The following is a 46,558-nucleotide window of genomic DNA, read 5'->3' as shown; positions in this document are numbered from 1 at the left end:
CCCCGGAATGTTTCGCCCCCGGTGGGGGGTTTGCCCGGGGGGAGAGGGGGAAGGTTCCCCCCCCGCAGGGGGTGATGCGGTGCCGGCGGGGCCGGGGGGGGGGGGGGGGGGGGGGGGCCCCCCCCCCCCCCCCCCCGGCACTTCAGGACTCCGCCGGCTGCTCGGGGCTGCCGTAGGGGCGGGTGATGATCTCCATCGCGTGTCCGGCGGGATCCATGAAGTACAGGCCCCGGCCGCCGAAGTGACGGTTGATCTCGCCCGGCTGCTTTCCGTGCGGATCGGCGTAGTACGTGATCCCGGCCTCGCGTATGCGGGCGAAGGCCGCGTCGAACTCCTCCTCGGAGATGAGGAAGGCGTAGTGCTGCATGACGATCGACTCCGCCGGGATCGTGGCGAAGTCCAGGGTCACCCCGTTGCTGGTGTCGACGGGGACGAACGGGCCCCACTCGGACCCGACCTCCAGGCCCAGGATGTGGGCCAGGAACTCGGCGGACTCCCGATTGTCCCGGGCGTGGACGATGGTGTGGTTCAACTCGACTGACATGAGTGGAATGCCTCCGAGGGCAAACTCACGGGCACCTCCATGCCTCACCCGGCCGGTGACCGACACGCGATGCCGTAGGACGATCTTACCAAACCGGACCTCGGTCCCGGTGTGCCACGTGCCCGCCGATGACCGTCAACACCCGTGGGACGTGGGGGAGTTCGCCACCCGGTGCGCAGGAGTTCGTCGGGTGCCGTCCCGAGGTGCTCGATCCGGTACGCGCCGTGCCCGCCGGGACCCAGAGCGTGGGCGTGCGGGTCCGGCCGGAACGCGTCGGTTTCCTGACCGGTGCCGTGCCCCCGCGGGATGCTCAGTGGGCCGGGGTCAGGTCGCCCGTCAGGGGGACCTGGGGGTGGCCCGCGTTGCGGACCACGGCCAGGCGGGGGCCGTCCGGGCCCGGCTGCCACTGGCCGCCGACCAGGGGCAGGAGGGCGATGTTCGGTGTCGGGCCGCTGGTCCAGTCGAGCGTGCCGGCGACGGTGTCCAGCCGGGTGCGGGCGACGGCGTCGGCGACCGAGGCGCGGTCGGCCGGATCGGCGGCCGTGGCCAGGGCGTGGTGCGCGGTCTCCAGCAGGGCGTGCGCGAGCCCCAGCGGCTGGAGCCAGGACGACCCGGTGGCCTCCTGGTAGGCGCGGGCCAGCCGGGCGCACGTGGTGCCGTCCAGGCTGGAGCGGTAGGGGTGACCGGGGCTCCAGTAGACGAGCGTGGCCACCCGCGCGTCGCCGAGTTCGGCGTGCACGTCGGGGGCGGGGCTGGTGTGGGTGTGCGGGTAGGTCAGCCAGCGCGAGCAGGTGATCAGCCGGGGCCGCAGTCCCGCCTGCCGGGCCTGGCGGTGGAAGAGGGCCAGGTCGGTCGCGGTGGCCGCGCTGGTGACGATGCCGGCGCCGTGCTCCCGCAGCCGGCCGACCTGCTCCCCGAAGTCACCGGCCGGCTCCGGATACGCCCCGAGGTCGACCAGTGTGTGGCCGCGGCCGGACAGCGCCGGCGGGAACCCGTACCGTTCGTGCCGCAGCAGCCGGCCCTGCAGATCGTCGTTCCACAGACAGCCGACGGCCCCCCGCGCCGAGATCCCCTCCCACAGCCCGGCGAAGACCCGGGCGATGTCGTCCAGACCCCAGGCGAAGTGGTACGTCCAGCGGAAGCGGTGCTCCGGACCGACGCCCCGGGCGTGCACGTACGCCTGCCAGGGGAACGCCGTGGACACACAGGGCACCGCCGCCTCCTCGCAGACCTCGGTGACGGCGGGCAGCACCCGGGTGCCGGCCATGGTCAGCACGATGCGGGCGCCGTCCTCGTCCGCCAGCGCGCGCACCGCCCGCCGGGCGGCCTCCGGCTCGGAACGGCTGTCCCGTACGGCGACGGTCACCTCGTACCGCCGGCCGCTGTTGCGGACGTGGGTGAGGTGCGGCGCCAGCGCGCGCAGTACGTAGCCGAGCGGCGCCCCGAGCGGGGCCAGCCGGCCCGTCCGGGGCGCGACAACGCCGATGCACAAGGGAGTCGAGGCCATGCTGCTTCGTCCTTCGCCTGGTCGCCGGCCCTGCGGTGCCGGATCACCCGGGACAACGAGGAACCGGAAGTTCCGGCTTCGCCCCTGGCGGGTGAAAGACCTCCTGGAGGCGCCGGACGGGGCGAAGGCCACCGCGCAGCGGTGAGGAGCGGAGGCGCCGACAGTACGAGTTTCCCAGTACCGGCAGTAACATGATGACCTTGTTCCGGGTGTACCAGTCAGTCAACTCGGCGCCGTCCCCGGACGCGCCCTGCCCGGAGAAGTCCATGTCTTCTGTCAATGACGCGTTGGAAAACGCGCGCTTCACCTACGAGCAGCACATGCGGACCTGCCGCCAGTGCCATGCCGACGCCGCGCACTGTGCCGTGGCGAAGCACCTTCTGCGGATCTACAACCTCGCCCGCAGGGACCAGCTGCGTGCCACCGGCGGCCAGGACATGCGGCCCGCCTGACCTGCGCCTGGCGCTTTTCGCCCGTCACGAGAAGGGAACCCGATCGCCTGACCTGTCCTACCGAGACGCAGGAGGCAACCGTGACGGACCAGCAGGGTGACCGGCCGAACCCGGTCACACAGCACGCCCGCCCCGACTTCCCCTCCCAGGACCAGCCGCACCCGGGCTGGACCGGCCCGATGGACCCGCCGCCCGACCACGGCGAGGAGTCCTACCGCGGCGCCGGCCGTCTCGACGGCCGCAAGACCGTGATCACGGGAGGGGACTCCGGCATCGGACGGGCCGTGGCGCTCGCCTTCGCCCGCGAGGGCGCCGACGTGCTCTTCACCCACCTCGACGAGGAGGAGGACGACGCCCGCGAGACGGCCCGGCTGGTGGAGGACGCCGGACGCAAGGCGGTCGCCGTGTCCTGCGACATCCGCGACGAGGACAACTGCCGGTCGCTGATCGAGCGGGCGGTCGCCGAGTTCGGCCGGATCGACGTCCTCGTGAACAACGCCGCCTACCAGATGTCCCAGCCGGACGGCATCGAGGCGATCAGCACCGAACAGTTCGACCGGGTGATGCGGACGAACCTGTACGGGATGTTCTGGCTGACCAAGTTCGCCCTGCCGCACATCCCGGCCGGGGGCTGCGTCATCAACTCCACGTCGGTGCAGGCGTACCAGCCCAGCCCGCACCTGCTGGACTACGCGATGACCAAGGGCGCGATCGTCACCTTCACCCAGGGGCTGGCCCAGATGGTCGCCGAGCGCGGCATCCGGGTCAACGCGGTGGCGCCGGGGCCGGTGTGGACCCCGCTCATCCCCTCGACCATGCCCGACACGGCGGAGTTCGGTAAGCAGAGCCCGCTCGGCCGCCCGGCCCAGCCCGCCGAGCTGGCCCCCGCCTACGTGTATCTCGCCTCACCCCAGGCGAGCTTCATCACCGCGGAGATCCTCAACGCGACCGGCGGCACCCCGCTGCCCTGACCCGCGCTGCCGCGGGGAGCGGTCACCCGGCCCGGAACGGCGGCTCGCCCAGGAGTTCCAGCAGCCAGGCGGCGCCCTCCGCGGCACCCGGCTCGGCGCCGGAGGCGTCGGGGAACATCCGGCCCCAGGAGGCGGCCCGGCCGAGGGCGCTCAGCCGCCAGGCGAGTTCCGCCGCGCGCCGCAGTTCCGCGGCCGTGCGGCCGTCGCCCGTCCATGGCTCCAGATAGGCGTCGAGCAGCCGGGGCACCACCTGCGGGCCGTAGCGGTCGCAGGCCCGTTCGACAGGGACGCGCAGGCTGCAGAACGGGTGGGAGACGGTGGCGTCGCCCCAGTCGAAGAAGGTGAACCGGCCCGGTGCCGGCCGGAACAGCTGGCCGTCGTGCAGATCGGCGTGGTCGAGCGTGTCCGGGACGCCGGCGGAGGCGAGTTCGGCGCACCAGTCCGCGAGCCGGGGCCGCAGACCCTCCAGCCGGGTGCGCTCGTCCGGGGTCAGCGCGGAGTTCCCGGCGAGCAGCTTGTCGAACACCTCGGGCAGGTCGCGGGTCCGGGCGGCGGGCACGCCCAGCCGCTCGATCTCGTCGGCGTGCGGAACCAGGGCGTACTGCATGCTCGCGTACTGGCGCAGCAGCGCCTCCCAGTCCCGCGGCTCGACCGGCTCCCGGCCGAGCACGGCCCGGAACAGATCGCCCCCGTCGGGCAGCAGCGTCCAGCCGCGCGCGGCCTCGACGGCCAGCGGCCGCAGCACGTGCGCCGGCACCCAGCGGGCCAGCGCGGCGGTCAGCGGCCCCTCGAACGCGCTGGCCGGCGGATTCGCCTTGAACCAGACGACAGCCTGTCCCGCGCCGGCCGCCCGCTCCGTCACCGGTATCCGGACCAGCACCGACCACGGTCGCAGCCGTACCTCCAGGGCGCCGTCCGCGCGGAGGCCGTGCGCGGTGAGACGGCCGGCGACCCAGCCGAGCGCCTCGGCACGCCAGGACTCCCCCTCCCACGGGGTCGCCGCGTCCGGGTACCGGCCCCGGTCCACGACGGTGCTGACATCAACTCGCATCACCCCATCCCAGCAGCACGACCGACGGCCCGGCCAGCGGTTTTCCACCCCTGAAGCAGGGGGGAAGCCGTCGTCGGTCCACGCGTGCGGTGCCACCGGGGCGGTGACGGCCGTCGCCCAACTCGCCTTCTGGGGCGGCTGTATGCTCGCGAACACGTGTGCGGGGGCGTCGTACGGCGACGCCCCCCGCACTGTCACAGCCACATACAGGGGGGAACCGTGCCCGAACGGCACCATCGGCCGGCGCGCCTGGGGAGAGCCGCCGCCGTCACCACCGCGCTCGTCGTCACGGCGGGCCTCGCGCTGCCCTCGCTCGCGCCCGCGTACGCCGTCACCGGCGAGGTCACCATCGCCGCGCCCGACGCCGACGTCGACCGGCAGCTCACGGTCGTCACCAGCACCCGCCTCGGCGCGGTGTACCAGGAGGAGGGCACCGACGGCTACGTCTGGGTCGGCAACGGCAAGCCGGTCCCGGGGCTGAAGGACGTGCCCGCACGGTCCTTCTTCTTCACGAGCGACTACGACAACCGGGTCTTCTACTCCGCCACCGCCGGCGACGGCCGCACCCGCATCGTGCGGCTCAGGCTCGACGACGGCACCTCGTCGGCGCTGACACTGCCCGACGGCTACCAGCACCCGCAGGTCAGCGACGGGTTCGTGCTGGCCTCGCGCCACCTGGCCGACGGTTCCCACGAGTACCGGGTCCTCCGGGGCGCCGACGGCGGCACCGTCTACGACGTCCCGGTGCACCTGCCCGAGGGCGCCACGGCCGAGGCCGAACCCGAGATCCTCGCCGGCGAGGGCACCGACTTCATCGTCCGCTACCAGAAGGACGGCCGTGCCGCCTACGGCATCGTCAACGGGATCTCCGGCACGGTCACACCGCTCCAGGTGACCGGACCGGCGAGCAGCTTCCGGCTCACCCGCTCCTGGGTGTCGTGGTACACCCGGGAGGGCGGGCCCGGCATCCGGCTCAGGGCGCGCGGCAGCGCGGACGGAACCCCCGGCGTCCGGACCGTGCCCACCTCGTCCCCGGACAGCGAGGTCACCTCCTTCGTGGTGGACAACACCCTCCTCTGGTACGAGGGTCCGGGCGGACCGCTGCACAACCAGTCCCTCGCCCCGGACGCGGCCCCGGTGCTGGCCGACGTCGAAGGCGCCTGGCAGTTCGGCAACGAGCTGACCGTGCTCGGCCGGGCCACCGCCGACGGGCCGCGCACCCTGTACTTCGTCTCCGGAGACGGCCAGGGCGGCGTCCAGGCCACAGCCAGGCACACGGTGACGCCCGTCCACCACGACGGCACGGTGGGTGCGCTCGGCCTGGACCGCGGCACCGTCCGCCTCCTCAACTCCCTGCGCGGCAAGGCGACTCTGCACGGCCAGGACATCGGCACCGCCCTCGCGCCGGCCGGCGGGGCACCGCTGACGCCGGCCGCCACCTCCGGCAGCGCCGGCCCCGGCCGCTTCGCCGACGGCGGCGACGAGGGCCTCGCCCAGCTCACCACCGACCCGGCCACCGGCAACGACGTCCTCACCACCGCCGACGACCCGCACGGGAACATCCCGCTGCCCGCCGCGGGCGGCCGGATCCTGGACGTCTCCCCGCAGTACGTGCTCTACCAGGGCGGCGGCAGGCAGTACGTCGTGGACATCGCCGCCGGCAAGGTCGTCCGCGAGCAGAAGGCGCAGGCCGCGGCGCTCGACTACAGCACGCTGTGGACGCCGTCCGCCACGGCCGGCCAGATCACCGGAACCAGCCTGCGCACCGGGAAGACCGTCCGCACCCTCACCCTGGACACCGCCTGCGTACCGGGCGATCTGCGCACCAACGGCACCCTGCTGTACTGGAGTTGCGCCGCCGAGAACCGGGCCGGGATCCTCCGGCCCGCGCAGCCGGGCTACGGCTACCAGGCCCCGGTCGGCGACGCCCTCCTCGGCGACGGTTTCCTCGGCGTCTACGACCCCGCCGCGAAGCTGATCCGGATGACGCGGTTCTACAACGACGTCGCCGACACCCTCGACCCCGTCCGCGGCGTGGCCCCCACGACGGCGCCCGACACCCGCGGTGTCACCTGGACCGTCGACCGCCGCTCCAACAAGGTCGCCTACGTGGACGCGGACAGCACCGTCCACGTCGTCGGCGCCTACGACGACACCTGGCTGCCGGCCCGGCTCAGCGTGCCCGACGCCCTCGCCCCCACCTCCTTCGCGGCGGCCGGCGGCAGCGCGCGGTGGAACGGCCGCTGGTGGCTGTCCAAGCCGGCGTCCTCCTGGAAGCTGACCCTCAGGAGCGCCACCACCGGGGCCGTGCAGCGCACCTGGCAGGGCGGCGCCACCCGCAGCTCGGTCAAGGCCGTCTGGGACGGCAGGAACCAGTCCGGTGCCCTCGTGCCCAACGGCGCCTACACCTGGACCCTGTCCGCCACCCCCGCCGACGGCACCGGTTCCGCCCTGTCCGCCACCGGTACCGTCCACGTCACCGGCGCGGCGGCGGTACCGCGTGACCACGCCGGCTCCGACGGCATCGGCGACCTCTTCACCCTCACCTCCTCCGGCTCGCTGAGCATCCAGAAGGGCGACGGCAAGGGCGGCTTCGCCGGCAAGGTCTCCGCCTCCGGCTGGCCGGCCACGATCAAGGCCGTCCCGGTCGGCGACCTCGACGGGGACCGCTGCAACGACGTCCTGGTCCGCCGCTCCGACGGCACCCTGCGCGGGTACCGGCCCGGCTGCGGCAAGGCCCTCACGACGTCGACGCCGTACACCTCGCTGGGCAGCGGCTTCGACCAGTACGACGTGCTGACCTCGCCGGGCGACGTCACCGGCGACGGACGCGCCGACCTGCTCGCGCGCAGCGCCGGGACCGGCACGGTGTACCTGTACAAGGCGACCAGCACGGGCAAACTGTCCGCGCGGGTGAAGCTGTACGCGGACTGGCGGGGCTACAAGAAGGTCGTCGGCGCCGGTGACCTCAACGGCGACGGCCGCGGTGACCTGCTGGTGCAGGACCGGTCCAACACCCTGTGGCGGTACAACGGCACCGCGTCGGGCACCTTCAGCGCCCGCGCCAAGGTCGCCGCCGACTGGGGGTCCTCCTACAACGCCGTCGTCGGCGCGGGCGACCTCACCGGCGACGGCAAGGCCGACCTCGTCGCCCGCGACACCTCCGGCACGCTGTGGCGCAGCAACGGCGACGGTACGGGCTCGTTCGGCGCCCGTACGAAGACCGGCACCGGCTGGGACGGCTACAAGGCCCTCTTCTAGCGGCCGGCGGGCCCGGTTGCCGCCGACGTCCCGGAAGGCGCCCCCGGCCGGGGGCGCCTTCCGCCTGCCGGGGCCGGGTCAGTACTCCCGCGTGCGGCGGACCTCGCCCGTGCCCAGGGTGATCACGGCCCGGGGCCGCATCGGCTCCTCGTCGCGCCGGGAGAGCACGACCACCTCCTCGACCTCCGCCGTCAGCGTGCCGAGCCGGGCGGCGCACTCGGCTGCCAGGGGCTTCGGGTCCCGGGTCCGGCCGAGGGAGAGATGCGGGGTGAAGCGCCCCCTGCGGCCGTGACAGAGCGGGAACCGCACGCTCAGCTCCCGCTGGAGCCGGTCCCATGGCGCCGGGTCGGCCGCGGCCGGGTCCAGCCACACCGTCGCGTAGTGCCGGTGCCGGAAGCTGCGCACTCCGGCCAGGCGCGCCGTGAACGCCGTACTGCGTGCCGCCCCGGCGGAGAGCAGCGGCAGGGCCCGCTCGAACTCCTCCTCCGGTACGAAGCCGAACAGCAGGTTCACATGCGGCGGCCACCGCCGTACCTGCGGATCGTGCTCCCAGCGGATGTCCTGGATCGGTGCCCACAGCTCCGGCGGCGGCAGCCACGCCACCGCCGTCCGGGGCGTCGGCGCCACATCGAGCGCGTCCACCGGCTCGGCCCCGCCGGAAGCCGGATACCCGTCCACACGGCCATGCTCCCAGACCGGTCCCCGAACCCCCACCTCAGACGGCCCGTTCCGCGCCGGGTACAAGGTCAGTGCAGCCTGAGCCAGTCCTCGTACCGCGTGGACGCCAGGTGCGCGGTGTCGTCGCCGGTGAGCACGTCCGGCATGCCCGCGAACGGCCCGGCGGTCTCGTCCGTGACGACGCTGCGGCCGTCCGGCCTCACGGCCAGGGTGATCTCACCGAGCCGGTCGAGTCCGTGCACCTCGGGGCCCGCGATCTCGCGGATGCCGTTCGCCGGTTCGCCCTGGGCCGCCTCGGCGACGGCGGCGGCGACATCGGCGGAGGCGATCGGACGCAGCCGCGTGGACGGCAGCCGTACCTCCCCGTCCTCGGTGGACATGTCCATCACCGGACCGATGAACTCGAAGAACTGGGTGGCGCGCACGATGGTGTAGGGCACTCCGCCGGCGCGCACGGCCTGCTCCTGGGCGACCTTGGCCCGGTAGTAGCCGTAGTCGGGCACCTGGTCGACGCCGACGATGGACAGCGCGACATGGTGGCGAACGCCGGCCTCCTTCTCGGCGGCGCACAGGTGCTGCGCCGAACGGGTGAAGAACTCCAGCGCCGGCTCCGCGTCGAAGGACGGGGAGTTCGACACGTCCACGACCACGTCCGCGTCCTCGAGCGCCGGGGCCAGCCCCTCGCCGGTGAGGGCGTTCACACCCGTGGAGGGAGAGGCGGGCACGGCCTCGTGCCCGTTCCCGCGCACCAGCGCCACCACCTGTGAGCCGATGAGCCCCGTGCCTCCGACGACCACGATCTTCATCACTGTCTCCGTCCGCTGATCCGCGGCCACACGGATACCGGCTCCCGCCGCCGGACCGGTGCGCCGATGCGCACCTCTCCAGGACACGGCAGCGGCCGGGTTCGGGCCAGCCGGGATCAGTCCTTCACCGCTCCGCCCAGCCCGGAGACCAGCCGCCGCTGGACGAGGACGAAGAACACCAGGACCGGAACCGTCATCACCGAGGACGCCGCCATGACCCCGCCCCAGTCCGGCTCGTCCGGCTTGTAGAAGACCAGCAGGGCCATCGGCAGCGTCGACTGCGAGGTGTCGCTGATGATGAACGACTTGGCGAACAGGAAGTCGTTCCAGGCGGAGATGAAGGAGAACACGCTGGTGGCGACCAGGCCCGGCAGGACGAGCGGGAGGAGGATCCGCCACAGGAAGCGCGCCCGGCTCGCCCCGTCGAGGTACGCGGCCTCCTCCAGGGACTCCGGAACGGCGCTCACGAACCCCCGCAGCATCCAGATCGCGAACGGCAGCGAGAAGGCCAGGTGCGGCAGGATCAGCGAACCAAGCGTGTTCAGCCGGCCGAGGTCGCGCATGAGGAAGAACAGCGGGATGGTGAGCGCCTCCACCGGCACCATCTGGGCCACCAGGAACATGATCAGCAGGGTGGTCCGGAAACGGAACCGGAAGCGGGTCACCGCGGTCGCGGCGAGGAAGGCGATCAAGGCGGAGGCGATCACCACACTCACCGCGACGACGAGGCTGTTGACGAAGTACCGGCCGAAGTCGTGCTGCCCGAACACGCGCCGGAAGGAGTCCAGGGAGGGCGAGGACGTCCAGGGCCTCGGCTCGGTGGACTCGATCTCCCCGGCCGGTTTCAGGGCGCTCAGCAGCATCCAGTACAGGGGGAAGGCGACGACCGCGGCGACCAGCAGCGCGCTCGCCTCGGCCGCCGACCGCCAGGGGCGCCGTACCGGAAGACGGGGGACGGGACGTCGTACGAGGCTCACAGTTCCTCCCCCTGGCGGCGCAGCAGCCGCAGGTACCCGAGCGTGACGGCGAGCAGGATCAGCAGCATCACGACGCCGATCGCCGAGCCGAGGCTGTACTGCGAGGACGCGAAGGCCTTTTGGTAGGCGTAGACGTTCAGGACCAGGTTCTGGCCGGCGATGCCGCCGCCGCCCGTCATGACGTAGATCTGGGTGAAGACCTTGAAGTCCCAGATCACCGACTGGACGGTGACGATGACCAGGACGGGCCGGAGCATCGGCGCCAGCACCGAATGCCAGATCCGCCACTGCGAGGCGCCGTCCAGCGCGGCGGCCTCCAGTACCTCTGCCGGCACGGCACGGATGCCGGCGTAGACGGTGACCATCACGAACGGGAACGAGCACCACACCACCTCCAGCAGGACCAGGAGGAAGGCGCTGTACCGGCCGTAGGTCCACGAGAAGTCGCCGATCCCCAGCAGACGGTTCACCGGACCGAAGTCGGGGTCGAAGAGGAACAGCCAGACCGTCGAGCCGGTGATCGTCGGTGTCGCCCACGCGCCCAGCGCGGCCAGCAGCAGCGCGAGCCGGGGCAGGGCGCGGACGCGGGTGAGCAGGACGGCGAGCGCGCAGCCGACCGCCAGTGTGGAGACCACACAGGCCGCCGCGAAACCCACCGTGGCCAGCAGCACCTGCCAGAACTGGTCGTCGGCGAACAGCTCGGTGTAGTTGGCCAGGCCCCGGAAGCGGGTCGGTTCCCCGCCGCTGACCTGGGCCTGGGTGTACTCCAGAACGGACATCAGCCCCAGCTGGTAGACGGGGTAGACCAGCAGCCCGCCGAGCACGAGCAGAGCGGGAGCCAGACAGAACCAGGGCGTCCACCCGCCCTGGAAGCGCCGGGCCGTGTCCGGTGTGCGGCGGCTCATCCGGCCGAGCCGAACGCGTCGTTCATCTTCCGCGCCGCGTCCTCGGACGCGGCCGCCACGTCCTTCCTGCCGCTGATGATCTCCTGGAACATGGTCGGCAGCACCAGCGAGGAGTCGATCTGCGCCCAGGCGGGCGAGGCCGGCACGAACTCGGTGCCCGCGGCGAGGGTCTGGACGAACGGCTTCACGAACGGCTCCTTCGCCGCGGCCTGCCGCCGTACGTCCGTGAAGGTCGGCAGAAAGCCCATGGCGTCGAAGAGGTCACGCTGCGTCTTCTTCGAGGCGAGCCGTTTCATCAGGTCCACGGCGAGCGTGCGGTGCGCGGTGCTCTTCAGGACGCCGATGTTGTTGCCGCCCGCGAAGGCCGGGGCGATCGAGCCGGGCTTCACCCCCGGCAGCGGCACCACCGCGTACTTCCCCCTGACCTTCCCCGCCTCCACGGCGGCGTGGCTGAAGTCGCCGCCGATCGCCATGGCCGCCTTGCCGGAGGCGAACGCGGTCACCGTGTCGTTGCCGGTCATGCCCGCGCACCTGGCGGCGGGACAGTTGTCGTCGCCGAAGAGCGAGGTGTAGGCCTTGATGCCCTTCCGGGCGGCGGGGCTGTCGAGGGCGGAGGCGTACGACCCCTCCTCGCCGGTGGCCAGGTCACCGCCGTTGGCCCAGATGAAGGGCAGCGCGCCGTAGGTGTAGGCGCCGCCGACGGCGAGGCCGTACAGGCCGGGCTTCTCGGCGCGGATCCGCTCGGCCGTCGAGACCAGCTCGGCCTGCGACCTCGGTACGGCGAGGCCGAGTTCGCGGAAGATGTCGGTCCGGTAGTACAGCGCGCGGACGCCGACGAAGTAGGGCGCCCCGTAGACCCTGCCGCCCACGGTGACCGACTGCCGGGCGGTCGGGTCGGTGTCCCCGGCCTCGCTCCAGGCGTCGAACTCCCGGGTGACGTCCAGGAGCCCGCCGTCGCGCACATAGCCGGCGGTGTCGGTGTTGCCGTACTCGATGACGTCCGGCGCGGACTCCGGGTCGTTGAAGGCGGCCTTGATGCGCTGGGCGCGGGTCTCCACCGGGATGTACTCGACGCTGACCTCGGTGTCCCCGTGCGCCTTCTCGAAGCGGGCGAGGACGGCGTCGACCACGTGCTGCTTGGGCTGGTTGTCGACCTCCTGGAAGAGCCACACCCGCAGGGTGCCGCTCTTCTCGTCCGTGCCGGGGGAGGAGGTGCCGGAGGTCTGGGGCGCGCAGGCGGTGGCCAGGGCGGCGGCGAGCGCCGTGAACCCCGCGAGACGGACGGACAGGTTCATGGAGTGCTCCTCCGATGAGGCGTTGCAGCATGCGCAATGACTATTTCGCTGTGCACAACGCCTCGGAGGCTAGAGGCTGCATGAACACGCCCACAAGAGGGGCGGACCGAACGCGACGCCGGATTCTCAGCGCAAGGGGAAGCCGAAGTCGTACCCCTGCTGCTTCAGCCAGGGCAGCAGAGTGCGCAGTGCCGCCACCGTCTGCGAACGGTCGCCGCCCGCGTCGTGGAAGAGGATCGTGGGCCCGTTGGCCACCTCGCTCTTCACGGTGGAGATGATCGCGTCGCTGCCCGGCCGCTCGAAGTCCTTCGAGTCGACGTTCCAGCCCAGGGGCCGCATCCCGTGCGAGGCCGCCAGCTTCCGGCTGTACGGCGTGAAGGCGCCGCCCGGCGCCCGGTAGTACATCGGACGGACGCCCCCCGACGCCTTGGTGATCTGCCGTTCCGCGTCCACGATCTGCTGCGCCTGATAGGCCTGCGACTTGGTGTCCATGGTGGTGTCGTGCGACACGGTGTGGTCGCACAGCCGGTGCCCGGCGGCCACGACCTGCTTGACCAGGTCCGGGTGCGCCTGGGCCTGGGTGCCGACCATGCAGAACGTCGCCTTCACGCCGTTGTCCCGCAGCACTTGGAGCACCTGCGGGGTCCAGACCGGGTCCGGGCCGTCGTCGATGGTGATGTTGACCGCGTGCTCACCCCGGTCGGAGGCGTGGGCGATGGCCGCGGACACGGCCGCCGTCTTCGGCTTGGCGGGCTTGGCCGGAGCAGCCGAGCCGCCGCTCTGGCCGGCCTGTGCGGTCCATACCGAGGTGGCGGCGGCCACCGCCGTGACCCCGACCGCCGCCGCGACCACCCGGCCGTACCATCCCCGCCCGCCATGCCGCGCCATATCCGTCCCGCCCCCTGCGTCAGTTGTCCGTGCCGATGCGTTCGCACCTGGCAGGACGGTGAGGACCGGACAGGGGATCCCTCTGTTACGGATCACGGACAATTCCGCGGCGCTTCCGCGACAGTCGACCGCGGTCCGGGGCCGCACGGGGCCCCGGACCGCCGACCACGGCCGCAATCCGGCGGACAGCGCGGCGCGGTGCGCGCTACGGTGCCCGGATGCCTCTCTATCCGGAGATCGAACCGTACGCGCACGGCATGCTCGACGTCGGCGACGGCAACCACGTGTACTGGGAGACGTGCGGCAACCCGGACGGCAAGCCCGCCCTCGTCCTGCACGGCGGACCGGGCTCCGGCAGCTCCCCGTACCTCCGCCGCCTGTTCGACCCGGCCGCCTACCGGATCGTCCTGCTCGACCAGCGCGGCAGCGGCCGGTCCACCCCGCACGCGAGCCGCCACGACACCGACATGAGCGTCAACACGACGGACCGTCTCCTGGCCGACCTGGAGCTGCTGCGCCGCCACCTGGATATCGGGCGCTGGCTGGTGTGGGGCGTGTCCTGGGGCTCCGCGCTCGCGCTGCGCTACGCCCAGACCCGTCCCGGCGTCGTCACCGAACTGGTCCTCACCGGGGTCGCCACCGGCTCGGACGCCGAGGTCGAGCTGCTGACCCGGGGGCTGGGCAGGCTGTTCCCGGCGGCCTTCGAGGCGTTCCTGTCCGGGCTGCCCGCCGACGACCGGGACGGCAACCTCGCCGCGGCCTACAACCGGCTGCTCGAATCCCCCGATCCCGAGGTGCGGGAGCGGGCCGCGCGGGCCTGGACCGACTGGGAGACGGCCACCATCCCCGCACCCCCACGCTCCGTCGAGCGCTTCGAGGACCCGGTCTTCCGCCAGGGCTTCGCCCGCACCGTCACCCACTACTGGGGCAACGGCCACTTCCTGGGCGACGGCGACGGCGACGCCCAGAACGGCGGCGAAGGCGAGAACGGCGGCGACGGCGTGGTGCTCCGTGACGCACACCTGTTGAAGGGGATCCCCGGCACCCTCGTCCAGGGCAGCCTCGACCTGGGCAACCTCCTCGGCGTCGTCTGGCGGCTCCATCACGCCTGGCCGGACAGCGAGCTGGTGATCGTGGACGACGCCGGTCACAACGCCGGGGCGCCCGGCATGCCCGAGGCGCTGGTGGCGGCCACGGACAAGTACGCGGGGCGGGCCGGCCGGTGACCGCCACGCCTCCCGGAGGGCAGCCGATGACGACACCGCCCCGCCTGCGTCCGCTGCTGGACCAGTTCGACTTCGCGTGCGAGCGGCTCCTCGGCCGCCTGCGCGGACCCGTCATGGACAGCGGTGACGGCGCGGACACCAGGGTCGATCCCCTGACCGACGAGGAGTACCTCTGGGAGCCGGTGCCCGGCTGCTGGTCGGTCCGACCGCGGACGGCCGGCCCGGGCCCACGGGCGGCCTTCCTGGCCGGCGCCGGCGACTGGGGCCGCGACGCAGCCGCGTATCCGCATCCCTGGCCACCGCCGGTCACCACGATCGCCTGGCGCCTGAGCCACCTCACCGAGATGCTGGTCCTGCGTGCCGACCACACCACCGGCAGCCGCGCGGCGACCCGGGAGGACCACCCCGTCAGCGGGGACGCCGCCGGAGCCGTCGAGGCCTTCGCCTCCGGGGCCGCCGCCTGGCGGGCCGTCCTGCTGGGCGCGGACGACGCCGCGCTGGACGCGGTCGGGTACTGCGCCTACCCCTACGGCAGCGACGCGGAGGAGCCCTTCCGGGACATCGTGTGGTGGGTCAACCAGGAGGTGCTGCACCACGGAGCCGAGATCGCCCTCCTCCGCGATCTCCGCCGGGCGGTCCGGCCGGCCTGACGGCGCCGGCCGCCTCACCCCGTGGCCAGCGCCGACCGTACGATCGCCGCTGCCGCCGTGCCCGCCGCCAGGACCGGCGCGGTGCTGCGCGCCGCCCGGCCGAGCATGAACGCGCCCTCCAGCAGGGCGATGACGGAGGTCGCCGTCTCCCGGTCGGCCGGCGCGGGGATGCCGCCCTCGGCGTAGTAGGCGGCGAGACGGTCGGTCCAGCTGTCGAACACCTCCGCGGTGGCCTGCCGCAGCGTCTCGTCGGTGCTCGCCACCTCCAGGGCGACGGTCGCGATGGGGCAGGGGTCGGCGAAGTCGAGTTCGGCGAGGGTGCCCGCCGCCGCGGTGAAGGCGTCGGCGGTGGCCGCGACCCGGTCCTCGTACGGCGTCATCAGCGTGGTGATGAGTTCCAGGTACCCGGCGCCCGAGCTGCGGATCACCTCCTCGCCCAGCTGCGCCTTCCCGCCGGGGAAGAAGTGGTAGATCGAGCCGAAGGGCGCTCCGGCGCTCTCGGCGATCTGTTTCATGCCGGTGCCGGTGTAGCCCCTGCGCCGGAACAGCTCGGTGCCGGCGGCCAGGATGCGCCGCCGGGTGTCATGGGTGCTCGTGGCCCTGCCCTCACTCACGGCTGAAACCTCCGGGAAGCCGCTGTCGCCGTCGGCCGGTCGGGGCCTATTCTGTCACTAGAACGATCTATCTAGTGACGGTCCGGTGATCGCTGGAACGAACGGGCGGAGGCAGGGCATGCCGGAGATCGAGCTGAGCGCGGGCACCATCGACTACGACGACACCGGAGGCGACGGGCCCGTGGTGGTCCTCGTGCACGGCCTCGGCTTCGACGAGTCGGTGTGGGCCGAGGTCGTCGCCGGGCTGCGGCCGGACTTCCGCGTGGTGGTCCCCGTCCTGCCGATCGGCAGCCACCGGCGCCCGATGCGGCCCGACGCCGACCTCTCCGCGCACGGCGTCGCCCGTCTCCTGGCGGAGTTCATGGACCGCCTGGACCTGCGGGACGTCACCCTCGTCCAGAACGACACCGGTACCGCCCAACTCCTGGTCGGCGTCCGGGACGAGCGCATCGCCCGGCTCGTCCTGACCTCCTGCGAGGCGCTGGACAACTACCCGCCCGGAGTCCAGGGCCGGCTGCTCCAGGTGGCGTCCAGGATCCCCGGCGGGCTCTTCCTCCTCGTCCAGTCCTTCCGTTTCCCCTTCCTCGCCCGCATGGAGACCTCGCTCGGGGGCATGGCGAAACGGCGGCTGCCGAAGGAGCTGATCGCCCGATGGTACGGCCCGCTGCTGACGAACCGCCATATCCGGCGCGACCTGGCCAAGTTCCTGCGCGCCACACGGAAGGACTGCTACCGGGAAGCGGCCCGGAACCTCCCCTCGTTCACCCGGCCCGCCCTGGTCGCCTGGGGTGCCGAGGACCGCATGATGCCGCTCGCGACCGGGCGCCGGCTGGCCGAGCTGCTGCCGGACTCACGGTACGTGGAGATCCCCGACGCCCGGACCCTGGTCCAGCTGGACAACCCGGTCGCGCTGACCGGGGAGATCCGGCGTTTCGTCGGGGAGAAGCCGGTGCCCGGCGAGCGCTGAGGCGCGCCCGCCGGACACGGATCACATGTCGCCGTTCACCAGTAGTGGCGGCGGCCGGCGACCGCGTGGCCCATGGATCCCATGATCCACAGGATGGCTCCGACCACCAGCAGGATCACGCCGATGGTCCACAGGATCGAGATGCCGGTGACGAAACCGACGATGAGAAGGATGACGCCGAGGGCGATCATGACGTGCCTCCAGCTGCTGACAGTGGTCCTGCCCTCCGGGTGCCCCCGAAACGGCCGCTCTATCAGTGCGGTCCCTGTTTCAAGAAGTTCTGTCGACAATGTTGACTCGGCGTCGGGGCGGCCTCACATTACCTAGCGGTAGTACCCCGCGGTAACCCCGCCGTTCCCGGGCCGCCGTCTCGCGGCCCCGCACGCCCTTCTGCTCGATCGAGCCGCCCCGTCCCGGCGATCCCGCACGCCCGCGCACGGCACCGTCATGCCCGTCCGTCTCGAGTCCCGGCCCCACAAGTCCGTGTCCCGGCCCGAGACGTCCGTGTTCCACCCCGAGAAGGGAGAGCACCACATGCCCATGCCCGCCCTGCGCCGAGCCCTCACCGCCGCCTGCGCGGCCGTCGGCGCACTGGCCCTCGGCCTCACCGCGGCCCCCGCCCAGGCCACGGCCCCCCTCGACTACGCGGCCCTCGGCGACAGTTACAGCGCCGCCTCGGGCGTCCTTCCCGTCGACATCACCAGCCCGCTCTGCCTGCGATCCACGGCGAACTACCCCCACGTCATCGCCGCCCGGACCGCCGCCCGGCTGACGGACGTCACCTGCGGGGCCGCCCAGACCAAGGACTTCACCGAGGCCCAGTACCCCGGCGTCGCCCCCCAGACGGACGCCCTCACCGAGGACACCGACCTGGTGACCCTCACCATCGGCGGCAACGACAACGGCACCTTCATCAACGCCGTGACCGCCTGCGGAGCCGCCGGCGTCCTCAGCGGCGGCAAGGGCAGTCCCTGCAAGGACCGGTACGGCACGTCCTTCGACGACGAGATCGACGCCGGCACCTATCCCGCGCTGAAGTCCGCGCTCCGCAGCGTGCGCGCCAAGGCCCCGCACGCCCGGGTGGCGGTGCTCGGGTACCCGTGGATCACGCCCGCCACGGCCGACCCGTCCTGCTTCGTCAGACTCCCGGTCGCCACCGGCGACGTGCCGTACCTGCACGCCCTGCAGGCGCACCTCAACGCGGTGGTCCGGCGGGCCGCCGAGGAGACGGGGGCGACGTACGTGGACTTCGCCGAGGCCTCCGCCGGGCACGACGCCTGCCGGCCCGTCGGCACCCGGTGGATCGAACCGCTCCTGTTCGGGCAGAGCGTCGTCCCCGTCCACCCCAACGCCCTCGGCGAGCAGCGCATGGCCGAACGCACCCTGAGCGTCCTCGGCCTCGGCTGACCGCGCGGCCCGCCGAGGCCCGCGGTCACGCGTCGGAGAGCAGCGGGTCGTAGGGGGACGAGCGTTCCCGGCCCGCCATGAAGGCCAGGAAGTCCCGTACGAACGCGCCCCGCGCGTACGTGTCGTCCGCGCCGGCCCTGTCCCGTCGGAAGCCTCTGCGGAACAGGGCCCGGTACTCGTCCGCGTCGATGCGCTGGTCGCCGTTGGCGTCGGTGACGTCGAAGAGGACCTCGGCCACCCTGATCAGGGCGGGACCGGCGAGCGACGGCACGGCCGCCGCGTACTCCGGGGCGCTGACGCGGCCGTCGCCGTCGGTGTCGAGGGCCGTCTGCAGCTCCCGCCACCAGCCGGCGAACGCGTCGTAGAGCCGCGTCTCCTCCGGCTCGTCCAGGTCGAGCCGTCCCGCGATCTCCCGGGCCATGGCGGCGAGGTCGGGCCAGTCCAGGTAGCCGTCCCCGGTCTGGTCCAGCACCGCCGCGAAGAACTCCTCCGCACCGCGCCGCGCGGCGCCTCCCGCGTCGGGGTCCGGCTCCGGCGGAAGGGGGGTGATCAGCCGTACGAGGGCCCCGGCCCGCTTCATCCGGTCCCGCAGCGCGCCGATCGTCCGGGCCCGGGGGTCGTCGCTGTCGGGGGAGAGGGCGAGCAGGTCGGCGAGGGCCTCGGTCCGGAGCCAGCCGCTCGGCAGGAACCGGGCCAGACCGACACCCAGATAGGCGCCCTGCATCAGCGTCTGGGCGCCGGGCAGCTCGGGCAGCCCCGCCCGGCGGCGGAAGGGCTCCGGAAGGGAGGCCACGGTGATCACACCGACGAGGGGTCCGGCGAGCGCCCGGCCGGCCGCCCACAGCGTGGGCAGACCCTGCAGCAGCGGTGGCGCGGGCAGATGGTCGAAGAGCCGGTAGAGGATGACCCGCATCGCCTCCGTGTTCTCCAGCTCCTCCTCCACCACACGGTCGTAGTACGGCCAGAACTCCTGCACGGTCGACGGCAGATGACGGGCATCCCCGTCCAAGGCGGCGAGATACGCCCGGAATTCGGCGTACAGCCGCTCCATGTCCGGCTGCTCCAGTGGCTGTCCGCTGAGACGGCACATCGTGACGCTGCTCTCGAAGAGCGTCGCCACCACCCACGCCCGCACCGCCGGATCCATCGCGTCGTAGGGCCGCTCGCGCGCGTCCGTGCCTCTGAGCCGGGCGTGCAGCCGGTTCAGCCGCGCCGCCTCCCTGCGCCGTACCTCGTCGTCGGCCCCGAACATGCGCTGCAGGCTCACGACCGTGTTCCGCAGCCGCCGCCACGGGTGGGCCACGAACGTCGAGTTGTCGATCAGGGCCCCGCCGACCTGCGGGTGCGCGGCCTCCAGCACCGTCGCCCGGACGACCGCCAGCGCCCAGCGCGGATCGTTGAAGAACGCCTGGAACCGGCTGCCCGGACCGAAGAGCTGATCGCCCCCGGCACCGGAGGTGCCACCGGTGTCCCTGGGCTCGTTGCGGGCCGTGTCCGTCACGGGCGTCGTTCTCCGTTCGTGTACGGCGAGACGCCACCGAAGCGGCGGTCGCGCTGCTGATAGGTGTGCAGGCACTCCAGGAAGTGCGTCGCGCGGAAGTCCGGCCAGAGGACCGGCGGGAACATCCACTCCGCGTAGGCGACCTGCCAGAGCATGAAGTTGGAGATGCGCTGTTCCCCGGAGGTGCGGATGACGAGGTCCACATCGGGTGTGTCGGGAAACGGCAGATGAGCGGCGAAGCTCCGTTCGTCCACGGCCTCGGCCGGCACTCCGCTGCGGATCAGGGACCGGGCCGCCGCCACGATGTCCCGGCGCCCGCCGTGGTCGAACGCGACGGTCAGCGTCATGCCCCGGTTCTCGCCGGTCAGCGTCATCAGATCGGCGAAGTCCCGGGCCAGAGCCGGGGGGATGCGCGGATCCGCCACGCCGAGGAACCGGCAGCGGATCCCGCGCGCGTGCAGCAGCGCGGCGTGTTTGCGTACCACCCGGCGGACCAGCCGCATCAGGAAGTCGACCTCGGTGCTCGGGCGCTGCCAGTTCTCGGTGGAGAACGCGTACAGGCTCAGCCACTCCACGCCGGCCGTCCGCGCCGCCTCGATCACGTCGATCACCGTCGTCTCCGCCGCGCGGTGACCCGACGTACGCGGCAACGACCGCCGCGCCGCCCAGCGGCCGTTCCCGTCCATCACGCAGGCCACATGCCGCGGCACCCTCCGGACGGAACCGCGGGTGGACTCCTCGACCGTCACGCCTGCCCCCCAGCGGCACCGAGCGGAACACTTCGTCCCGCACAGAGTGGCAGTTCCTTGATCCGGAACCGGCGGGAGCGTCCGAGGTTCACCCTTGGTACTGCTGTCCGACCGTGCGGCCACACGCCGGGCGAGCGCGGCGGACGCGGACCCCGGGGGGCTCGCCTCCGGGCGCGCGCTGGGGCTGTCCCCCGCACCGATCCGCCTGCCTGCCGGAGTGAGCGCGGCCCCGGCGGTGCCTAGCGTGCTGTCGCATGGCAATCCCGTTACCGATCTCCGCATTCCGCCGGCGTACCGGCCTCACCGCCGTCGCCCTGGCCTGCCTGCTGACCGCCGCCCCGGCCGCCGCCGCGCAGCCGCCCCCGGCCGCGCCCCGCGCATGCGGCCCCGGCACGGCGCTGAGCCGGTCCGTGCACCACCTGGTGACGAAGGACCGGATCGCCGGCGCCGCGGTCCTGGTCACCGGCGCCGGCCCGGACGCCCCCTGCGCCCGCCGGACCGTGACCGACGGCGTGGCCGATCTGCGCACCGGCCGGCCCATGAACAGCACCGACCGGCTGCGCGTCGGCAGCGTCACCAAGACGTTCACCGCGACGGTCGTCCTCCAGCTCGCCGCCGAGCGGCGACTGTCCCTGGACGCGCCCGTCGAGCGCTACCTGCCGGGCCTGATCCGCGCGGGCGGTCACGACGGCCGCCGGATCACCGTACGGCAGCTCCTCCAGCACACCAGCGGGCTGCCCGACTACCTCGACGCCCCCGAATGGGAGCACCCCGAACGCGTGCGGTACCGCCACTTCGAGCCGCGCCGGCTCATCGCCCGCGCCCTGCGGCTGCCACGCCCGCAGCACACCTGGCACTACGCGACGACGAACTACCTCGTCGCCGGGCTGATCGTGCGCGCGGTCACCGGCCACAGCCCGCAGACCGAGATCACCCGCCGCGTCATTGCGCCGCTGGGCCTGCACGACACGTACTGGCCGGGCGACGAGACCCGCATCCGGGGCCCGCACTCGCACAGCTACTTCACCGCGGAGGACGGCCGCCGGACGGACGGCACCGCCTGGAACACCACCTTCGGCGGTGTCGGCGGCGCCCTGGTGTCCACGCCCGCCGACCTGACCCGGTTCGCCACCGCGCTGTTCACCGGCCGGCTGCTGCCGGCACCCCAACTCGCCGAGATGCGGCGCACCGTGACCGCCGACCCCGACCGGCTCTGGCCCGGCGCCCGCTACGGGCTCGGCCTGATCTCCTCACCCCTGTCCTGCGGCGGCAGCTGGTGGGGCCACGCCGGGACCGTGCCCGGCGGCCACCGCGCGCTGGTCGCCACCGGACCCGACGGCCGTACCGCCGCCGTCGCCCTGACCGAGGTGCCCGCCACCCTCCAGGCCGAACTGGACTTCCTCGACGTCGTGGACCAGGCCCTCTGCGAGGGCACGTCCGCCGAAAGGACACCCGCATGACCCGCCCCACCTCACCGGCCGGCGCCCGCCGCCGCTTCGCCTCCCGGGCCGCGGCAGCCGTCGCCCTGTCCCTGGCGAGCGTGCTGGCCCTGGGCGCCGCCCCCGCCTCGCCGGCCGCGGCCCGGACCGCCGCCGACCCCCTCGCCCGCTACCACCAGCAGCACCTCCGCTGGAAGAGCTGTCTGCTCGGCCCCGACGACACCACCGGCAAGGAACTCCAACAGGCCGGCGCCCAATGCGCCGACGTCACCGTGCCCTTGGACTACACCCGCCCCGAGGGCCGTACCCTCACCGTCGCCCTGTCCCGGATCCGGGCCACCGACACCGCCCACCGCGCCGGTGTGCTGCTGCTCAACAGCGGCGGCCCCGGCGGACAGACGATCGGCGATCCGCCGTGGGTGCGCAAGGCCATGAAGGACGTCGGCGCACGCTACGACGTGGTGGGCGTGGACCCCCGCTTCGTCGGCCGCAGCACCCCGCTGGACTGCCACTGGCCCACCGGCAGCATGATCCGCGGAGCCGGCACCGGCCGCGCCGGCTTCGACCGCATGACCGCCTTCTCCGCGGACCTCGCCGAGCGCTGCCGGAAACACGCCGGTGACCTGCTGCCGTACGCCGGCACCCGGAACACCGCCCGCGACATGGACGTGATCCGCGCGGCGCTGGGCGAGCGCCGGATCTCCTACCTCGGCTACTCCTACGGCAGTTACCTCGGCCAGGTCTACGCGACGATGTTCCCGCGGCACACCGACCGGGTCGTCCTGGACGGCGTACTGGCCCCCGCCCGCTACCAACCCCGGCTGCTGCGCGGCACCGAGGAGGCCAACCGGCACGCCCTGCGCGGCTGGGCCGACTGGACCGCCGCGCACGACGAGACGTACGGGCTGGGACACACCCGCGGCGCGGTGCTGAAAACGGTCGACGCGGTCCGCGCGGCCGCCGCCCGCACCCCGCTCCGCCTCGGCGGCCACCGGGTGGACGACCACGTCCTGCCCGTCCTCGTCTTCAACGGACTCTCCCAGGACAACCCCACGGCCTACGGCGACTTCGCCCAGGGCGTGCGGGACCTGCGGCGCGCCGCCGAGGGCCGCGAGGTCACCCCGTCCCCGTGGCTGGCCTCGGCACTGGACTTCCTGCTGACCGGCCAGGAATCCGCCTACGGCAGCGCGCAGACCTCCATCCTGTGCGGGGACGTGGCCGCGCCCCGCGACCCGGAGACGTACTGGCGCGACCTGCGGCGCGCCGGAACCGGTGACCCGCTGTTCGCGCCCGTCACGAACGACATCAACCCGTGCGCCTTCTGGAACCCGCCGCGCGAACGCCCGACGACGATCCGCGACGACCTGCCGGCCCTCCTCGTCAACGCCACCGGCGACCCCCGCACCACCTACCGCAGCGCGCAGACGGTACGCCGCGACTGGCCCGGCTCCCGCCTGGTCACCCTGCGCGGAGCGGACCAGCACGGGGTCTACGGCGTGTACGGCAGCGCGTGCGTGGACACCACCGTCAACACCTACCTCGCGACCGGCCGCCTGCCGGCCCGGGACGTGACCTGCACCCGCCCCGACACGGCCGGGGCCCGGGCCGTCGGTCCGACGGCTACTTGAGGCGCTGGACGAGCGCCTTCACGAGATCCGTCCTCGCGACCTTGAGGGCGAAACCGTCGGAGGAGCCGGGGAGGGGCCGGGCGTACCAGGGCAGCGCCCGGCGCCGCCACTTGGCGGGGGCCAGGTCCGCGGGGAGGGCGGGCAGGGGCAGGGTCCACGGTCCGAGCCGCAGCTCTCCCGTCCACACCCCGGCCGGGAGGGCCTCGACCGGCACGGCGACGCGGAAGGCGCCGCTGGAGGAGGTGCGGTGGGCCGGGAAGGCGACGGTGCCGCCCGCGCCGTCCTCCAGGGCGAGGACGAGGGCGCCCTCGGGGTGCTCGGCCGCGCCGAACCGGCCGCTGACGAGCAGCTGCGTGGGGGCGTCGTCGGCCCAGCGGATGTCCTCGTCGACATGCAGCAGCCGCAGCACCTTGTGCTTGTTCTCGCCGACGTCGAGCGTGAAATTCCCGTACGGCTTGGTGGTGTACAGGGTGACGGCGCGCAGGTCTTCGCCGGCGGCGACGATCCGCGTGTCGGCGGCACCGGAGACGCCGTCGGCGCGCTTGCTGCCGATCCGCACCTCCTTGGTGAGCCCCTGGGCGCCGACCGCCAGGGAGATGTCCCACAGCCCGTCGGCGAGCGGCTCGCCGTCGGCGGCGGTCGTGATGTCGACGGCCGCCTCGAACCCGGCGAGGTCGTACACGTACCGGCCCTCGTCCTGGTCCGCACCGAGGTCCGGTGTCGCGGTGTGCGTGACGGGCAGCCGGTACTCGGTCCTGCTGTCGCGTTCCCGCAGGACCAGTTCGGTGGTGACGTCGCGGGTCTCCACGCGGTGCAGGTACCCGTGCCCGGCCAGGCGGAGCACCCCGCCTGCCATCTCGGCGCGGCTGACGTGGTGGCGGATGCCGAGCTGGGCGGTGACGTCGTAACAGACGTCGGGGACCGCGCGCTCGGGGTCACGCAGGAACGGGTAGCGGGCGAGGGCACGGCCGCCGTCCACGAGGACGGGGGTGGCGACCTTCGTCCGGGCCAACTGCTCCTCGAACTCCACGAGTTCCAGCAGTTCGTCCAGCATGCGGTGGCGTACGAGGTGCAGCCGCAGCCGGGCCATGGCCGAGAGCCGCTCGTTCATCCCCTCGTGCCACAGCGGCTCGATGATCTCCGCCAGCCGGTCCAGCGTCTTGTGCTGACTCTCGCGGGGCTCGTGGACCAGGTGGTACGCCAGCAACTGCTGGACTTCCACGGTCAGATGCCGGTGCGCCAGGTGGTCGCGGCCCGGGCCGGGCGGCACGTTCTCCAGGATCAGCTCGACCATGCGGGGCAGGAAGCGCAGCCGCCGCTCGGAGCCCTTGAGCCGGCGGGTGATGTTGCCCTCGTCCTCGCGCTGCACCCAGTACAGGCAGTCGTAGTCGGCGACCACGGAGATGCCCGAGGCGTGCAGATAGGCGGCGCCGACGAACAACTGGTCCTCGCCGATGGCCAGGTCGGTGGGGAAACGCAGCCCGTGCCGCTCCAGCAGCTCCCGGCGGAACAGCTTCATCGGGTTGAGCGTCCAGTACACACGGGACGAGAACACGTCCGTGCGCGGCTGGTTGCGCTGGAACATCGACGTCGGCGCGCCACGGCCGCCGACCCCGACCATCTTGCCGAGCACGACGTCGGTGCCGTTCTCCTCGGCCATCCCCACCATGCGTTCCAGCGCCTCGGGGCCGAGGCTGTCGTCGGCGTCCAGGAAGAACACGAACGTGCCGGTGGCGTGGTCGAGTCCGGCGTTGCGCGGGGCCGACGGGCCGCCCGAGTTCTCCTGCCGGAAGACGCGCAGCATACCGGGGTAGAGGTCCTTGAGACGGTCCAGCTCGGCGGCCGTACCGTCCGTCGAACCGTCGTCCACGACGATGACCTCGAGGCGGTCACGGCCGATGCTCTGCTCGGCGACGGAGGTGATGCACTGGGTCAGGTACGGCATCGCGTTGTACGCGGCTATGACGACCGAGACGGTGGCACCGGGCATGAATGTGCACTCCCATTACCGGGCGGTCCCGGGACGGTTTCGAGTTTTCTGTGAACTTACCATGGGTGAAAGGTGTCGGCATGGCGGGTGATCCGTGAAGCGCTCCTTCGGGCCGGGCACCGGCAGCCCGCCCGCCGCGGGGATAAGGTCGGCGTCGTGAGCGGGAAACGAAGGCGCGCGCGGCGGGTGGCGGACGCGGAGACGGCGACCGCCGCCGCGGCGTTCCTGGAAGGCCAGGAGATCACGCGGACACAGTGCGTGCAGTGCTATTCGGAGATCGCCGGCGTCAACGGCCGCTACGCCTGCGGGAACTGCGGGTGGGTCAACCCGTGGACGGAGGGGCACAAGCCGCTGCCGACGGCGGAGGACGATGTGCAGGCGCGGGAGTGTGCCCAGGGCTGACCGCCGGGAGTACCGGGGACGCGGTCGTCCTCCGTCACGTCCGGCAGGGGCGGCCGGTGTGCGCGCCGGCCGGCAGCCGTTCGCGTTCGGCCGTCGTGTAGGGGCGGTCGGCCCCCTGGCAGAGGTCGCGCCACCAGGTGTCGGGGTCGATGTCCAGGCTCTGGAGCTGACCGCCGGTGGTCAGCCGGAGGCGGCTGCCGGAGGCGACCGCGGCGAACCGGTACGCGCCCACGGTGATCGGGCCCTCCCCGAGCGCGCCGCCGTCCGAGACACGGTGCAGCCGTACGCCCCGGTCGTAGGTCATCGAGACGAAGGTGTGGTCGCCGACGAAGGCGAGTGTGTGCGACCCGGTGGGGTAGGGCACCACGCCACCGGTCCGGCGGCCGGTCGCCGCGTCCCAGAAACGCAGCTTGCTGTCGCTGTGGCCCACGGCCACCAGGCTGCCGTCCGGACTGAAGAGCACTCTGGGCTGCCCCGGGTCCAGGACTCCGGCCACGCCGGTCGGCGACGTCCAGGTGGAGACCCGGTTGTTCTTCACCAGGTCCCAGATCGTCAGTTGTCCCACGGCGTGGCCGGATCTGGTGACGATGAGGGCCTGGTCGGGGTGGCCGGGGCGGGGGAGGAGCAGGCCGGGCGGGGCGAAGGCCGGGGGCGGGCTGGGCTCGGGCGGTGCCACCCGCAGCGGAGCGGAGACGACCTGTCCGGTCACCGGGTCGACCCGGAGTACGTCGTTGGTGGTCAGCAGTACGGCCAGTGCTCCGTCGCCCAACTGGGCCACGGACTCGATGCTGGACTCCCGGGCCGTTCCGCGAAGGTGCCGGGCGAGATCGACCTCACGGCGGCTGGCGAGGTCGTCGGCCGCGTACAGCGACAGCGTGAGCGTGTGGGCGTCCCAGACGGCCACCGAGTCCCGGCCCTCCGAACTCACCCAGAGCGGCACCCATACGCGGTTGGCCGCGATACCCGGCAGCGCCACGCTGCGGGTCGGGAACCCCGCGCTGCTCAGGTACAGCCGGCCCTCCTCCACGGTCGCGAACCGGTCGTGGTGCGGATCGAGCGCCATGGACTGTTCGCCGGAGGGGTCGAACGGCAGCGGCTCGACGTCCTGGTGCAGACGCAGCCGTACCAGCCGGTCACCGACCGCCGCCACCGCCCAGGGGCGGCCGGCCGATGCGCGGGGCCAGATCGCCAGCCGCACGTCCTCGTCCGAGGTGCCGTCGGTGGGCACCACCGCCGTCCACGTGTCGCCTCCGAGGACATCCACAGCGGAGACGATGCCGTACTCCGGTCCGTCGTCGCTGGGTTCCGCCGATCGGAAGTACGTGCGGTAGCGAGTCGTCGCGTCGAGACCGGAGAAACGGCTCGGCGTCACCCGGGCCGCCTTGCCACCGTCCACGCGCAGGAACCTCGTGTCCGAGCCGAGCCGGGTCTCGGCCAGGGAGAGAACCTTGCCCCGGGCCATGAAACCGTTGGTGGCATCGACATCCGTGGCCAGCCGCCGCAGTTCCTTCCCCTGCGCCAGGGAGAAGACACCCGCCGACGACAGGTAGCGGCCGGCGGTCGGACCACGGACCCACTGAAGGGTCACGCGGTCGGTCCCGTCCGCGAACGCGGCTCCGTCCACCACCCGGCCCGCGGTCACCCGCCCGGCTCCCCGGACCGGGGCCGCCGAGCGCACCGTCCAGACATCGAGAGCGGCCCGCTGGTCGGTGCCGCCGCCGGCGCGCCGCTTGCCGTAGGAGTGCAGGCGCAGCAGGCGGGAGGAGTCGTCGGAGAAGTCCAGCGAGGGCGCGTAGGCGTCCTCCGGCCCCGGTCGCGCCCCGGTGAGCAGCCGTGGCTCGGGATCCTTTCCGACCTCCCAGAGCCGGACCGAACCGTCCGCCGACGCGACGGCGTACCAGCGCCCGTCGTCGCTGACCGTGTCCCGCGTGTCCTGCCCGGGCACCCCCTGGAGGCGGTGCATCCGGGGGTGGTCCGAAGCGGCGTCCACGACGACGGTGACCGTCCTGCTCTCCGGCGCGGAGGTCACCGCGAGCACATCGGTCCGCGACGCGGCGGTCACGCGGTTGATGCTCCCCGGCCACAGCCCCGCGTGCACCCGCTCCGCGTCCCGCATCCGCAGGTACTGCCGGAACAGCTGGGCGTGGGCCTTGTCCGTGCGGGCCGTCGCCCACGCGCCCATCGCCATCTGGACGGACATCCCGAAGTCGGTCGCCGACCGCGCCTGCGCGAGGTCGGCCAGCTGCTCGGAGGCCGCCGTGCGCAGCTGCGTGGCTATCCGGTCGCGGCTGCGGCTCGCGTCCCAGGCCAGCCAGCCCGCCATCAGCGTGAGGACGGTGACGGCGGCCGCGAACCCGCGCAGCACGTACGCGCCGCGTCGGGCGTGGCGCCGGCCCGCGGTCAGGTAGGCCCGCTGGAGGTCGGTGATGTCCCGGTCGCGTTCCGGCTCCCACCGGTCCGCGGCGGTGAGCAGTTTCCCGGGGACCGGTACGAACGGACGGCGGCCCTCCGCGTCCCAGGCCTCGGCCTGCTCGGCGACCTGGGACTGCCAGGCGCGGAACTCCTCGCCCTCGCGCAGACAGGTGCGCAGCCACTCCCACTCGCGCAGCAGAGCCTCATGGGCCATGCGCAGGGACTCGCCCAGCGCGTCGCCCGGCGGCGGAGTGAAGACGAGCAGCTTGTGCCGTGCCAGGTGCCGGGCCAACCGCCGCTGTGCCTCGTCGAGTTCGGCCACCGGCACGGTGTCCGGCAGGAACCGGCCGAGTCCGTCCGGGCGGGCCAGGCGCTGGAAGAGACGCCGCGCGGTCTGCTCGTCGGCGACTCCCTCCGTGAGGGCCGCGTCGAGGGTGCGCTTCGCGTGCCGCGCCAACGCCCCGGACAGGCCGCCCAGTTCCTGGTAGGCGGCCAGGGTGAGTCGTCCCCCGGAGCGCCGCCGCCACAGCTCGGCCAGCGTGAACTCCAGCAACGGCAGGGTGTTGCTCTCACCGCGGATGTCCTGGGCGTCCCGGGCGTCGCGCAGCAGCAGTTCCTTCAGCCCGTCCTGGAGTCCGGCCCCGGGGATCGGGGCGAGCCGGGCCGAGATCACCTCGCTCAACGCCTCGTGGGTGAGCGGGTCCAGGGGGACGACGGCCCGGGCCCGCTCGGCGGCCGGCAGCACGGCGGACAGCACGTCCAGCGTCGCGTGCCGGGCGGACACCACCGCCCGGAGCCCCCGGCCGGGCTGGGTGCCGCCGGTCAGCTCGCGCCACCACGTCACCACCTGCCGGGCGGCGGACGGCGCGGCGGCGGCGTACTCCTCGAACTGGTCGAGGACCAGCACACCCATCCGGTCCCGGAAGACGGTCCGCAGCTCCTCCCGAAGCGCGGCGAACGCGATCTCGTCCCCGCTCAGCGCCTCCTGCACGGCCTTCAGCCGAATCCCGCCCTCCCTCTCCGGGACGGCCTCCCGCCACAGGGCCAGCAGTGCCTCGCCGAGGGTCGCGGCCGGGCCTTCCGCCTCGTACGGGGTGCGTACCACGGTGATGGCCTCGGCCGCCCCCAGCCGCGGCAGCAGCCCGGCGTGCAGCAGCGACGACTTGCCCGTGCCCGACTGCCCGGTGAGCAGGGTCAGCGGCTGATCGTGGACCGCCCGGGCGAGTGCCTCCGTCTCCGCGGCGCGCCCCAGGAACAGATGCGCGTCCTTCTCCTCGAAGCGCAGGAGTCCCTTGAACGGGCCGGGGTCGTCGGGGGCGTCCGGCGCGCGGGCGGCCAGCCGTGGGGCGGGGATCAGGTAGGCGGTGCCGTCGAGGCCGTCACAGCCCCGGGTGGCGAGCATGCCGACGACATGGCGGGCCTCGACGTCCCAGACCGGGCTGCCGCTGAATCCCGGCTCGATGGCCACGCTGCCGTGGCCGGCGTCCAGCTGGATGAGCCCCGCGCCCTGGCCGCCGCGCAGCACGCCGTGCGCGTTCACCCCCGTGTCGGTGGACTCGGGGAAGCCGTACAGGCGGGCCGCACGGCCGTAGAGCGGGGCGTCGGGGCCGGCCAGGGGGAGCGGCCCGGTCCCGGCGACCGGGAGGGCGAGCCGGAGGACCGCGATGTCGTCGTCGGGATGCCAGGCGACGACATCCGCGGCCACGCGCTCCTGGGACCGCGCGGACACCAGCGGAAAGTCCACCAGGAGCCGTTCTCCGGGGCGGCGCCGACCGTCCTCCTCGTCGGCGATCACGTGCGCGCACGTGCACACCAGGTCGCGGGCGAGCAGAAACCCGGCGCCCAGCAGCTCCCCGCGCCGGTCGAAGAGCCGGGCGAGCCCCTGCTCGAACTCGGTGCCTCCCGACGGGGCGGCGGGAGGCTGCGCCTCAGTCGCCGCCAACGGCGGGCTCCGCGTCCGGGGCCGGTTCACCGTCCGGGCCGTCCACGTCGGAGTCGTCCGCGTCGTCCGCGTCCGCCCGGCCGGTGCCGCCGGGCTGCCGCTCCCACTCCAGGGCCACCTTGAAGTGGGCCTCGGTGGCGGCGCGGGCCAGGACCACGCCGGCGTCCGCGCTGAGCTTCACCCCGAACTCCAGGCAGACCCGGTCGGGAGCCTGCGGCATGGACCGCAGCGAGGCCACAACGTCCTGTACGGCGGGCCGGACGCGGTCGACGGCCTGCCGGAGGGTGTCCGCCGCGGCGCCCGCGGTATCGCCGCGCCGCCTGCGCACGGGCTCGTACGCGTCGCCGGCCGGCGGTGCGGGACCGTCGACCTCCACGCGCAGTACCGAACCGTCGCTCGCCCGGAACTCCCTTGTCGCCATGAGTGCGCCGCCCCGTCGCTTCCCTCAGTGCGCCTGCCGTCTGCCGTGGAGGCGACCAGCCTAATGGGACGTCGTCGCGTCTGTCCCGGTGTTCCGCGAGTGCACGTCCCACGGCACCGGACGCCGTCCGTCGCACCTGTCCGAGACGTGCCTCGGTCCGCCGTCGCCAGGTGCGCAGCGTCGTCCGCCGGGTCAGGCGTGCGTCGTGAGGATCATGTACGGCGCGGTCCGGGTCTCCGCCGGCGCCTCGTGAGCGGGGCCGGCGGCCGGGAGGGTGGGCAGGTCCACGCGGGGGGAGGGGAAGCCGGCCCCGGTGAGCAGGGACCGGTACCGGTCGAGGGAGCGGTAGTACGTGGTGGTGGTCATCGTGGAGCCGTCGCGCAGCCGCAGCCGCGTGGCCACGGTGTCGCCGTCGCCGTACACGGTGTCCGGCTCGCCGTGGCGCAGGGTGGAGAAGGCCACGCCGGTCGCCGCCGGGTTGAGGTCCGCCAGGACGTACGGGGCACCGGGGCGCAGCACCCGGCGGATCTCGGCGGTGAGGCCGGCCAGCCGGTCGTCGTCCGGGTCCGTGCAGTACACCAGGCAGCACACGGCGGCATCGACGCCGGCGTCGGCGAGCCAGTCGAGGGTTCGGCCGTCGAAGAGCCGGTACGAGACGCGGGGGTGCGGCCGGTCGGCCCGGGCGATGTCCAGCATGTCCGCCGAGGGATCGAGGCCCTGGACGGTCCACGCGCCCGTCGCCGCGAGCCGCGCCGCGACCGCGCCGGTGCCGCAGCCGATGTCCAGGGCCAGCCGGCCGGGCCCCGAGCTGCCGGCGAGCCGTTCCAGCACGGCCGGGAAGATCAACGTCTCGGCCAGCCTCATGTCGCGGTCCCGGTAGGCGTCGGCCGCGGCGGTGGTGTCCCAGCCGAGGGCGTCTCCGTCGGCGATCAAGGTCGCTGCCTCCTGCACTGAAACCGGGCGCGGACGCGGGAAGCGGGGCGCTCCTGCGGCAGCCTGACACAGGACGACGCCCGGATGTCCGCGGAACGGGAAGATTCGCCCGGCCGTGCGTCCGGCGTGTGGCGTCCGGCGTGTGGCGTGTGGCGTACGCCTTGGGTTTCCGCCGCCCGGATGCAGGACCCCGCCCGCGACGGAAGGATCGGACGGAGGGCGCCCTACGACGCTGCGGGGCCCGCCGTCACCGGTTGCTCGGCACCTGCCCGAGCTGGGGGAAGCGCCCGTTCCGGCGTTCCGACCGGAGCAAGACCATGATGATGAAGCGCATCCAGAACCGTTCCGCCCGTCCGGCACAACCGTCAGCGCAACCCGGCGCCGCCGAACCCCTCGTGACCGCCGCCGACTGCGGTCTGCTGCTCCTCCGGCTGACCTTCGGTCTGATCATGGCCGCGCACGGGGCCCAGAAGGTGTTCGGCCTCTTCGGAGGTGATGGCCTGACGGCGACCGGCAAGGCCTTCGAGTCCGTGGGTTTCCGCCCGGGAAAGCTCTTCGCCGTGATCGGAGGCCTCGCCGAGCTGCTCGGTGGCCTCGGCCTGGCCCTCGGGCTGCTGACCCCGCTGGCGGCCGCCGCCCTGATCGGCGTCATGATCAACGCGATGGCCACGGTCACCGCCGCCCACGGTCTGTGGGACGCGGACGGCGGCGTGGAGTACAACCTGTGCATCGCGGCCGCAGCACTGGCCGTCGCCGCCATCGGCCCGGGCCGGCTGGCCGTCGACCGCTTCTTCCCGTGGGGCAGGGGCGGCTGGGGACCGGCTGCCGTGGCCGTCGGCCTGGGCGGCATCGGGGCCGCGATCACGCTCACTCTCTAAGCCCGGCCGTACGTGCCCGAGGGGGACCGACCCCCGCCACGCCGTGTGCACCGGCGTTGAGGCAGGGGTGTGATTCCGGGCCCGGCGGCAGACGCGCCGCCGGGCCAGGGAACGTCGCCGCCTCGATGCTGAGCGCATGTCTCACCACCTCAGCGGCCCCCACCTGCGGTCCCCGATGGACGACGCCCGGCTCGACCTCACGGATCTGTTCGCCTTCACCGTGCCCGGCGAGCGGACCGTGCTGATCATGAACGTGAACCCGGTCGCCCCGACCGGCGGAGAGGCCTTCCACCCGGACGCGGTGTACCGCATCAACGTGGACACAGACGGGGACCATCAGGCCGACGTGGCGTTCAGCTGCGTGTTCTCCCCGCCCGCCGACGGACGGCAGACCGCCACCGTCCACCGGGCCACCGGCGAGCAGGCGAGGGCCCACGAGGCCGCCGGCGAGACGATTTTCACCGACGTCCCGGTCAGCCTCGGTACCGAACCCGCGCCGGCGGAGTCCGGGCCGTACCGGTTCTTCGCCGGGCTCCGCAGCGACCCGTTCTTCGCCGATCTGGACGGCATCGTCAACAAGTTCCAGTGGACCGGCGTGGACTGGGGAGCCGACAAGAACGTCTTCGGGATCGTGCTGGAGATGCCCGACGCCGAACTCGGCACGGAGCGCGAGATCGGAGTGTGGGCACGGGTGAGCCTGCGCCAGGACGGACGGCTGAAGTCCGTCGACCGTGGCGCCCACCCCTCCCTGACCGCGTACTTCAACGCCGAGGACGTCAAGGAGGCCTACAACGCCGGCGAGCCCGCCGACGACTGGGACACCTACCGCGAACCCTGGACCGCGGTGCTCCAGCACTTCGGCGGCTACGACCGGCAGTCCGCCGAGCAGGCGCTGCGCACGGTGCTGCCGGACATCCTGCGCTTCGACCGCAGCAGGCCCGCCGCCTACCCCAACGGCCGTACCCTCACCGACGACGTCACGTCCGCCCGGCTGGCCATGCTGACCGCGGGCAAGGTGGACACCGACCACATCGGTCCCCACACCGACCTGCTCCCCGGTTTCCCCTACCTCGGCACGCCGCACGCCGGTTGACGGACCGTCCGGGCCGGCTCGGACGCCGGCCGTGTCGGGCGCGGTCCCGTACGACGTGCTGCCACGCCCGGAGCCGGCGCTCCGGCGGCCCTGTGCCGCACGCGGCGACGGCCATGACGGCGACGGAGGCCAGGGTGCGCCAGGCGCCGAGGGCGTTGCCGAGGTGGGACGGCGCACACGTTGGCACCGGCGACCAGGGCCGCCCCGTGCGCGACGTCGGTGAGGGCCCGGAAGACCGCTCGCCGGCCCCACCGCTCACCGACCAGCGTGCCGAACGGCACCCCGGCGATCAGGAACGGAAGCCGTCGGGGGAGGCGCTGTCGAGTTCACATGGCCGTTGTGATTACTTTGGTTCGCGCAGCGGTGGCCGTCACCTACGGCCGGTGAAGTGGGCCACCGGTGCCAAAGTGTGTTTCGGGCGGCTGAACGGTGTGCCGGGCCGGTCGCCCCCCGACCATTCGTGAGGTGCATGGAGATGCGTCGTACCCTCGTCCGGGTCGCCGAACGGCGCTCCGCCCGCGTCAGCACGAGGCTCGCGACGACCGTCGTGCTCGCCCTGACGGCCCCGGCCCTGCTGCCCGGTCCGGCGGAGGCGGACCCCGTCCCCACCACGGCGACCGGGCAGCGGACGACGGTGACCGAGCGGTGGACGACGCAGACCCTCGCCCCCGGAGTCACCCTCCGCATCGGTGTCATCCAGCACCCCGGCGTGCAGCATGCCTGGACGGTCACCGTGCAGGCCCCGGCCGCCACCCGGTGGACCACGAACGATCCCGACGCGCCCGTCACCTGGGCGGAGGTCTCCACCCGGGCCTGGGCCGACGACACGGCACGCAAGCTGACCCAGGCGGGTCTGGAGCCCCGCGTGGAGAGCGTGCGGTGGCCGGACTACGCCGACACACCGCACGGGTTGATGGGCTACCGGGTGCGTGTCGGCCGGTTCGCCACCCAGCAGGAGGCGAGGACCACGGCGTCGGCGGTCACCGCGGCCGGTCTGCACCCCACCGTCTCCTGGACCGGATACGACATCCAGGAACCGGCCGACCAGGAGAACGTCCATGTGGCGGTGATCGACCCGAAGACCTTCGACGGACGGGTCGAGGCCACCCACGACGGCAACGTGGCACAGCGGGAGACCACCTCCGCGGTGGCGCGGAAGCTGAACGCGCTGGTCGGCGTCAACGGCGGCTTCTTCGTGCTGTCACCGGGCGACGGCGTGCAGGGCACCATGTCCGGGATAGGCGCCTACCAGGGCGAGCTGGAGTCGATGGCGGTCGGCTCCCGCTCCGCCCTGCTCATCGAGGACGGCGGCCACCGCCTCCGGATCGCCGACCTGACCAGCACCGTCACCGTCCGCGCGGGCAAGGCGGCGTACGACGTCCAGGGCATCAACCGGGTGCCCGGCACCGTCCGGGACTGCGGCCGTCCCGGCAGCACGCCCAGCGAACTGCCCTGGCAGGACGTGACCTGCCGGCTGGCCGACGACCTGGTCCGGTTCACCGACGCCTTCCAGGCCGACCTGCCGACCGGCCCCGGAGTCCAGGTCGTGCTGGACGCCTCCGGCCGGGTCGTCTCCGTCGGCGCGCGCGGCGGTCGCGTACCCGAGGGCGGGTACGTGCTGCAGGGCATCGGCCGGGCGGCCGACTGGCTGACGGCGCACGCCGAGCCGTACGGCCGTATCAAGGTCAGTGAGGTCGTCCGCACCACCGAGGGCCGGCGCGTCGTCCTCGACGCCGACGACTCGCTCGTCAGCGCGGCCCCGACGCTGGTCGAGGACGGCCGTATCGACATCGACGCCGCCGCCGAAGGCGTGGTCGACCCCGAATACACCTCCTTCGGATACGCCTGGGCCAACGTCCGTCAGCCGCGCACCCTGGCGGGCGTCGACAAGCGGGGCCGGCTGATCCTCGCGACGGTGGACGGCCGGCTGAAGAACGGCAGCGAGGGCTTCACCCTCCACGAGGCCGCCGCGTTCATGAGGTCGCTCGGTGCCGTCCAGGCGATGAACCTCGACGGCGGCGGCTCCACCGCGATGGCCGTCAACGGCACACTCGTCAACCACCCGTCCGACGCCGCCGGCGAACGCGCGGTCGGAGACACCGTCCAGGTCCTGCCCGCGGACCACTGACGACCGCCTGCTCCCACCCCCCTCCTCCTCGGGAATCGTGCCCCCGGTCACCACAGGCCGCGGCCTCGCGGCCCGCTCCGGCGAACCTGGCGAAGAACTACGGGGTGAGCGGTGCGGGGCGGGGGGCCTGGGTCTGGGTGCCGGGGGCGCAGATGGCCACGGCCCAGAACTCGATGGTGTTCGTGGAGCTGGTGTTCCGGGCCACCGCGTGCCACCCGTCCGTGGTGGGCGAGTTCGTTCGCACCATGAGGTTGATGATGCCTCCGTCGAAGGCGTTGTAGCCGCCGCCCGTGGGCACCTGTCCGGGCGGGCAGAAGGCTTCGGAGCTGCCGGTCTGCCCGGGTGGGATCACGACATGTCTGCCGTCGGCCCACGTGTAGTCCTCGGCCCGTGGGGCTGTCCTCTGCCCGCCCGGCTGATCGGCTGCGCCCTGGGCGGAGGCCGTTCCACCAGAGACGAGCACCGCGGCGGTGACCAGGGCGGGGAGCACGAACTTCTTCATCGGGGACCCTTCCTCTCGTACGAGGGATGACAACCCCGATATGCCCCCTGTACGAACGGGGCTTTCTCCCCCTCACACGTCCGGAGCAGGCCCCGGGCGAGTCGGTCACCTGGTCGTCCTGGCCCAGCCCTTCTCCAGGGCTTCGTCGTCGGCGGCGCCCGCCAGGATGGCGTCCAGCGGTCCCGGGTAGCGCGCGTCGAGGTCGGCGCGCCGCAGGGACAGCAGGTTCTCCCGGCCGAGGGGTGCTGCCCGATGACGCCGCTCCCGCGCAGTACGCGCCAGTGGTGCGTCATCGTCGACGTGGCGGCGGGGCCCAGGAGTTGGAGCACGCTGCCGCAGTGTGGCACTGCCCGAGATCGGCAGGGACCTGGGCTTCCCCGGCCAGACCCAGCAACTGAGGGTCAGCGCCTACGTCGTCACCGGCCGACGGCCTCGCCCCCAGCCGCGAGATCATCATCGGGGCCCGCGCCGTCCAGGGCGTCGCCGGTGCCCTGCTGCTGCCGTCCACCCTCGCATTGATCAACACCCTCTTCGCCTCCACCGCCCTCAACACGGCGCACGGCGAGTTCGTGGTGGTGCTGCTCACCGCGGCGGGCATGATCGTCGGTCTGCTCGTCATACTCCTGCTGAAGCGGCAGCCGGCTCCCACACCGGCGGCGGCCCCCGTCCCCGGCGGCGAAGAGTCCCTCGCGGCCCGCTGATCCCCGTCCCGGGCGGGGCAGGGCACCGGCGGACCGCGCGCCGCCACGCTCGCCCGGCTCCGCCCGGTGGTCTTTTGACATGGAGCGCACTCCAAGACCTAGCGTCCTGGGAAACGGACCGACCAGCTCAGGAGGCAGCAACATGACCGACGTCCCCACCCGGTATCTGGGCGAACTCGCGGTCTTCGCACAGGGACTCGGCTGCATGGGCATGAGCCACGGCTACGGTGCCGCGGACGACGCGCAGTCCATCGCCACGCTGAACCGCGCCCTCGACCTCGGCGTGACCCTGCTCGACACCTCCGACTTCTACGGCGCGGGGCACAACGAGGAACTGATCGGACGGGCCATCGCCGGGCGGCGCGACGAGGTGGTGCTGGCCACGAAGTTCGGCTTCGCCAACCGTCTGGGCGAGCCCACCCTGATCCGCGGCGACGCCGCCTACGTCCGCCAGGCCTGTGACGCCTCACTGCGCCGGCTCGGCGTCGACCACATCGACCTCTACTACCAGCACCGGGTCGATCCACAGGTCCCGATCGAGGAGACCGTCGGCGCCATGGCCGAGCTGGTGCGGGCCGGCAAGGTACGTCACCTGGGGCTGTCCGAGGCCGGCGCGCAGACCATCCGGCGGGCGCACGCGGTGCACCCGATCTCCGCGCTGCAGAGCGAGTGGTCGTTGTGGACCCGGGACCTGGAGGCGGAGATCGTTCCGGTCTGCCGTGAGCTGGGCATCGGCCTGGTCCCGTTCTCCCCGCTCGGACGCGGCTTCCTGACGGGCCGTTACCCGTCCCTCGACGCGATGGCGGAGACCGACGTGCGGCGCAGCCAGCCGAGGTTCGCCGACGGCAACCTGGAACGGAACCTGGCGGTCGTCGCGAAGCTGAACGAGCTGGCCGCCGCCAAGTCCGTCACCGCCGGCCAGCTCGCCCTGGCCTGGGTGCAGCACCGGGGCGACGACGTGGTGCCGATCCCCGGCACCCGGCGGCAGCGGTACCTGGAGGAGAACCTCAGGGCACTGGCCGTCGAGCTGACCGCCGAGGACCTCGCCGCCATCGAGGCCGCCGCCCCGCCGGAGCAGATCGCCGGCAGCCGGTACGACGCGAACAGCCTCGCCTTCGTCGACCGCTGACTCCGCTTGGGCGCGGCGGGGGAGCGGCCTGTCGACCACCGGGCCAGGCTGGGTACACGGCATACCCGGGCCTGTTCCCCAGCCGGGGAGCGGATGGGTAGACCACCACCCGTCATCGCCACCAGGGAGGCACACGCGATGCGCTCGACGCGTTGGACCAAGAGAGGCATGGCCGCAGGTCTGGCAGGGGCCGCGGCACTCTGCCTCTGGGCCCCGGCCCAGGCCGTCGCCGGCCCGGACGCCGCCCGGCCCTCGGCCACCTTCTGCGGACCGGACAAGGCCACCGGGCTGGCGGTCTGGGCCGACCCGGCGGACTCCTGTGCCACCGCCCTGCAGGTCGCGAGTGCCTACGCCAAGGCCGCGTCCGACATGGCACGCGCGCCCGTCACGGTCCGTGCCGGCGGCGGCACATGGACGTGTCAGGAGCGTCAGGGCGACCCGAACCCCTACCAGGAGTGCGTCGACACGGGCGCCAGCCGCCGTCGGGTCATCCTCACGTCCTGACCTGGCGCTTTCTCTCCCACGGAGGTCGAACATGGTGCACCCGCGCCTGCCGGCGATCGCGGTCGGTGCCGCACTGTTCCTCGCCCTCGCCCCACCGGCCCACGCCGCACCCGCCGTGAGTACCGACGACGGGTGCCGGAGGGCCGTGGCCGTCGCCGAGAAGGCCGAGCGCGACTACGAGGCCTACAAGAAGGAACTCCAGGACAGGATCGCGGACGGAGGGCATCCGGACCGCTCCGAGCTGCAGGCCCTCGCGGACGCCGAGGCCGAACGCGACAGGACGGCCACCCGGGCCCAGCGCGTCTGCGCCTCCTGACCCGGCCCCGTGCCGGTCCTGACCCGGTCCCGTGCCGGTCAGCTGCCGTGGACGGCGGTGCGGGCCGACGCGTCGACGTGGAGGGTGAAGACGTCGGGGCGCGCGTAGTGGCCGGTGGGGTCGAAGTCGAAGCGGGCGCGGGCGAGGTCGTCCAGGTCGAGTTCGGCGGTCAGGATGCCCTCCCCGTCCCGCAGCGGACCCGCGAGCACCTCGCCGAGCGGGGAGACGATGACCGAGCCGCCGCCGATCAGAACGGTGTCGGGTGCGTCGCCCTGGACGGGGTGGACGTCGGCGGGCAGGGCGTCGCGGCGCAGGTACTGGTTGGCGCTGAGGACGAAGCAGCGGCCCTCCAGGGCGATGTGCCGCATGCTGGCCTGCCAGGTGTCGCGGTCGTCCACCGTCGGGGCGCACCACAGGTCGACGCCCTTGGCGTACATCGCCGTACGGAACAACGGCATGTAGTTCTCCCAGCAGATACCGGCGCCGAGGCGGGCGGTGCCGGTGTCCACGACCGGGAGGGTGGAGCCGTCGCCCTGGCCCCACAGGTAGCGTTCGGCGGCGGTCGGCATGAGCTTGCGGTGCAGGCCCAGGTAGCCGTCGGGGCCGAAGAAGAGCGCCACGCAGTAGAGGGTGCCGCCCTGCCGTTCGACGGCGCCGACGACGGCGTGACAGCCGAGTTCCCGCGTGACGGCGGCCAGGGTGTGGACCTCGGGGCCGGGGACGTCGATGGCGGCGGCGTGGTAGCGGCGGAACAGCTCGCGGCCGGCCGGGGTCCGGCTGCCGACGGTGATGCCGAAGTCCAGGCCCTTGGGGTAGCCGCCGAGGAACGCCTCGGGGAGGACGACGACCTCGGCACCCCGGTCGCCGGCGGCCTCCCGGAGGAGTTCCCCGGCGCGGACCAGGGCGGCCCGCGTGTCGAACAGCGGGGCGGAGGCCTGGACGACGGCGGCGGTCAGGGTACGGCGGGACGCGGGGGCCGCGGTCGCGGCGGGGCTCGGGGAGGTCATGGCACCGAGGCTAGGAATCCCGTCGGTCATCGAGCAAGCTGATGCCCGTGATGATCGACATCTACGAAACCGAATTCAGGAAGGCCGACCTGAACCTGCTCGTGGTCTTCGCCGCCCTGATGCGTGAGGGCAGCGTCACCCGGGCCGCCGCCGCGCTGCACCTGAGCCAGGGCGCGGTGAGTGCCGCTCTCGGCCGGCTGCGCAGGCTCTTCGGCGACGAGCTGTTCACCCGGACCCGCACCGGTGTCGAGCCCACACCGCGCGCGGTGCAGCTGGCCCGCCGCATCGAACCGGCCCTGTCGCTCATCCAGGGGGCCGTCACCGGCCGGGACCACTTCGATCCGGCCACCGCACGGCACACGTTCACCCTGGGCATGTCCGACGACCTGGAGGCCGCGCTGCTGCCCCGGCTCCTGGCCGCCACGGCCGGGCTGCCCGGCATCCGGATCGCTGTCCGGCAGGCCAACCGCAACACCGTCGCCGACCTGCTCGACCAGGGCGAGATCGACCTCGGCATCGCCGCCGCGCCCGCGCACGGACCCGACCACCGCACCCGCGACCTCTTCACCTCGGGCTACACCTGCCTGTTCCACCCCCGCCTGCTGCCGCTGGCCACCCCGCTGAGCCTGGACGACTACCTCGCCCACCCCCACCTGCTGATCTCCTACGACGGCCGGCGCGGCATCGTGGACGACCTCCTGGACCCGCGCGGTCTGACCCGCAGGGTGATCGCCTCCACCACCCACTTCGCCGGCGCCGCCCTCCACCTCACCACCGTGCCCGCCCTGGCCACCCTCCCCACCCACGCGGCCACCGTCTACGCCACCGCCCTCGGCCTGACGGCCACCGAGCCGCCCCTGCCCATGCCCCGGTACACCGTCAGCGCGATCTGGCACGCCGGCGTGACCGACGATCCGGCCCACATCTGGCTCCGCCACCTCGTCGGCGACACCGAACCCCCCGTCCCCGGGGCACCGCCGGACACCCTGCCGTGAGGTCCGCACGGTCGTGTCCGGTCAACGCGCCGGATCCTCCTCCGTCCGCCGGACCGCCTTCTTCACGGCCTGCTCCAGATCGTGCCGCGACATGCCCGCGCGCGCCGCGTGCTCGGTCACCGCGACCTGGAACGCCTCGGTCGCCCGCCGCCAGGCCTGCCACTGGGCGTCGTACTCGTCACCGCACAGGCCGGCCAGCTTGGCGCGCTCCGCTTCAGCGGAACGCTCCAGCTTGACCAGTTCGTCCGGAATGTCTGCCATACCTGGATGCTATGCAGGGTGTCACCGAGCCGCCCGTCCACGCTCCCGCCGACCGGGCGCCTGGTGGGCATGGGATTCCTGGCCATCGGGGCGTGCTGCGGCGCCTGGGGATGCCCCTGGCCCGGATGCGGCACGTCCGCGCGCCGGAGCCGGCCGCTGCGGCCGAGCGGGTCCGCGCGTTCTGGGCCCGGGTCGAGGACGACCTCGCCGGAACCGGCGCCTCACCCGAAGCGGTCGGTCCGGCACTCACCGCGATGCTCCGGACCGGCTCGCCCCTGGCCCTCGTCCCCATCGGAGACTCCCGCGTCCACCTGCGATCAGGTAGGCGGAGCCCAACGCAGCGGCTGTTGGACGTGGCCATGCCGATCACCTAGCGTGCGGCGCATGACGGAACGACGCGCGATACTCAGGGGCTCCACCTTCGAGGAGCAGATCGGTTACGCCCGCGCCGTGGTCGACGGGGACTGGGTGCATGTCTCCGGTACCACCGGGTTCGACTACACCGCCATGACCATCTCCGACGACGTGGTGGAGCAGGCCGAGCAGTGCCTGCGCAACATCGGGGCCGCGCTGGCCGAGGCGGGGTGCGGCTTCGCCGACGTGGTCCGGGTGCGCTACCTGCTGCCGGACCGCGCGGACTTCGAACCCTGCTGGCCGGTACTGCGCCGCTGTTTCGGCGAGGTCCGGCCGGCCGCCACCATGATGGAGTGCGGCCTCGCCGACCCCCGGATGAAGATCGAGATCGAGGTCTACGCCCGCCGTCCCGCCGGGGGCTGAGCCGCGGGCTCGGCGGCGAGTCACTCACCTCCTCGGCGTTGGCCACGACCTCAATGTCAGGTAACCTGACATTACTGCGTCGGAAACCGGAGGCCCCGTATGACCATCGAGTACGCCACCCGCCACCGTGCCCGCTCCTTCATCCCGCCGGAGCCGGGCAAGCCGTACTTCATCGAGAAGGGGCTGGGCGACCGCGCGCACCTGTTCGGTGACCTCGTCACGATCTACGCGGGCGGCGAACAGACCGAGAACACCTTCAACTTCTTCACCTGCGAGGGCCCGAAGGGGGAGCTGATCCCCACCCACTCCCACGCGGACACCTACGAGGTCTTCTACATCACCCAGGGCGCCGTACGGCTGTTCGTGGAGGACCTGGCGGGGGAGCAGTACGAGAAGCTGCTCACCCCCGGGGACTTCGGCTTCGTCCCGAAGAACTGCCCGCACGCCTACCGCATGGAACGCCATCACTCACAGGTCGTCGGCGTCGCCGCCGGACCCGGCGGCACCTTCGAGCGGTTCTTCGAGACCCTCGGCACACCGGCCGAGGAACTCGGCCTGCCGGCCCAGCCCTTCGTCCCCGACCCGGACAGGTTCGTGACCGTGCCCGGACGGTACGACGTCCGTTTCCTGCCCGGCCACCAGTGGCACACCGGAAGCTGACGGCCGTGCCGTACGCCGAGGCGCTGTCGGCGGGTGTCCTGGTCGGCGTCCTGTACGCGCTGCTGCGGGTCGGGTCGCCCGCGCCGCCGCCCGTCGCGCTGTTCGGCCTGCTCGGCATGCTGCTCGGGCAGACGCTGCTGGGGACGCGGTGAGTTCGCGGGCGGGCACCGGGCGGCGAGCCGCTGCCGCCCGGTTCCTCCGCGCCGCCGGTCTCGCCTTCGCCGCGGGCGCTCTGATGGGTGCCGTCTACGGGGCACTCGGCCTGCGCTCACCCGCTCCGCCCCTGCCGGGCCTGACCGGCCTGCTGGGCATCGTCCTCGGCGAACGCGCGGTGTCGGCGGTGCGACGACGCCACCGGTTCCGCTTCCACCGGTCCGAGCTTCCCGGATCCCGCCCCCCTGGTGATCCCCTGTCTCCAGAGCCCCCTCCCGCCCCACTCCCCGAGGACCCCACCGATGACCGCACCCGCTGACCGTCCCGGACTGGTCGACGTCCACGCCCACTTCGTCACCGAGTCCTACGTCCGCCAGGCCCGGGCGGCCGGGCACGAGCGGCCCGACGGGGTGCCCGCCTGGCCGGTGTGGTCCGCCCGGGCCCATCTGGAGCTGATGGACCGCAGCGGTATCGACACCGCCGTGCTGTCGGTGTCGTCCCCGGGCGTGTCCTTCGGGGATCCGGCCGCCGCCCGGACGCTGGCGCGCGAGGTCAACGAGGACGGCGCCGGGATCGTACGGGACCACCCCGGACGGTTCGGCCTGTTCGCCTCGCTGCCGCTCCCCGACATCGACGGCGCCCTCGACGAGATCGCGTACGCCTTCGACCGGCTCCACGCCGACGGTGTCGTGCTGGAGACCCACAGCCACGGCGTCTACCTCGGCGACCCGCGCCTGGAACCCGTCTTCGCCGAGCTGAACCGGCGCCGGGCCGTGGTCTTCGTCCACCCCACCTCACCGGTGTGCTGGGAGCACTCGGCGCTCGGCCGGCCCCGCCCCATGGTGGAGTTCGTCTTCGACACCGCGCGCTCCGTCACCGACCTGCTGTTCGCCGGGACCCTCGAACGCCATCCGGACCTCAAGATCGTCGTGCCGCACTGCGGCGGGGCGCTGCCCGTGCTCGCCGACCGGATCAACGGGTTCATGCGGCTCTTCCTGCCCGGGCAGGCCGCGGCCCCGGACGCCGTCGCCCAACTGCGCAGGCTCTACTACGACACGGCAGGCCCGGCCTTCCCGCGCCAGGTGCCCGCGCTGCTCGGCCTGGCCGACCCGGCACGGCTGCTGTACGGCAGCGACTACTGCTGGACACCGGCGGAGGCGGCCGAGGCACACGCCGCGTCCTTCGACACCGCGCCCGCCCCCGTGCCGGGCACCAGCTGGCGCTCCCTGACCACCGCCAACGCCCGGACCCTGTTCCCCCGCCTCGCCCGCTGAAGGACCCATGCCCGCTGAAGGACCCATGCCCGCAGACGACGTACCGGTGAGTCCCGTCCGTGACCCGGGCTTCCCCCGGGACCTGCTCGCACCGCCGGACCCGGGGCGGCTGCCGCTGCCGTCGCCCGCTCATCCCGTCCCCGGCGTGCGGCTGCTGCGCGGCGCCGTCTACGCCGTGCCCGACGGAGCCCGGCCCCTGGAGACCGACCTGTGGCTGCCCGAGCCGGCGCGGGGACCGGTGCCGGTCGCCGTCTTCGTGCACGGCGGCGCCTGGCGCGCCGGACTCCGCGACGACCTCGGGCCACGGTTCCGGCACTGGCGGCCCGGACCGTTCGCCCGGCTGGCGCTCTCCGGAGTGGCCGTGGTCTGCCCCGACTACCGGCTCAGCGGCGAAGCCCGCCACCCGGCCCAGCTCGACGACCTGCGCGCGCTGCTGGTCTGGCTGCGCGACCGGGCCGGTGACCTCGGCGTCGACCCGGACCGGGTGGTCCTCTGGGGCGAGTCCGCCGGCGGCCACCTCGCCGCGCTCACCGCACTCACCGTGCCGCACGGCCCCGCGGGGACGGCGACTGTACGCGGCTGTGTCACCTGGTACGCGCCCACCGATCTCACCCGCCTCGCCGAGGACCAGCCACCGGGCCGTTTCGACCCGGACGACCCCGCCACCTTCGAGGCGCTGCTGCTCGGCGCGGCCCCCGCCGCCGCCCCCGGCCCGGCCCGCGACGCCAGCCCCGCCCTGCGGGTGACCCCGCAGGCACCGCCGTTCCTGGTGCTGCACGGCACCCGGGACGAGCTGGTGCCCTGCGCACAGAGCGAACGGCTCGCGGCGGCCCTGCGTGCGGCGCGGGTCCCGGTCGACCATGTGCCGGTGCCCGGCGCGAACCACCTGTGGGTGGGGCTCGCGGAGGACGAGGTCGAGCGGTGCTTCGCCAGGACGGCCGCGTTCATCGCCCGTCACTGCGCCGGAGGATAATCACCGGGTCCCCGATCTCCCGAGGAGCCATGAGTCATCGCGCCGCCAACCTGCCCCAGCTGCTGTCCGAGGCCCGCCGCTGGTTCGAGGACGCCCTGTTCGCCAGCATGGAGGCGGCGGGCGAGCAGCCCGTGACGACGGCGCAGGCCTCCGTCTTCGCGATGCTCGACGCCGAGGGCACCACCGTCTCCGAACTGGCCCGGCGGTCCGGCGTCACCCGGCAGACCGCCCATCAGGCGGTGCACGGACTGATCGGCATGGGGCTGCTGGAGCAGGTGCCCGACCCGGAGTCCGCCCGTCGGCGCCTGATCCGTACCACCGCAGAGGGGCAGCGGGTGCACGAGCGGGCGCAGGCCACGATCAAGGTGATCGAGTCGGTCCTGGTGGAGCGCATCGGGCCGGGCCCGGCTCGCGCCCTGCGGGACGCGCTGACCTCCGACTGGGGAGCGCCGCCGCTCGTCGCCGCTCCATGAGAGGCCTCACGTCGCGTGCTGCCGCTCCTCCGCCGGAACGGGCAGTACGACGATGCGCTGGACGGCCCGGCTCAGGACCAGCACGCCCCCGATGATCAGCAGGGCACCGCAGGCCTCCGGCACGAGCCACCAGCCGGTGCGGATCCGCTCGTCGAAGAGGGTGATCCCCAGGGCCAGGCTCACCACCGCGTCGCCGATGGTCAGCGCGGGCTGCGCCGCGGCCAGCGGACCGGCCTGGAGGGCGTTCTCCAGCAGGAGCACGGCACAGACGCCGGCGAGCGCGAAGCCGTACGTCTGCCAGGACCGCAGGAACGCCGTGAAGCCCTCGCCGGAGAACGTGCCGCTGGCCGACTTCAGCAGGGCGGCGGTCAGGGCGTTGCCCGTCGCGGAGGCGGCGGCCAGGAGCGCGGCACGCCGGGCGGGGGGACGTCCCCGGCCCGCCAGGAGAACGGCCGCGGCCATCACGCCGGCACACAGGCACACGGCCGGGACCCACCGGTCGAGCGGCGCCTGATCGGTCGCGCCGTGCGGGGCCGCCGCGACGAGCAGCACGGCGAGGCCCGCCACACAGCCGCCGACACCCCACCAGCCCGAGCGGGGCAGCCGCCGGTGCATCAGCGGTGCGGCGACGAGCAGCGCGAACGGCAGCTCCAGGATGAACAGCGGCTGGACCAGCGCGAGCGGGCCGTTGACCAGGGCCAGGCTCTGGAACAGCGCGGCGCAGACCACGCCGGCCATGCCGATCATCCAGAACGGCCGGCGCACCAGCTCCGCGAGGAGCCGGAGCCCGCCGCTGCTGCTGACCGAGGCCGCCTTGCGCTGGAACGCGGTGCCCACGGCGTTGCTCGCCGCTCCCGCGACGGCGAACGCCGCGGCCAGTTCGATCACCACCATCTCCCGTCCGCCGGCGGACCTCCGGGAGGAGGATCGGGTCACTTCAGCCTACGAAAGGCCCCGCCGCGCCGCTCCGCTCCGGCCGCCGGGCCCGGACAGGGGGTCACGCGGCGTTCCGGCCGGCCGGGTGAAGGGCCGCCTCCGCCTGGTGCACGCGCCACTCCTCCACCGTCTCCTGCTGATGTTCGGCCCGGTCGAGGAGCGTGTCGAGCAGTGCGGTGTCC

The 46,558-nt window shown here is 73.3% G+C and carries 48 protein-coding genes (1 of these 48 only partly in view); 26 read left to right on the top strand and 22 right to left on the bottom strand.

What is annotated here, in order from left to right:
* Positions 1-142 precede the first annotated feature (142 nt).
* The gene (locus ACZ4U1_RS03175) at positions 143-544 is read right to left on the bottom strand and encodes a VOC family protein (RefSeq protein ID WP_467898951.1); all 402 of its coding nucleotides are present in this window, start codon (positions 542-544) and stop codon (positions 143-145) included.
* A 310-nt stretch (positions 545-854) separates the two neighbouring features.
* A complete protein-coding gene (locus ACZ4U1_RS03170) occupies positions 855-2,051 on the bottom strand; it encodes an ABC transporter substrate-binding protein (protein ID WP_467898949.1) in 1,197 nt (398 codons plus the stop codon).
* 266 nt (positions 2,052-2,317) lie between these two features.
* Here ACZ4U1_RS03170 and ACZ4U1_RS03165 point away from each other — a divergent pair, with 266 nt between their 5' ends.
* Both ACZ4U1_RS03165 and ACZ4U1_RS03160 read left to right on the top strand, forming a co-directional pair.
* Positions 2,318-2,503 (top strand): hypothetical protein, encoded by a 186-nt coding sequence (locus tag ACZ4U1_RS03165; RefSeq protein WP_467898947.1) that lies wholly within the window; start codon positions 2,318-2,320, stop codon positions 2,501-2,503.
* An 80-nt stretch (positions 2,504-2,583) separates the two neighbouring features.
* Complete coding sequence (locus ACZ4U1_RS03160) at positions 2,584-3,474, top strand: SDR family oxidoreductase (protein WP_467898945.1); 891 nt, start codon at positions 2,584-2,586, stop codon at positions 3,472-3,474.
* 22 nt (positions 3,475-3,496) lie between these two features.
* Here the strand turns inward: ACZ4U1_RS03160 and ACZ4U1_RS03155 are convergent, their stop codons facing one another.
* Positions 3,497-4,525 (bottom strand): phosphotransferase, encoded by a 1,029-nt coding sequence (locus ACZ4U1_RS03155; RefSeq protein WP_467898944.1) that lies wholly within the window; start codon positions 4,523-4,525, stop codon positions 3,497-3,499.
* A gap of 219 nt (positions 4,526-4,744) precedes the next feature.
* On the opposite strand from ACZ4U1_RS03155, the gene ACZ4U1_RS03150 reads away from it, so the two are divergent.
* Entirely contained in the window at positions 4,745-7,786 is a 3,042-nt protein-coding gene (locus tag ACZ4U1_RS03150) for an FG-GAP-like repeat-containing protein (RefSeq protein WP_467898942.1), read from the top strand.
* A 78-nt stretch (positions 7,787-7,864) separates the two neighbouring features.
* On the opposite strand, the gene ACZ4U1_RS03145 is transcribed toward ACZ4U1_RS03150, so the two are convergent.
* From ACZ4U1_RS03145 to ACZ4U1_RS03120, 6 genes are all read right to left on the bottom strand, one after another.
* Positions 7,865-8,464 carry a 2'-5' RNA ligase family protein gene (locus ACZ4U1_RS03145; protein ID WP_467898940.1) on the bottom strand — a complete coding sequence of 200 codons (600 nt, stop codon included), beginning with the start codon at positions 8,462-8,464 and terminating at the stop codon, positions 7,865-7,867.
* Between the two features lie 68 nt (positions 8,465-8,532).
* Positions 8,533-9,270 (bottom strand): SDR family oxidoreductase, encoded by a 738-nt coding sequence (locus ACZ4U1_RS03140; RefSeq protein ID WP_467898938.1) that lies wholly within the window; start codon positions 9,268-9,270, stop codon positions 8,533-8,535.
* A gap of 116 nt (positions 9,271-9,386) precedes the next feature.
* Positions 9,387-10,247, bottom strand: coding sequence for a carbohydrate ABC transporter permease (locus ACZ4U1_RS03135; protein WP_467898935.1), 861 nt, complete (start codon positions 10,245-10,247; stop codon positions 9,387-9,389).
* Positions 10,244-11,152, bottom strand: a complete 909-nt coding sequence (locus ACZ4U1_RS03130; protein WP_467898933.1) for a carbohydrate ABC transporter permease — start codon at positions 11,150-11,152, stop codon at positions 10,244-10,246. The genes ACZ4U1_RS03135 and ACZ4U1_RS03130 overlap by 4 nt, the downstream gene beginning before the upstream one ends.
* Positions 11,149-12,447, bottom strand: coding sequence for an extracellular solute-binding protein (locus tag ACZ4U1_RS03125; RefSeq protein WP_467898931.1), 1,299 nt, complete (start codon positions 12,445-12,447; stop codon positions 11,149-11,151). The genes ACZ4U1_RS03130 and ACZ4U1_RS03125 overlap by 4 nt, the downstream gene beginning before the upstream one ends.
* A gap of 126 nt (positions 12,448-12,573) precedes the next feature.
* On the bottom strand, positions 12,574-13,335 hold the full coding sequence (locus ACZ4U1_RS03120; RefSeq protein ID WP_467898929.1) for a polysaccharide deacetylase family protein: 762 nt from the start codon (positions 13,333-13,335) through the stop codon (positions 12,574-12,576).
* Between the two features lie 218 nt (positions 13,336-13,553).
* Here ACZ4U1_RS03120 and pip point away from each other — a divergent pair, with 218 nt between their 5' ends.
* Both pip and ACZ4U1_RS03110 read left to right on the top strand, forming a co-directional pair.
* Positions 13,554-14,561 (top strand): prolyl aminopeptidase, encoded by a 1,008-nt coding sequence (gene pip / locus ACZ4U1_RS03115; protein WP_467898927.1) that lies wholly within the window; start codon positions 13,554-13,556, stop codon positions 14,559-14,561.
* A 26-nt stretch (positions 14,562-14,587) separates the two neighbouring features.
* A complete protein-coding gene (locus tag ACZ4U1_RS03110) occupies positions 14,588-15,211 on the top strand; it encodes a DinB family protein (RefSeq protein WP_467898925.1) in 624 nt (207 codons plus the stop codon).
* Between the two features lie 14 nt (positions 15,212-15,225).
* Here the strand turns inward: ACZ4U1_RS03110 and ACZ4U1_RS03105 are convergent, their stop codons facing one another.
* A complete protein-coding gene (locus tag ACZ4U1_RS03105; RefSeq protein WP_467898923.1) occupies positions 15,226-15,825 on the bottom strand; it encodes a TetR/AcrR family transcriptional regulator in 600 nt (199 codons plus the stop codon).
* 118 nt (positions 15,826-15,943) lie between these two features.
* On the opposite strand from ACZ4U1_RS03105, the gene ACZ4U1_RS03100 reads away from it, so the two are divergent.
* Positions 15,944-16,792 (top strand): alpha/beta fold hydrolase, encoded by an 849-nt coding sequence (locus ACZ4U1_RS03100; protein ID WP_467898920.1) that lies wholly within the window; start codon positions 15,944-15,946, stop codon positions 16,790-16,792.
* Positions 16,793-16,827: 35 nt separating this feature from the next.
* Here the strand turns inward: ACZ4U1_RS03100 and ACZ4U1_RS03095 are convergent, their stop codons facing one another.
* Positions 16,828-16,983 (bottom strand): DUF6131 family protein, encoded by a 156-nt coding sequence (locus tag ACZ4U1_RS03095; RefSeq protein WP_467898918.1) that lies wholly within the window; start codon positions 16,981-16,983, stop codon positions 16,828-16,830.
* Positions 16,984-17,326: 343 nt separating this feature from the next.
* On the opposite strand from ACZ4U1_RS03095, the gene ACZ4U1_RS03090 reads away from it, so the two are divergent.
* Complete coding sequence (locus tag ACZ4U1_RS03090; protein WP_467900054.1) at positions 17,327-18,199, top strand: SGNH/GDSL hydrolase family protein; 873 nt, start codon at positions 17,327-17,329, stop codon at positions 18,197-18,199.
* A gap of 25 nt (positions 18,200-18,224) precedes the next feature.
* On the opposite strand, the gene ACZ4U1_RS03085 is transcribed toward ACZ4U1_RS03090, so the two are convergent.
* Positions 18,225-19,700: an oxygenase MpaB family protein gene (locus ACZ4U1_RS03085; protein WP_467898916.1), complete on the bottom strand. Its 1,476-nt coding sequence runs from the start codon at positions 19,698-19,700 to the stop codon at positions 18,225-18,227.
* Positions 19,697-20,449, bottom strand: a complete 753-nt coding sequence (uppS, locus tag ACZ4U1_RS03080; RefSeq protein ID WP_467898913.1) for a polyprenyl diphosphate synthase — start codon at positions 20,447-20,449, stop codon at positions 19,697-19,699. Before uppS ends, ACZ4U1_RS03085 begins: the two co-directional genes overlap by 4 nt.
* Before the next feature lie 254 nt (positions 20,450-20,703).
* Between uppS and ACZ4U1_RS03075 the strand changes: the two genes are divergently transcribed.
* Both ACZ4U1_RS03075 and ACZ4U1_RS03070 read left to right on the top strand, forming a co-directional pair.
* Entirely contained in the window at positions 20,704-21,909 is a 1,206-nt protein-coding gene (locus tag ACZ4U1_RS03075; protein WP_467898911.1) for a serine hydrolase domain-containing protein, read from the top strand.
* Positions 21,906-23,516, top strand: coding sequence for an alpha/beta hydrolase (locus ACZ4U1_RS03070; RefSeq protein WP_467898909.1), 1,611 nt, complete (start codon positions 21,906-21,908; stop codon positions 23,514-23,516). The genes ACZ4U1_RS03075 and ACZ4U1_RS03070 overlap by 4 nt, the downstream gene beginning before the upstream one ends.
* Here the strand turns inward: ACZ4U1_RS03070 and ACZ4U1_RS03065 are convergent.
* Complete coding sequence (locus ACZ4U1_RS03065; RefSeq protein ID WP_467898908.1) at positions 23,509-25,506, bottom strand: glycosyltransferase; 1,998 nt, start codon at positions 25,504-25,506, stop codon at positions 23,509-23,511. The two genes, ACZ4U1_RS03070 and ACZ4U1_RS03065, sit on opposite strands and share 8 nt — an antisense overlap.
* Before the next feature lie 156 nt (positions 25,507-25,662).
* Here ACZ4U1_RS03065 and ACZ4U1_RS03060 point away from each other — a divergent pair, with 156 nt between their 5' ends.
* The gene (locus ACZ4U1_RS03060; RefSeq protein ID WP_467898906.1) at positions 25,663-25,908 is read left to right on the top strand and encodes a hypothetical protein; all 246 of its coding nucleotides are present in this window, start codon (positions 25,663-25,665) and stop codon (positions 25,906-25,908) included.
* 34 nt (positions 25,909-25,942) lie between these two features.
* On the opposite strand, the gene ACZ4U1_RS03055 is transcribed toward ACZ4U1_RS03060, so the two are convergent.
* The 3 genes from ACZ4U1_RS03055 to ACZ4U1_RS03045 all read right to left on the bottom strand — a co-directional run bounded on the left by ACZ4U1_RS03055 (position 25,943) and on the right by ACZ4U1_RS03045 (position 31,616).
* Positions 25,943-30,262 carry an nSTAND1 domain-containing NTPase gene (locus ACZ4U1_RS03055; protein WP_467898904.1) on the bottom strand — a complete coding sequence of 1,440 codons (4,320 nt, stop codon included), beginning with the start codon at positions 30,260-30,262 and terminating at the stop codon, positions 25,943-25,945.
* Positions 30,249-30,683 carry a CU044_2847 family protein gene (locus ACZ4U1_RS03050; RefSeq protein WP_467898902.1) on the bottom strand — a complete coding sequence of 145 codons (435 nt, stop codon included), beginning with the start codon at positions 30,681-30,683 and terminating at the stop codon, positions 30,249-30,251. Before ACZ4U1_RS03050 ends, ACZ4U1_RS03055 begins: the two co-directional genes overlap by 14 nt.
* A gap of 192 nt (positions 30,684-30,875) precedes the next feature.
* Positions 30,876-31,616 carry a class I SAM-dependent methyltransferase gene (locus tag ACZ4U1_RS03045; RefSeq protein ID WP_467898900.1) on the bottom strand — a complete coding sequence of 247 codons (741 nt, stop codon included), beginning with the start codon at positions 31,614-31,616 and terminating at the stop codon, positions 30,876-30,878.
* Between the two features lie 317 nt (positions 31,617-31,933).
* Here ACZ4U1_RS03045 and ACZ4U1_RS03040 point away from each other — a divergent pair, with 317 nt between their 5' ends.
* The 3 genes from ACZ4U1_RS03040 (at position 31,934) to ACZ4U1_RS03030 (ending at position 35,715) form a co-directional block, all read left to right on the top strand.
* On the top strand, positions 31,934-32,494 hold the full coding sequence (locus ACZ4U1_RS03040) for a DoxX family membrane protein (RefSeq protein WP_467898898.1): 561 nt from the start codon (positions 31,934-31,936) through the stop codon (positions 32,492-32,494).
* 136 nt (positions 32,495-32,630) lie between these two features.
* Complete coding sequence (locus tag ACZ4U1_RS03035) at positions 32,631-33,587, top strand: DUF4331 family protein (RefSeq protein WP_467898896.1); 957 nt, start codon at positions 32,631-32,633, stop codon at positions 33,585-33,587.
* Positions 33,588-34,062: 475 nt separating this feature from the next.
* The gene (locus ACZ4U1_RS03030; RefSeq protein WP_467898895.1) at positions 34,063-35,715 is read left to right on the top strand and encodes a phosphodiester glycosidase family protein; all 1,653 of its coding nucleotides are present in this window, start codon (positions 34,063-34,065) and stop codon (positions 35,713-35,715) included.
* A 97-nt stretch (positions 35,716-35,812) separates the two neighbouring features.
* Here the strand turns inward: ACZ4U1_RS03030 and ACZ4U1_RS03025 are convergent, their stop codons facing one another.
* Positions 35,813-36,217 (bottom strand): hypothetical protein, encoded by a 405-nt coding sequence (locus ACZ4U1_RS03025; protein WP_467898893.1) that lies wholly within the window; start codon positions 36,215-36,217, stop codon positions 35,813-35,815.
* Positions 36,218-36,732: 515 nt separating this feature from the next.
* On the opposite strand from ACZ4U1_RS03025, the gene ACZ4U1_RS03020 reads away from it, so the two are divergent.
* From ACZ4U1_RS03020 to ACZ4U1_RS03005, 4 genes are all read left to right on the top strand, one after another.
* On the top strand, positions 36,733-36,918 hold the full coding sequence (locus ACZ4U1_RS03020) for a hypothetical protein (protein ID WP_467898891.1): 186 nt from the start codon (positions 36,733-36,735) through the stop codon (positions 36,916-36,918).
* Positions 36,919-37,060: 142 nt separating this feature from the next.
* Entirely contained in the window at positions 37,061-38,047 is a 987-nt protein-coding gene (locus ACZ4U1_RS03015; protein WP_467898889.1) for an aldo/keto reductase, read from the top strand.
* Positions 38,048-38,215: 168 nt separating this feature from the next.
* Positions 38,216-38,551, top strand: coding sequence for a hypothetical protein (locus ACZ4U1_RS03010; protein WP_467898888.1), 336 nt, complete (start codon positions 38,216-38,218; stop codon positions 38,549-38,551).
* A gap of 31 nt (positions 38,552-38,582) precedes the next feature.
* Positions 38,583-38,867, top strand: a complete 285-nt coding sequence (locus ACZ4U1_RS03005; protein ID WP_467898886.1) for a hypothetical protein — start codon at positions 38,583-38,585, stop codon at positions 38,865-38,867.
* Positions 38,868-38,905: 38 nt separating this feature from the next.
* On the opposite strand, the gene ACZ4U1_RS03000 is transcribed toward ACZ4U1_RS03005, so the two are convergent.
* Complete coding sequence (locus ACZ4U1_RS03000) at positions 38,906-39,874, bottom strand: nitrilase-related carbon-nitrogen hydrolase (RefSeq protein ID WP_467898884.1); 969 nt, start codon at positions 39,872-39,874, stop codon at positions 38,906-38,908.
* A 50-nt stretch (positions 39,875-39,924) separates the two neighbouring features.
* Between ACZ4U1_RS03000 and ACZ4U1_RS02995 the strand changes: the two genes are divergently transcribed.
* Entirely contained in the window at positions 39,925-40,869 is a 945-nt protein-coding gene (locus ACZ4U1_RS02995; protein ID WP_467900052.1) for a LysR family transcriptional regulator, read from the top strand.
* 21 nt (positions 40,870-40,890) lie between these two features.
* Here ACZ4U1_RS02995 and ACZ4U1_RS02990 read toward each other — a convergent pair whose 3' ends face one another.
* Positions 40,891-41,130 (bottom strand): hypothetical protein, encoded by a 240-nt coding sequence (locus ACZ4U1_RS02990; protein WP_467898881.1) that lies wholly within the window; start codon positions 41,128-41,130, stop codon positions 40,891-40,893.
* A gap of 92 nt (positions 41,131-41,222) precedes the next feature.
* Here ACZ4U1_RS02990 and ACZ4U1_RS02985 point away from each other — a divergent pair, with 92 nt between their 5' ends.
* The 8 genes from ACZ4U1_RS02985 to ACZ4U1_RS02950 all read left to right on the top strand — a co-directional run bounded on the left by ACZ4U1_RS02985 (position 41,223) and on the right by ACZ4U1_RS02950 (position 45,440).
* On the top strand, positions 41,223-41,504 hold the full coding sequence (locus ACZ4U1_RS02985; RefSeq protein ID WP_467900112.1) for a hypothetical protein: 282 nt from the start codon (positions 41,223-41,225) through the stop codon (positions 41,502-41,504).
* Positions 41,505-41,514: 10 nt separating this feature from the next.
* The gene (locus ACZ4U1_RS02980; protein WP_467898879.1) at positions 41,515-41,907 is read left to right on the top strand and encodes a RidA family protein; all 393 of its coding nucleotides are present in this window, start codon (positions 41,515-41,517) and stop codon (positions 41,905-41,907) included.
* Positions 41,908-42,006: 99 nt separating this feature from the next.
* Entirely contained in the window at positions 42,007-42,567 is a 561-nt protein-coding gene (locus ACZ4U1_RS02975) for a quercetin 2,3-dioxygenase (protein WP_467898877.1), read from the top strand.
* Positions 42,568-42,572: 5 nt separating this feature from the next.
* Entirely contained in the window at positions 42,573-42,719 is a 147-nt protein-coding gene (locus tag ACZ4U1_RS02970) for a DUF1427 family protein (RefSeq protein ID WP_467898875.1), read from the top strand.
* Positions 42,716-43,039 (top strand): XapX domain-containing protein, encoded by a 324-nt coding sequence (locus ACZ4U1_RS02965; protein WP_467898872.1) that lies wholly within the window; start codon positions 42,716-42,718, stop codon positions 43,037-43,039. Before ACZ4U1_RS02970 ends, ACZ4U1_RS02965 begins: the two co-directional genes overlap by 4 nt.
* Positions 43,023-43,994, top strand: coding sequence for an amidohydrolase family protein (locus tag ACZ4U1_RS02960; RefSeq protein ID WP_467898870.1), 972 nt, complete (start codon positions 43,023-43,025; stop codon positions 43,992-43,994). The genes ACZ4U1_RS02965 and ACZ4U1_RS02960 overlap by 17 nt, the downstream gene beginning before the upstream one ends.
* 25 nt (positions 43,995-44,019) lie before the next feature.
* The gene (locus tag ACZ4U1_RS02955; RefSeq protein WP_467898867.1) at positions 44,020-44,967 is read left to right on the top strand and encodes an alpha/beta hydrolase fold domain-containing protein; all 948 of its coding nucleotides are present in this window, start codon (positions 44,020-44,022) and stop codon (positions 44,965-44,967) included.
* Positions 44,968-44,996: 29 nt separating this feature from the next.
* On the top strand, positions 44,997-45,440 hold the full coding sequence (locus tag ACZ4U1_RS02950) for a MarR family winged helix-turn-helix transcriptional regulator (RefSeq protein ID WP_467898865.1): 444 nt from the start codon (positions 44,997-44,999) through the stop codon (positions 45,438-45,440).
* A 6-nt stretch (positions 45,441-45,446) separates the two neighbouring features.
* Here the strand turns inward: ACZ4U1_RS02950 and ACZ4U1_RS02945 are convergent, their stop codons facing one another.
* Entirely contained in the window at positions 45,447-46,328 is an 882-nt protein-coding gene (locus ACZ4U1_RS02945; protein ID WP_467900049.1) for a DMT family transporter, read from the bottom strand.
* A 109-nt stretch (positions 46,329-46,437) separates the two neighbouring features.
* Positions 46,438-46,558: the 3' portion of a hypothetical protein gene (locus ACZ4U1_RS02940; protein ID WP_467900046.1), read on the bottom strand. The gene runs 431 nt beyond the window's last position; the window shows 121 of its 552 coding nt (coding positions 432-552); the start codon falls outside the window, past its right edge — the gene reads right to left on this strand; it ends in the stop codon at positions 46,438-46,440.

The sequence above is a fragment of the Streptomyces sp. NPDC028928 genome, assembly GCF_055564915.1.
Note: the sequence above shows the minus strand (reverse complement) of the source record. Positions and strands in the feature narration are given on the sequence as shown.

Bases quoted from the DNA above. Each gene is read 5' to 3' on its own strand.
- ACZ4U1_RS03025 (WP_467898893.1), bottom strand. From the start codon at position 36,217: ATGAAGAAGTTCGTGCTCCCCGCCCTGGTCACCGCCGCGGTGCTCGTC.
- ACZ4U1_RS03110 (WP_467898925.1), top strand. From the start codon at position 14,588: ATGACGACACCGCCCCGCCTGCGTCCGCTGCTGGACCAGTTCGACTTC.
- ACZ4U1_RS03050 (WP_467898902.1), bottom strand. From the start codon at position 30,683: ATGGCGACAAGGGAGTTCCGGGCGAGCGACGGTTCGGTACTGCGCGTG.
- ACZ4U1_RS03125 (WP_467898931.1), bottom strand. From the start codon at position 12,447: ATGAACCTGTCCGTCCGTCTCGCGGGGTTCACGGCGCTCGCCGCCGCC.
- ACZ4U1_RS03170 (WP_467898949.1), bottom strand. From the start codon at position 2,051: ATGGCCTCGACTCCCTTGTGCATCGGCGTTGTCGCGCCCCGGACGGGC.
- ACZ4U1_RS03165 (WP_467898947.1), top strand. From the start codon at position 2,318: ATGTCTTCTGTCAATGACGCGTTGGAAAACGCGCGCTTCACCTACGAG.
- ACZ4U1_RS03075 (WP_467898911.1), top strand. From the start codon at position 20,704: ATGGCAATCCCGTTACCGATCTCCGCATTCCGCCGGCGTACCGGCCTC.
- ACZ4U1_RS03095 (WP_467898918.1), bottom strand. From the start codon at position 16,983: ATGATCGCCCTCGGCGTCATCCTTCTCATCGTCGGTTTCGTCACCGGC.
- ACZ4U1_RS03100 (WP_467898920.1), top strand. From the start codon at position 15,944: ATGCCGGAGATCGAGCTGAGCGCGGGCACCATCGACTACGACGACACC.
- ACZ4U1_RS02990 (WP_467898881.1), bottom strand. From the start codon at position 41,130: ATGGCAGACATTCCGGACGAACTGGTCAAGCTGGAGCGTTCCGCTGAA.
- ACZ4U1_RS03155 (WP_467898944.1), bottom strand. From the start codon at position 4,525: ATGCGAGTTGATGTCAGCACCGTCGTGGACCGGGGCCGGTACCCGGAC.
- ACZ4U1_RS03010 (WP_467898888.1), top strand. From the start codon at position 38,216: ATGGCCGCAGGTCTGGCAGGGGCCGCGGCACTCTGCCTCTGGGCCCCG.
- ACZ4U1_RS02960 (WP_467898870.1), top strand. From the start codon at position 43,023: ATGACCGCACCCGCTGACCGTCCCGGACTGGTCGACGTCCACGCCCAC.
- ACZ4U1_RS02980 (WP_467898879.1), top strand. From the start codon at position 41,515: ATGACGGAACGACGCGCGATACTCAGGGGCTCCACCTTCGAGGAGCAG.
- ACZ4U1_RS03140 (WP_467898938.1), bottom strand. From the start codon at position 9,270: ATGAAGATCGTGGTCGTCGGAGGCACGGGGCTCATCGGCTCACAGGTG.
- ACZ4U1_RS03130 (WP_467898933.1), bottom strand. From the start codon at position 11,152: ATGAGCCGCCGCACACCGGACACGGCCCGGCGCTTCCAGGGCGGGTGG.
- ACZ4U1_RS03090 (WP_467900054.1), top strand. From the start codon at position 17,327: ATGCCCATGCCCGCCCTGCGCCGAGCCCTCACCGCCGCCTGCGCGGCC.
- ACZ4U1_RS03000 (WP_467898884.1), bottom strand. From the start codon at position 39,874: ATGACCTCCCCGAGCCCCGCCGCGACCGCGGCCCCCGCGTCCCGCCGT.
- ACZ4U1_RS03005 (WP_467898886.1), top strand. From the start codon at position 38,583: ATGGTGCACCCGCGCCTGCCGGCGATCGCGGTCGGTGCCGCACTGTTC.
- ACZ4U1_RS02950 (WP_467898865.1), top strand. From the start codon at position 44,997: ATGAGTCATCGCGCCGCCAACCTGCCCCAGCTGCTGTCCGAGGCCCGC.
- ACZ4U1_RS03120 (WP_467898929.1), bottom strand. From the start codon at position 13,335: ATGGCGCGGCATGGCGGGCGGGGATGGTACGGCCGGGTGGTCGCGGCG.
- pip (WP_467898927.1), top strand. From the start codon at position 13,554: ATGCCTCTCTATCCGGAGATCGAACCGTACGCGCACGGCATGCTCGAC.
- ACZ4U1_RS02975 (WP_467898877.1), top strand. From the start codon at position 42,007: ATGACCATCGAGTACGCCACCCGCCACCGTGCCCGCTCCTTCATCCCG.
- ACZ4U1_RS03030 (WP_467898895.1), top strand. From the start codon at position 34,063: ATGCGTCGTACCCTCGTCCGGGTCGCCGAACGGCGCTCCGCCCGCGTC.
- ACZ4U1_RS03065 (WP_467898908.1), bottom strand. From the start codon at position 25,506: ATGCCCGGTGCCACCGTCTCGGTCGTCATAGCCGCGTACAACGCGATG.
- ACZ4U1_RS02955 (WP_467898867.1), top strand. From the start codon at position 44,020: ATGCCCGCAGACGACGTACCGGTGAGTCCCGTCCGTGACCCGGGCTTC.
- ACZ4U1_RS03040 (WP_467898898.1), top strand. From the start codon at position 31,934: ATGATGATGAAGCGCATCCAGAACCGTTCCGCCCGTCCGGCACAACCG.
- ACZ4U1_RS02995 (WP_467900052.1), top strand. From the start codon at position 39,925: ATGATCGACATCTACGAAACCGAATTCAGGAAGGCCGACCTGAACCTG.
- ACZ4U1_RS03175 (WP_467898951.1), bottom strand. From the start codon at position 544: ATGTCAGTCGAGTTGAACCACACCATCGTCCACGCCCGGGACAATCGG.
- ACZ4U1_RS03070 (WP_467898909.1), top strand. From the start codon at position 21,906: ATGACCCGCCCCACCTCACCGGCCGGCGCCCGCCGCCGCTTCGCCTCC.
- ACZ4U1_RS03015 (WP_467898889.1), top strand. From the start codon at position 37,061: ATGACCGACGTCCCCACCCGGTATCTGGGCGAACTCGCGGTCTTCGCA.
- ACZ4U1_RS03035 (WP_467898896.1), top strand. From the start codon at position 32,631: ATGTCTCACCACCTCAGCGGCCCCCACCTGCGGTCCCCGATGGACGAC.